The sequence below is a fragment of the Pseudomonas sp. ok266 genome (genome assembly GCF_900110195.1).
Classification (GTDB): domain Bacteria; phylum Pseudomonadota; class Gammaproteobacteria; order Pseudomonadales; family Pseudomonadaceae; genus Aquipseudomonas; species Aquipseudomonas neuropathica.
This window is the reverse complement of sequence record NZ_FOCU01000017.1, coordinates 1-56,029: the sequence shown is the minus strand read 5'-3', so window position 1 is coordinate 56,029 and position 56,029 is coordinate 1. Positions and strand designations below refer to the sequence as shown.

Annotated in this window: 55 protein-coding genes and 1 pseudogene (1 of these 56 cut by a window edge); 25 read left to right on the top strand and 31 right to left on the bottom strand. The window is 60.2% G+C overall.

Features of this window, described 5'->3' with window-relative positions; translation table 11 throughout:
• Together BMY54_RS27065 and hydA are read right to left on the bottom strand one after the other, a co-directional pair.
• Positions 1–127 carry the beginning of an NAD(P)-dependent oxidoreductase gene (locus tag BMY54_RS27065; protein ID WP_093440892.1) on the bottom strand. The gene continues 1,241 nt to the left of window position 1, outside the view, so 127 of the gene's 1,368 nt are visible here — the first part of the coding sequence; its start codon is at positions 125–127; the stop codon falls past the left edge of the window.
• 158 nt (positions 128–285) lie between these two features.
• Positions 286–1,725 carry a dihydropyrimidinase gene (gene hydA, locus BMY54_RS27060; protein ID WP_093440887.1) on the bottom strand — a complete coding sequence of 480 codons (1,440 nt, stop codon included), beginning with the start codon at positions 1,723–1,725 and terminating at the stop codon, positions 286–288.
• A 626-nt stretch (positions 1,726–2,351) separates the two neighbouring features.
• On the opposite strand from hydA, the gene BMY54_RS27055 reads away from it, so the two are divergent.
• The 3 genes from BMY54_RS27055 (at position 2,352) to BMY54_RS27045 (ending at position 6,307) form a co-directional block, all read left to right on the top strand.
• On the top strand, positions 2,352–3,836 hold the full coding sequence (locus BMY54_RS27055; RefSeq protein WP_093440883.1) for an NCS1 family nucleobase:cation symporter-1: 1,485 nt from the start codon (positions 2,352–2,354) through the stop codon (positions 3,834–3,836).
• Between the two features lie 144 nt (positions 3,837–3,980).
• Entirely contained in the window at positions 3,981–5,264 is a 1,284-nt protein-coding gene (locus tag BMY54_RS27050) for a Zn-dependent hydrolase (protein WP_093440879.1), read from the top strand.
• 101 nt (positions 5,265–5,365) lie between these two features.
• Entirely contained in the window at positions 5,366–6,307 is a 942-nt protein-coding gene (locus tag BMY54_RS27045; protein WP_093440874.1) for a DHH family phosphoesterase, read from the top strand.
• Here the strand turns inward: BMY54_RS27045 and BMY54_RS27040 are convergent.
• Positions 6,277–7,143, bottom strand: a complete 867-nt coding sequence (locus BMY54_RS27040) for a CAP domain-containing protein (protein WP_093440870.1) — start codon at positions 7,141–7,143, stop codon at positions 6,277–6,279. The two genes, BMY54_RS27045 and BMY54_RS27040, sit on opposite strands and share 31 nt — an antisense overlap.
• A gap of 88 nt (positions 7,144–7,231) precedes the next feature.
• Positions 7,232–8,002 (bottom strand): alpha/beta hydrolase, encoded by a 771-nt coding sequence (locus BMY54_RS27035; protein ID WP_093440865.1) that lies wholly within the window; start codon positions 8,000–8,002, stop codon positions 7,232–7,234.
• Between the two features lie 112 nt (positions 8,003–8,114).
• On the opposite strand from BMY54_RS27035, the gene BMY54_RS27030 reads away from it, so the two are divergent.
• Complete coding sequence (locus BMY54_RS27030) at positions 8,115–9,059, top strand: aldo/keto reductase (RefSeq protein WP_175559675.1); 945 nt, start codon at positions 8,115–8,117, stop codon at positions 9,057–9,059.
• Between the two features lie 19 nt (positions 9,060–9,078).
• Here the strand turns inward: BMY54_RS27030 and BMY54_RS27025 are convergent, their stop codons facing one another.
• The gene (locus BMY54_RS27025) at positions 9,079–9,972 is read right to left on the bottom strand and encodes a LysR family transcriptional regulator (RefSeq protein ID WP_093440860.1); all 894 of its coding nucleotides are present in this window, start codon (positions 9,970–9,972) and stop codon (positions 9,079–9,081) included.
• Between the two features lie 97 nt (positions 9,973–10,069).
• On the opposite strand from BMY54_RS27025, the gene BMY54_RS27020 reads away from it, so the two are divergent.
• Positions 10,070–10,546, top strand: coding sequence for a (R)-mandelonitrile lyase (locus BMY54_RS27020; RefSeq protein WP_093440856.1), 477 nt, complete (start codon positions 10,070–10,072; stop codon positions 10,544–10,546).
• A 249-nt stretch (positions 10,547–10,795) separates the two neighbouring features.
• Here the strand turns inward: BMY54_RS27020 and paoC are convergent, their stop codons facing one another.
• The 4 genes from paoC to BMY54_RS26995 all read right to left on the bottom strand — a co-directional run bounded on the left by paoC (position 10,796) and on the right by BMY54_RS26995 (position 16,612).
• Positions 10,796–12,994 (bottom strand): aldehyde oxidoreductase molybdenum-binding subunit PaoC, encoded by a 2,199-nt coding sequence (paoC, locus tag BMY54_RS27015; RefSeq protein WP_093440851.1) that lies wholly within the window; start codon positions 12,992–12,994, stop codon positions 10,796–10,798.
• Complete coding sequence (locus BMY54_RS27010) at positions 12,991–13,947, bottom strand: FAD binding domain-containing protein (RefSeq protein WP_093440846.1); 957 nt, start codon at positions 13,945–13,947, stop codon at positions 12,991–12,993. Before BMY54_RS27010 ends, paoC begins: the two co-directional genes overlap by 4 nt.
• A complete protein-coding gene (gene paoA, locus BMY54_RS27005) occupies positions 13,944–14,567 on the bottom strand; it encodes an aldehyde dehydrogenase iron-sulfur subunit PaoA (protein WP_093440843.1) in 624 nt (207 codons plus the stop codon). Before paoA ends, BMY54_RS27010 begins: the two co-directional genes overlap by 4 nt.
• 290 nt (positions 14,568–14,857) lie before the next feature.
• Complete coding sequence (locus BMY54_RS26995; RefSeq protein ID WP_093440838.1) at positions 14,858–16,612, bottom strand: L-lactate permease; 1,755 nt, start codon at positions 16,610–16,612, stop codon at positions 14,858–14,860.
• A 243-nt stretch (positions 16,613–16,855) separates the two neighbouring features.
• On the opposite strand from BMY54_RS26995, the gene BMY54_RS26990 reads away from it, so the two are divergent.
• The gene (locus BMY54_RS26990; protein ID WP_007918829.1) at positions 16,856–17,059 is read left to right on the top strand and encodes a hypothetical protein; all 204 of its coding nucleotides are present in this window, start codon (positions 16,856–16,858) and stop codon (positions 17,057–17,059) included.
• 56 nt (positions 17,060–17,115) lie between these two features.
• Here the strand turns inward: BMY54_RS26990 and BMY54_RS26985 are convergent, their stop codons facing one another.
• On the bottom strand, positions 17,116–17,394 hold the full coding sequence (locus tag BMY54_RS26985) for a hypothetical protein (protein ID WP_007918828.1): 279 nt from the start codon (positions 17,392–17,394) through the stop codon (positions 17,116–17,118).
• A 301-nt stretch (positions 17,395–17,695) separates the two neighbouring features.
• On the opposite strand from BMY54_RS26985, the gene BMY54_RS26980 reads away from it, so the two are divergent.
• Together BMY54_RS26980 and BMY54_RS26975 are read left to right on the top strand one after the other, a co-directional pair.
• Positions 17,696–18,778: a hypothetical protein gene (locus BMY54_RS26980; RefSeq protein WP_093440834.1), complete on the top strand. Its 1,083-nt coding sequence runs from the start codon at positions 17,696–17,698 to the stop codon at positions 18,776–18,778.
• Positions 18,779–18,780: 2 nt separating this feature from the next.
• A complete protein-coding gene (locus tag BMY54_RS26975; RefSeq protein ID WP_093440829.1) occupies positions 18,781–19,134 on the top strand; it encodes a DUF1428 domain-containing protein in 354 nt (117 codons plus the stop codon).
• A gap of 116 nt (positions 19,135–19,250) precedes the next feature.
• On the opposite strand, the gene BMY54_RS26970 is transcribed toward BMY54_RS26975, so the two are convergent.
• Positions 19,251–19,442: a hypothetical protein gene (locus BMY54_RS26970; protein WP_093440824.1), complete on the bottom strand. Its 192-nt coding sequence runs from the start codon at positions 19,440–19,442 to the stop codon at positions 19,251–19,253.
• A 107-nt stretch (positions 19,443–19,549) separates the two neighbouring features.
• Between BMY54_RS26970 and thpR the strand changes: the two genes are divergently transcribed.
• The gene (thpR, locus tag BMY54_RS26965) at positions 19,550–20,071 is read left to right on the top strand and encodes an RNA 2',3'-cyclic phosphodiesterase (protein ID WP_093440819.1); all 522 of its coding nucleotides are present in this window, start codon (positions 19,550–19,552) and stop codon (positions 20,069–20,071) included.
• A 249-nt stretch (positions 20,072–20,320) separates the two neighbouring features.
• Here thpR and BMY54_RS26960 read toward each other — a convergent pair whose 3' ends face one another.
• From BMY54_RS26960 to BMY54_RS26935, 5 genes are all read right to left on the bottom strand, one after another.
• Complete coding sequence (locus BMY54_RS26960) at positions 20,321–21,418, bottom strand: polyamine ABC transporter substrate-binding protein (protein WP_093440814.1); 1,098 nt, start codon at positions 21,416–21,418, stop codon at positions 20,321–20,323.
• A 98-nt stretch (positions 21,419–21,516) separates the two neighbouring features.
• Complete coding sequence (locus BMY54_RS26955) at positions 21,517–22,392, bottom strand: ABC transporter permease subunit (RefSeq protein WP_038365610.1); 876 nt, start codon at positions 22,390–22,392, stop codon at positions 21,517–21,519.
• Positions 22,389–23,303, bottom strand: coding sequence for an ABC transporter permease subunit (locus BMY54_RS26950; RefSeq protein ID WP_034155532.1), 915 nt, complete (start codon positions 23,301–23,303; stop codon positions 22,389–22,391). The genes BMY54_RS26955 and BMY54_RS26950 overlap by 4 nt, the downstream gene beginning before the upstream one ends.
• Entirely contained in the window at positions 23,300–24,442 is a 1,143-nt protein-coding gene (locus BMY54_RS26945) for an ABC transporter ATP-binding protein (protein ID WP_064120849.1), read from the bottom strand. Before BMY54_RS26945 ends, BMY54_RS26950 begins: the two co-directional genes overlap by 4 nt.
• 363 nt (positions 24,443–24,805) lie before the next feature.
• Positions 24,806–25,567 carry a gamma-glutamyl-gamma-aminobutyrate hydrolase family protein gene (locus tag BMY54_RS26935; RefSeq protein ID WP_093440805.1) on the bottom strand — a complete coding sequence of 254 codons (762 nt, stop codon included), beginning with the start codon at positions 25,565–25,567 and terminating at the stop codon, positions 24,806–24,808.
• A gap of 282 nt (positions 25,568–25,849) precedes the next feature.
• Here BMY54_RS26935 and BMY54_RS26930 point away from each other — a divergent pair, with 282 nt between their 5' ends.
• The 4 genes from BMY54_RS26930 (at position 25,850) to BMY54_RS26915 (ending at position 31,281) form a co-directional block, all read left to right on the top strand.
• Complete coding sequence (locus BMY54_RS26930) at positions 25,850–27,226, top strand: glutamine synthetase family protein (protein WP_093440801.1); 1,377 nt, start codon at positions 25,850–25,852, stop codon at positions 27,224–27,226.
• Between the two features lie 268 nt (positions 27,227–27,494).
• Entirely contained in the window at positions 27,495–28,985 is a 1,491-nt protein-coding gene (locus BMY54_RS26925; RefSeq protein ID WP_093440797.1) for an aldehyde dehydrogenase, read from the top strand.
• Positions 28,986–29,034: 49 nt separating this feature from the next.
• A complete protein-coding gene (locus BMY54_RS26920; protein ID WP_093440793.1) occupies positions 29,035–30,318 on the top strand; it encodes an NAD(P)/FAD-dependent oxidoreductase in 1,284 nt (427 codons plus the stop codon).
• A 414-nt stretch (positions 30,319–30,732) separates the two neighbouring features.
• Entirely contained in the window at positions 30,733–31,281 is a 549-nt protein-coding gene (locus BMY54_RS26915; RefSeq protein WP_007950154.1) for a cupin domain-containing protein, read from the top strand.
• 242 nt (positions 31,282–31,523) lie between these two features.
• Here the strand turns inward: BMY54_RS26915 and BMY54_RS31090 are convergent.
• Positions 31,524–31,616: pseudogene (locus tag BMY54_RS31090) on the bottom strand (fructose-bisphosphate aldolase); the annotation flags it as partial.
• Between the two features lie 172 nt (positions 31,617–31,788).
• On the opposite strand from BMY54_RS31090, the gene BMY54_RS31085 reads away from it, so the two are divergent.
• The 3 genes from BMY54_RS31085 (at position 31,789) to BMY54_RS26900 (ending at position 33,128) form a co-directional block, all read left to right on the top strand.
• Positions 31,789–32,214, top strand: a complete 426-nt coding sequence (locus tag BMY54_RS31085; RefSeq protein ID WP_093440790.1) for a hypothetical protein — start codon at positions 31,789–31,791, stop codon at positions 32,212–32,214.
• 79 nt (positions 32,215–32,293) lie between these two features.
• The gene (locus tag BMY54_RS26905) at positions 32,294–32,629 is read left to right on the top strand and encodes a hypothetical protein (RefSeq protein ID WP_093440784.1); all 336 of its coding nucleotides are present in this window, start codon (positions 32,294–32,296) and stop codon (positions 32,627–32,629) included.
• A gap of 199 nt (positions 32,630–32,828) precedes the next feature.
• Complete coding sequence (locus BMY54_RS26900) at positions 32,829–33,128, top strand: hypothetical protein (protein WP_093440779.1); 300 nt, start codon at positions 32,829–32,831, stop codon at positions 33,126–33,128.
• 60 nt (positions 33,129–33,188) lie between these two features.
• Here the strand turns inward: BMY54_RS26900 and BMY54_RS26895 are convergent, their stop codons facing one another.
• Entirely contained in the window at positions 33,189–33,620 is a 432-nt protein-coding gene (locus BMY54_RS26895) for a hypothetical protein (protein WP_093440774.1), read from the bottom strand.
• Positions 33,621–33,785: 165 nt separating this feature from the next.
• Between BMY54_RS26895 and BMY54_RS26890 the strand changes: the two genes are divergently transcribed.
• The 3 genes from BMY54_RS26890 (at position 33,786) to BMY54_RS26880 (ending at position 35,789) form a co-directional block, all read left to right on the top strand.
• Entirely contained in the window at positions 33,786–34,175 is a 390-nt protein-coding gene (locus BMY54_RS26890) for a hypothetical protein (protein WP_093440769.1), read from the top strand.
• Positions 34,176–34,190: 15 nt separating this feature from the next.
• Positions 34,191–34,613: an HD domain-containing protein gene (locus BMY54_RS26885; protein ID WP_093440765.1), complete on the top strand. Its 423-nt coding sequence runs from the start codon at positions 34,191–34,193 to the stop codon at positions 34,611–34,613.
• A gap of 153 nt (positions 34,614–34,766) precedes the next feature.
• Entirely contained in the window at positions 34,767–35,789 is a 1,023-nt protein-coding gene (locus tag BMY54_RS26880) for an AbrB family transcriptional regulator (RefSeq protein WP_093440762.1), read from the top strand.
• A 330-nt stretch (positions 35,790–36,119) separates the two neighbouring features.
• Here the strand turns inward: BMY54_RS26880 and BMY54_RS26875 are convergent, their stop codons facing one another.
• Positions 36,120–36,896: an NAD(P)H-dependent oxidoreductase gene (locus BMY54_RS26875; RefSeq protein ID WP_093440756.1), complete on the bottom strand. Its 777-nt coding sequence runs from the start codon at positions 36,894–36,896 to the stop codon at positions 36,120–36,122.
• 85 nt (positions 36,897–36,981) lie between these two features.
• Between BMY54_RS26875 and BMY54_RS26870 the strand changes: the two genes are divergently transcribed.
• Positions 36,982–37,875 (top strand): LysR family transcriptional regulator, encoded by an 894-nt coding sequence (locus tag BMY54_RS26870; protein ID WP_175559673.1) that lies wholly within the window; start codon positions 36,982–36,984, stop codon positions 37,873–37,875.
• 255 nt (positions 37,876–38,130) lie between these two features.
• Complete coding sequence (locus BMY54_RS26860; RefSeq protein WP_093440747.1) at positions 38,131–38,916, top strand: DeoR/GlpR family DNA-binding transcription regulator; 786 nt, start codon at positions 38,131–38,133, stop codon at positions 38,914–38,916.
• A gap of 133 nt (positions 38,917–39,049) precedes the next feature.
• Here the strand turns inward: BMY54_RS26860 and BMY54_RS26855 are convergent, their stop codons facing one another.
• The 8 genes from BMY54_RS26855 to BMY54_RS26820 form a co-directional block, all read right to left on the bottom strand.
• Entirely contained in the window at positions 39,050–40,333 is a 1,284-nt protein-coding gene (locus BMY54_RS26855) for an NAD(P)/FAD-dependent oxidoreductase (RefSeq protein ID WP_093440744.1), read from the bottom strand.
• Between the two features lie 146 nt (positions 40,334–40,479).
• On the bottom strand, positions 40,480–41,844 hold the full coding sequence (locus tag BMY54_RS26850; protein WP_093440731.1) for a glutamine synthetase family protein: 1,365 nt from the start codon (positions 41,842–41,844) through the stop codon (positions 40,480–40,482).
• Between the two features lie 409 nt (positions 41,845–42,253).
• Positions 42,254–43,597 carry a chromate efflux transporter gene (gene chrA, locus BMY54_RS26845; protein WP_093440726.1) on the bottom strand — a complete coding sequence of 448 codons (1,344 nt, stop codon included), beginning with the start codon at positions 43,595–43,597 and terminating at the stop codon, positions 42,254–42,256.
• A 369-nt stretch (positions 43,598–43,966) separates the two neighbouring features.
• Positions 43,967–44,428 carry a molybdopterin synthase catalytic subunit MoaE gene (gene moaE / locus BMY54_RS26840; RefSeq protein WP_093440721.1) on the bottom strand — a complete coding sequence of 154 codons (462 nt, stop codon included), beginning with the start codon at positions 44,426–44,428 and terminating at the stop codon, positions 43,967–43,969.
• Positions 44,429–44,431: 3 nt separating this feature from the next.
• Positions 44,432–44,683, bottom strand: coding sequence for a MoaD/ThiS family protein (locus tag BMY54_RS26835; RefSeq protein WP_093440717.1), 252 nt, complete (start codon positions 44,681–44,683; stop codon positions 44,432–44,434).
• Positions 44,680–45,165 carry a cyclic pyranopterin monophosphate synthase MoaC gene (moaC, locus tag BMY54_RS26830; RefSeq protein WP_093440712.1) on the bottom strand — a complete coding sequence of 162 codons (486 nt, stop codon included), beginning with the start codon at positions 45,163–45,165 and terminating at the stop codon, positions 44,680–44,682. The genes BMY54_RS26835 and moaC overlap by 4 nt, the downstream gene beginning before the upstream one ends.
• Positions 45,162–46,007 carry a formate dehydrogenase accessory sulfurtransferase FdhD gene (fdhD, locus tag BMY54_RS26825; RefSeq protein WP_093440707.1) on the bottom strand — a complete coding sequence of 282 codons (846 nt, stop codon included), beginning with the start codon at positions 46,005–46,007 and terminating at the stop codon, positions 45,162–45,164. The genes moaC and fdhD overlap by 4 nt, the downstream gene beginning before the upstream one ends.
• A 216-nt stretch (positions 46,008–46,223) precedes the next feature.
• Positions 46,224–47,123: a LysR family transcriptional regulator gene (locus BMY54_RS26820; RefSeq protein ID WP_034155555.1), complete on the bottom strand. Its 900-nt coding sequence runs from the start codon at positions 47,121–47,123 to the stop codon at positions 46,224–46,226.
• Positions 47,124–47,412: 289 nt separating this feature from the next.
• Here BMY54_RS26820 and moaB point away from each other — a divergent pair, with 289 nt between their 5' ends.
• Positions 47,413–47,952 carry a molybdenum cofactor biosynthesis protein B gene (gene moaB / locus BMY54_RS26815; protein WP_093440704.1) on the top strand — a complete coding sequence of 180 codons (540 nt, stop codon included), beginning with the start codon at positions 47,413–47,415 and terminating at the stop codon, positions 47,950–47,952.
• Positions 47,949–49,154, top strand: coding sequence for a molybdopterin molybdotransferase MoeA (gene glp, locus BMY54_RS26810; protein WP_093440699.1), 1,206 nt, complete (start codon positions 47,949–47,951; stop codon positions 49,152–49,154). The genes moaB and glp overlap by 4 nt, the downstream gene beginning before the upstream one ends.
• Positions 49,155–49,694: 540 nt before the next feature.
• On the opposite strand, the gene BMY54_RS26800 is transcribed toward glp, so the two are convergent.
• The 3 genes from BMY54_RS26800 to BMY54_RS26790 form a co-directional block, all read right to left on the bottom strand.
• Positions 49,695–50,591 carry a bestrophin family protein gene (locus BMY54_RS26800; protein ID WP_093440690.1) on the bottom strand — a complete coding sequence of 299 codons (897 nt, stop codon included), beginning with the start codon at positions 50,589–50,591 and terminating at the stop codon, positions 49,695–49,697.
• A 36-nt stretch (positions 50,592–50,627) separates the two neighbouring features.
• The gene (moaA, locus tag BMY54_RS26795; protein WP_093440685.1) at positions 50,628–51,626 is read right to left on the bottom strand and encodes a GTP 3',8-cyclase MoaA; all 999 of its coding nucleotides are present in this window, start codon (positions 51,624–51,626) and stop codon (positions 50,628–50,630) included.
• Between the two features lie 322 nt (positions 51,627–51,948).
• The gene (locus BMY54_RS26790) at positions 51,949–52,800 is read right to left on the bottom strand and encodes a CAP domain-containing protein (protein ID WP_093440680.1); all 852 of its coding nucleotides are present in this window, start codon (positions 52,798–52,800) and stop codon (positions 51,949–51,951) included.
• Between the two features lie 199 nt (positions 52,801–52,999).
• Between BMY54_RS26790 and BMY54_RS26785 the strand changes: the two genes are divergently transcribed.
• Positions 53,000–53,620, top strand: coding sequence for a cell wall hydrolase (locus tag BMY54_RS26785; protein WP_093440676.1), 621 nt, complete (start codon positions 53,000–53,002; stop codon positions 53,618–53,620).
• Here the strand turns inward: BMY54_RS26785 and BMY54_RS26780 are convergent.
• Entirely contained in the window at positions 53,617–54,504 is an 888-nt protein-coding gene (locus BMY54_RS26780; protein ID WP_093440671.1) for a LysR family transcriptional regulator, read from the bottom strand. The two genes, BMY54_RS26785 and BMY54_RS26780, sit on opposite strands and share 4 nt — an antisense overlap.
• A gap of 103 nt (positions 54,505–54,607) precedes the next feature.
• Between BMY54_RS26780 and BMY54_RS26775 the strand changes: the two genes are divergently transcribed.
• Complete coding sequence (locus tag BMY54_RS26775) at positions 54,608–56,020, top strand: MFS transporter (RefSeq protein WP_093440666.1); 1,413 nt, start codon at positions 54,608–54,610, stop codon at positions 56,018–56,020.
• Positions 56,021–56,029: the final 9 nt, after the last annotated feature.

Sequence of the window (56,029 nt, the reverse complement as noted above, 5' to 3'; positions counted from 1 at the left end):
ACAGACAGCGCGAGGCTTCCAGATGCGCCTGCCGGTCATTGAGCGGCGGCGCCAGATCGGTGAAATGCCCGGCGAGGGCGGCCGCGCTTTCGTGCGGGTGGGGGAGATGGTTCAGGGTCTCGATCACGGTTTTGTGCCTCACGGTTATTTGAGGTTCTCTGCCTCTGTCGGGCAGTGGTTTTTGTGGCGTTCGGGATGGCCTCTTCGCGAGCAAGCTCGCTCCCACATTTGGAATGCATTCCCCTGTGGGAGCGAGCTTGCTCGCGAAGGCCGAAGGCCTGGATTTCAGCGTTTCACAGCAGTGGGCCGGTGCAGCTCAGCCCGCTTGCTCAGCAAATCAAACACCGCCGGATACGCCGGCCGTTCGATATACCGCCCGGCGCCACGCTCCGCACGCAGGTCGCCATCGGCCCAGACCACCCGGCCCTGGCTGATGGTGTGGCTCGGCACGCCGCGCACGGTCTTGCCTTCGAAGATGTTGAAGTCCACCTGCTGATGGTGGGTCTTGGCGGAAATGGTCCGGCTGCCTTGCGGATCCCACAGCACCAGATCGGCATCGGCGCCGACGCGAATCGCGCCTTTGCGCGGATAGAGATTGAAGATCTTCGCCGTGTTGGTGGAGGTGAGGGCGACGAAATCCTGCATCGAAAAACGCCCGGAGTTAACCCCCTCATCCCAAAGCACTGCCATGCGATCTTCGATACCCGCCGTACCGTTGGGGATCTTGCTGAAGTCATCACGGCCGGCGGCTTTTTGCTCGGCGCAGAAGCAGCAGTGGTCAGTCGCGGTGGTGTGCAGATTGCCGTTTTGGAGTCCGTGCCACAGCGCCTCCTGATGGCCGCGCGGACGGAACGGCGGGCTCATCACGTAACCGGCAGCGGTCTGCCAGTCAGGGTGTTGATAGACGCTGTCGTCGAGCAACAAATGCCCGGCCAGCACTTCGCCGTACACCGGTTGGCCCTTGCTGCGCGCATAAGTGATTTCGTCGAGGGCTTCCTTGGTCGAAACGTGCACCAGATACAACGGCGTGCCGATGGTTTCAGCAATACGAATCGCCCGGCTCGCCGCTTCACCTTCAACCTGCGACGGCCGCGACAGCGGATGCGCCTCCGGCCCGGTGATGCCCTGCGCCATCAACTTGCGTTGCAAGTGATAAACCAGCTCGCCGTTTTCCGCGTGCACGGTCGGCACCGCGCCGAGTTCCAGGCAGCGCTCAAAACTCGCCACCAGCGTGTCGTCGGCGGCCATGATTGCGTTCTTGTAAGCCATGAAGTGCTTGAAACTGTTGATCCCGTGATGGCTGACCAGCTCGGCCATTTCCTCACGAACCTGCTCGCTCCACCAGGTGATTGCGACGTGGAAGCCATAGTCGGAAGCCGACTTTTCCGCCCAGCCGCGCCACTGATGAAAGGCTTCCATCAGCGACTGCTGCGGATTGGGAATTACAAAGTCGATGATCGACGTGGTGCCGCCGGCCAGACCGGCCGCCGTGCCGCTATAGAAATCTTCGCTGGCCACGGTGCCCATGAACGGTAGTTGCATGTGCGTGTGCGGATCGATGCCGCCAGGCATCAGGTATTGACCACTGCCGTCGAGGACTTCGGCGCCGGCGGGAATATCAAGGTTTTCACCGATGGCTTTGATCACGCCGTCGGCGCAATAGACGTCGGCGCGATAACTTTCATCATGGGTAACAACGGTGGCGCCACGGATCAACAGAGACATTCCGAGTTCCTCGCAGGCATTGACCGACTTGTGCCGGTTCTAGATGTTTTATTGATGTACGGCGATGCAGGGCGTATTCCTGTCAGCGCTGTCAGGAATAGAAACTAGTCGCAGATTTGCAATAGAGCAAGATTATTTTTTATAAGCTTATGACTGTTTTAAGTGTATGAAAAATAACGATAAAAAACGTAAATCACCAAAATGGTGAGGCTGTTCACCATTTTGACGCACTTGACAGGATGGAAATATGAGCAAGATTTCCTATGTGAAATCAGCCGCTTGAAGTTGAGCTGCGGCTGCTCGCTCACGATGAAAATAAATGCAGTGCACCAGTTTGAGTCCTGTCTGTTCGGACAACTTGCCAGGTGTTTAGCCTGAGCACCCAGACAAGTTTCCGTGAACTCACCCGGTGAATAATTAAAACTGATGAATATCAGAAAGTTGCAAAGCGTTTGACCCTCGGCCCGATGCGTAAGCGGGGCACCCGGCACGTTTATTGATGCCGCCGCTGACACCTTGGCCGGTGCACGAAAGTTGTCAGTTCCTCCGGCCATCGTCCGGCTCGCACCCGCGTGTGCCTGCCGCCTGATGAGCAAAAAAATAATCAGAAGAACAGTGGAGCGGCCATGCAACAGATCAGATCGCAAGTGACCGAGCGCGACGGCTTGTTCGAACTCGAAGCCGGCAGCGACGTCCTCGACAGTCCCCGTTACAACCACGATATGGCACCGACCAAGGTGCATGAACGAACCTGGAACAAATGGCACATCACCGCGCTGTGGGTCGGCATGTCGATCTGCGTGCCGACCTACACCCTCGGCGGCGTGCTCACCGCCTACTTTGGCCTGACCGTCGGTGAAGCGCTGCTGGCGATTCTGTTCGCCAACATCATCGTGCTGATTCCGCTGACACTTAACGCTTTCCCCGGCACCAAATACGGCATTCCGTTTCCGGTGTTGCTGCGCTCGTCGTTCGGCATTCTCGGTTCCAACGTGCCGTGTCTGATTCGTGCGTTGGTGGCGTGTGGCTGGTTCGGCATTCAGACGATGTTTGGTGGGTTGGCGATTCACCTGTTTCTCGGCTCGGTGTTCGAGGGCTGGAAATCCCTCGGCGGCACGGGGGAGGTGATTGGCTTCATGGTGTTCTGGGCGCTGAACCTGTGGGTGGTGATTCGCGGCGCCGAGTCGATCAAATGGCTGGAAACGTTGTCGGCGCCGTTGCTGGTGGCGGTCGGCATCGGTCTGCTGGTGTGGGCGATGCCCAATGTGTCGATGACAGAGTTGATGGCGATTCCGGCCAAACGCCCCGAAGGTGCCAGCGTCTACGGCTACTTCGCCGCCGGACTGACGGCGATGGTCGGCTTCTGGGCGACGTTGTCGTTGAACATTCCGGACTTCAGTCGTTACGCCAAGAGCCAGAAAGATCAGATTCTCGGGCAGATCATCGGCCTGCCGCTAACCATGTTTCTGTTCGCTGCGCTGGGTGTGGTGATGACCGCCGCGTCGGTGAAACTGGTCGGTGTGACGGTGTCCGATCCGGTGACGCTGATCGGCCATATCCAAAGTCCGGTATGGGTCGCGGTGGCGATGGCACTGATCATCATCGCCACGCTATCGACCAACACTGCCGCGAACATCGTTTCGCCGACCAACGACTTTCAGAACATCGCGCCCAAGGTGATCAACCGCACCAAAGCAGTTTTGCTGACCGGGTTGGTCGGGCTGTTGTTGATGGGGCACGAGCTGCTGAAAAAACTCGGCTGGATCGTTTCCGAGGTCAGCCTGGAAAGTGTCTACTCCAACTGGCTGCTCGGTTATTCGAGCCTGCTCGGACCGATCGCCGGGATCATGGTGGTGGACTATTTTCTGATCAAGAAACAGCAACTGGATCTCGCCGGACTGTACCGCGACGACGTCTATCCGGCGTGGAACTGGGCCGGTTTTGTTGCCTTCGGCGTACCGGTGGTGTTGACCGTGATGTCGCTGGGCAGCGATGCGTTCAGCTGGTTTTACAGCTATGGCTGGTTCACCGGTTCGGCGTTGGGCGGGATTATTTATTACGGGTTGTGCGTGATGCGTGCTAGTCCGTCAGTAGCGAAATCTGCGGTGTGAATGCAGGCCTCTTCGCGAGCAAGCTCGCTCCCACAGGGGGACGCATCCCAAATGTGGGAGCGAGCCTGCTCGCGAAGACGGCCTTACTTGCAGCACAGATGTATCTGAAGAAACTCATAAGAAAAGTAGCCTGAGGAGATCCCCATGAACGCAGCCGTAGACGTTCTGCAATCGAGCCATCAGCACATCAACCGCGACCGCCTGTGGGCCTCGCTCATGGAACTGGCCAAACTCGGCGCGACGGTCAAGGGCGGGGTCTGTCGCCTGGCCCTGACCGATCTCGACCGCCAGGCCCGCGACCTCTTTGTGCAATGGTGCAAGGACGCCGGATGCAGCGTCACGGTCGATGCCGTCGGCAACATTTTCGCCCGTCGCCCGGGACGCAATCCCGACCTGCCGCCAGTGATGACCGGCAGCCACATCGACACCCAACCGACTGGCGGCAAGTTCGACGGCTGCTTCGGCGTACTCGCCGGCGTCGAAGTCCTGCGCACGCTCAACGACCTCGGCGTCGAAACTGAAGCGCCGCTGGAAGTGGTGGTCTGGACCAACGAAGAAGGCTCGCGCTTCGCCCCGTGCATGATGGGCTCCGGGGTGTTCGCCGAGAAATTCACCCTCGAAGAAACCCTCGCCAAAGTCGATGCCGATGGTGTCACCGTCGGTGAAGCGCTGAACGCCATTGGCTATGCCGGTGCGCGTAAAGTCAGCGGGCATAAGGTCGGCGCCTATTTCGAAGCACACATCGAGCAAGGCCCGATCCTCGAAGACGAACAGAAAACCATCGGCGTGGTGCTCGGCGCGCTGGGGCAGAAGTGGTTCGACCTCAAGCTGCGCGGCGTCGAAGCCCATGCCGGTCCAACGCCGATGCACCTGCGTAAAGACGCGCTGGTCGGCGCCTCGGTGATCGTCGGTGCGGTCAACCGCGCCGCCCTCGGTCATCAACCCCACGCCTGCGGCACCGTCGGTTGTCTGCAGGCCTATCCCGGTTCGCGCAACGTCATTCCCGGCGAAGTGCGCATGACCCTCGACTTCCGTCACCTGGAACCGGCGCGCCTCGACTCGATGATTGCCGAGGTTAAACAAGTCATCGAAGCCACCTGTGAAGAACACGGTCTGACTTATGAACTGACGCCGACAGCGGACTTCCCGCCGCTGTACTTCGAAAAGGGCTGCGTGGAAGCGGTGCGCGGCGCAGCGAAAGGGCTGGGTTTGTCGAATATGGACATCGTCAGTGGCGCCGGACATGACGCGATTTTCCTCGCCGAACTCGGCCCGGCCGGAATGATCTTCGTGCCGTGCGAAGGCGGCATCAGCCACAACGAAATCGAGAACGCCGCGCCGGATGATCTGGCGGCGGGGTGTGCGGTGTTATTGCGGGCGATGCTGGCGGCTTCGGCGATGGTCGCGGGAGGGCAGCGGGCGGCTTGAAGATGAAAAGATCGCAGCCTTGCAGCAGCTGTCGAGTGTAACGAGGCTGCGATCTTTTCCTGTCACCCAAACGTCACAAACCTGTGCGATGTTGCCGGCCCATGAAAATCATCACCTCCGGCGCGTCCTATCTGGACATTGACGCCTACGCCTGCTGCATTGCCTATGCCGAATTGCTCAACCTGCAAGGCATTCCCGCCCGCGCCGTCAGCAGCGCACCTGCCAACGCCAGCGTTTCGCCAAGCGTGCTCGGCTGGGGCGCGGCGTTTCACGACTACCAGCCGACATCGGACGATGAGTTTGTCTTGGTCGATGTCTCGGACTATCACCATTTCGACCCGTTGGTGGTGCTTGAACGGGTGGTGGAGGTCATCGACCATCATCCAGGCTACGAAAACTATTGGCAGCAGAAGCTTGGATCTGCTGCCGATATCCGCCCGATCGGCGCCGCAGCGACTCAGGTTTTTCAGCGCTGGCAGGCGGCCGGTGTGCTGCTGCAGATCAGCGTGCAAAGTGCCGCTTTGCTGGCCACCGCGATTCTCGACAACACGCAGAATTTCACCGGGCAGATGACCACGCCAGCGGACATCGAGGCTTACGTCGACCTCGCTTCACGGGCAAAACTGCCGGCAGACTGGCCTCGGCAATATTTTCTCGAGTGCCAGGCCAGCATCGAGTCGAACCTTGCCGCTGCATTGGCAGCCGACTCGAAACGGATGAAACCCGAGAGCAACCTGCCATGCTTTTTCGCGCAAATGACTGTTTGGGATGCCGATGCCTTGCTGCAAAAACACCTGCCGCTGATCAGGCGCTGGATGGCAGAGCAGGGCGATGACTGGCTGCTGAATGTGATCAGTATCCGCGACCGCGAAAGCTGCTTTCTGGCGCCAGCCGAGGTCAGCCAGCAAAAGCTCAATCGCTTGTTGCCACTCGATTGGCAGGGCGGATTGGCCGTGCGCGCACCGTCAATGCTGCGCAAGGAACTGTTGAAATTGGCACTGGACGCTGGCAGTCACTGCGCACCAAACACCATCGTCCAGTAAACCCCTTCATCACTGCGCGCTTCACTGGCAAACCCGGCACCGACCTGGGTAAACATCGGGTTCATCAGGTTGGCGCAGTGCCCGGGGCTGGCCAGCCATCCGGCCATGGCTTTGCCCGGTGAACTCTGTCCGGCGGCGATGTTTTCACCGATTTGCCGACCGCGATAGCCGGCTGCACGGGCGCGATCGGCAGGCAGGTCGCCGTCCGGATCACGGTGGGCGAAGTAGTTGCCGTAAGCCATGGCTTTGCTGTGCCCCTGCGCGGCGGCGCCCAGTGCTGCGTTCCAACTCAACGGCCGGGCGGCGGCGAAGCGCTGGCGTCCGCACATCCGTGGCCGGGCGCGCGCGGCGTTTACCTCAGCGAGCAAGGCCTTGCCGACGCTGCGGTTATCGCCAACGCGGCTGTCGAGCACCGGTTGCGCCAACACCACTTGCCATTCATTGCGTGAGCGACTGATGCCGATGTCGGCGTAGCTCGCATCCAGCAGCGCGGCGCAGTGTTCGTCTTGCAGCAAGTCGAAGGCCTCTTCGGCGTCCTCGGCCCCGATCACGCGAATACTGCGTACCGCAACGGCGGAGTAGCCGGACGACTTCAGCGCTTCACGCATGCCGCCGGCGTAGCGATAACCGATCGGCAAGGCCAGGTTCGACTTCAGCGCCAACGGCGCCAGGCGTTGTGCCGGGCGTCGATCGCAGCGCTGCGGATGGGCACGATAGTCGTTGATGGCGGCCACCAGTTGTCGCTCCGCGCCGGCATGGGCGGTTGCAGCGAACAGCGGCGAAAGGATCAGCAGGCACAGCGAAACGAAGCGAGACGAACGAACGGCGTGGCGCATGAGACGGGCAGCTCTGAAGAGGGACAGCGCAAAAGTTGAGTGAGCCGCAGAAAGCGGCGCGAGTAGGACTGGAGAATCGGGACTTGGTTCACCGATTCAACACATCCCCCATCCACTGCAAATACTGCGCACGATCGGAAATTGAGTTATGCCCCGAATCCGGCACCACCCGGAGCACCGCCACGCCTTGCGGGAAATTCTCCAGCAAACGCTGGGTGCTGGCGCGCGGAATCACCTCGTCATCACTGGCCGCGAGCAACAACGTCGGCACTCGGATATGCGCGGCGTACTTGCCGGATTCAAATCGGTCCTTGAGCAACCACTGCACCGGCACCCACGGATACTGGCGCGCCGCGATTTCTTCGAGGCTGTTGTAAGGCGTCACCAGAATCAGCTGTTGCACCGGCCGTTGACTGGCCAGACGCACGGCGACGCCGGAACCGAGGCTGCGCCCGACCACGGCCACCTGCGGATGACTGGCGTAGACCTGATCGAACAGCGCCAGCGCATCCTCAGCAATCGCCGCCTCCGACGGTGAACCGCCGCTGCCACCGAAACCGCGGTAGTTCAGCAGATACACCGCGTATTCGGGAAACGCCTCGGCAAACTCCGGCAGATTGCGCGACACGTCCTCGGCATTGCCGCCGAAATAGATCAGCGCCCGTGGCCCGACGCGCTCGCCGGTGATCACTGAAACCCGGGCGTCCGGCATCGACAGGATCAGTTGTGAGTCGCTGCCGCTGACGGCATTGGGCTGCGGAAAATAGATCAGCGAGCGCTGAAAAAAGAACAGCGCCGCGCACAGCACCAGGTACACGGCAACGATCAATGCGACGAGTGGCATCAGGGTTCGGGACATTCGGCTACTTTTAACGGTGTGTGAAGGATCGCTGTCGCAGTGTAGTTCAGCCCTGCCACCGGGCCGCTCGCACACACAACAGGCAACAGATCCACGCAGCAGGGGAACCAGCATGAGCCACACTGAGGGTTACTCCCGTCGCCGATTGCTCACGCTGGCTGCCGGGGTTTCGGCGGTCTTCACCTTTGATCGGGCGCTGGCCACAACCACCACGTCCACGACCACCGGAGGCCAAACCATGCAGACCCGTGCCATCCCGTCCAGTGCCGAGTCGCTGCCAATCGTGGGCCTGGGCACCTATCGCGGCTTTGACGTCGCCCCCGGCGATCCGGCCTATCGGCAATTGCCGGCGGTGCTCGATGAGCTGTTCAAAAAGGGCGGCACGCTGATCGACAGTTCACCGATGTATGGCCGCGCCGAACAGACCACCGGCGAACTGCTATCGATCCACGAACCGCGTTCGCCGGCGTTTCTGGCGACCAAGGTGTGGACGCGCGGGCGCAAGGAAGGCATCGCGCAGATGGAACAGTCGTTCAGCCTGCTACGCACCGAGCGCATCGACCTGATGCAGATCCACAACCTGCTCGACTGGCAAACCCACCTGCCGACCCTGCGTGAATGGAAAGCGCAGGGGCGCATCCGTTACATCGGCATCACCCATTACACGCCCTCGGCCTATGAGGAAGTGGAATCGGTGTTGAAGGCCGAACAACTGGACTTTCTGCAAATCAATTACGCCCTCGATGACCGAGGCGTGGAGAAACGTATTTTGCCTTTGTGCCGCGAGCGCGGCGTCGCGGTGATCTGTAATCGACCGTTCGGTGGCGGGGGACTGCTGGCCCGGCTCAAAGGCAAACCGCTGCCGGGCTGGGTGTCGGATGTGCAGGTCAACAGCTGGGCACAATTGGCGTTGAAGTTTCTGCTCTCGCATTCGGCGGTGACTTGTGTGATCCCGGGCACGGGCAATCCACGCTATATGGCCGACAACGCCAGGGCCGGGTTCGGGCCGATGCTCACCGATGCGCAACGGCATCAATTGATTGCGTTGCTGGGTTAATCGATCTCGTGGACGGCGCTCAACCGCGATAGCGCAACGCCTCCAGCAACAACGCAAACGCCGGCGCAGCCTGACGCCGGCTCGGGTAGTAGAGGTGATAACCGGCAAACGTCGGGCACCAATCTTCCAGCACTTGCAGTAAACGGCCGTCGGCCAGATACGGTGCGACGATGTTTTCCGGGATGTAACTCAGGCCGAAACCGTCCAGCGCAGCGTCGAGTAACGGGTAGACACCGTTCAGGATGACCTGTCCGGAGACCCGCACTTTCAGGCTTTCGCCATCCTTCTCGAACTCCCAACTGTACAACCCGCCGTTGGTGGGCAGGCGCAGGTTGTTGCAGGCGTGGTCGGTCAGGTCGCGGGGTGTTTGCGGCGGGGGGCGTTTGGCGAAATAGGCGGGTGAACCGACCACCGCCATGCGCATGTCGGGGCCGATGCGGGTGGCGATCATGCCTTGCGCGACGTCTTCGCCCAGGCGCACGCCAGCGTCGAAACCCTGGCCGGCGATGTCGACGAAACCATAGTCACAGCTGACTTCGACGCTGATGTCCGGATATTTGGGCAGAAATTCCTTGAGTACTGGGCGCAGCAGCCAGTCCAGCGAATGGTCGGTGGCGTTGAGGCGGATCTTGCCCGCCGGGGTGTCACGTAGATTGTTCAGTGCCGCCAGTTCCACTTCGATCTCTTCGAAGCGCGGGCCGATGGTTTGCAGGAGGTGTTCGCCGGCTTCGGTGGGCGAGACGCTGCGAGTCGTGCGGGTCAGCAAGCGCAGGCCTAAACGCGCTTCAAGCGCGCGAATCGTGTGACTGAGCGCCGATTGCGAAACGCCGAGTTTGGCCGCCGCTTTGGTGAAACTGCGCTCGCGGGCGACGGCGAGGAAGGCGAGCAGGTCGGTGGCATTTTCACGCAGCATTGATGAGTGTCCTGCATAAGTTTTTTCGAATTCTAGTCGATTATCTGAAGAGTTGACGGCGGTAGAGTGCTGGCATTGTTTATCCGGAGGAACCGCCATGAACCCGATTGCCGCTTCTGCATTGACCCTTTCCCTGTTGGCGGGTGAGGTGCAGGCCAATGAAACGCCACGAGTGACCGTCACCCCGAATGGTTCGCAACCTTCGGCCAAGGGCCCGGCAGATTGGTTCACTGGCACTGTGCGGGTGGATGCGCCGTTCAAAGGCTCCGACGCGGCGCGGATCAGTGGCGCGACAGTGACGTTTGAGCCGGGCGCGCGTACCGCGTGGCATACGCATCCGTTGGGGCAGACATTGATCGTCACGGCCGGTTCCGGGTTTGTGCAGGAGTGGGGGCAGTCGGTTCGTGAGATTCGTCCAGGGGATACGGTGTGGATTGCGCCAGGGGCCAAGCATTGGCATGGGGCGGCGCCCACCACTGCAATGACTCATATCGCGATTGCTGAAGTGCTCGATGGCAAAGTCGCGGATTGGATGGAGCAGGTGAGTGATGAGCAATATCCGTCAACCGAGTGAGGCTTTTCCCTCACCCCAGCCCTCTCCCGAAGGGAGAGGGGGCCGACCGAGGTGTCTGGCGTCATACATCGACCTGAGAGACCGAGACGATTATGGATTTACGGGAAAACGCTATCCATCGATCTGAAAGTGCTGTGTCAATTATGGATTCACAACAGGACGTTCAAGTCGGCGCAGCTCCCGAATATCCCCGGATCGGTCCCCTCTCCCTTTGGGAGAGGGCTAGGGTGAGGGGCTCTTTTCAGGCGTTTAGATCATCTCCGGCAGTGAAGAAAGGATTTTATCGAGGGTAATCGGATACTCCCGCACCCGCGCTCCGGCGGCGTTGTAGATCGCATTCGCCACCGCCGCACTGACCCCGCAAATCCCCAACTCACCGACACCCTTGGCCTTCATCGGCGAAGACACTGGATCAGTCTCATCAAGAAAAATCACCTCCTGATGCGGAATGTCGGCATGCACCGGCACCTCGTACCCGGCCAGATCATGGTTGACGAAAAACCCAAGTTTTTTGTCCACCGCCAACTCTTCGATCAACGCCGCACCGACGCCCATGGTCATTGCGCCGATCACCTGACTGCGTGCCGAAGTCGGATTGAGAATCCGTCCCGCCGCGCATACCGCCAACATGCGCCGCACGCGTACTTCACCGGTGGCCGCGTCGACGGCGACTTCGACGAAATGTGCGCCGAAGGTCGACTGCTGATACTTCTCGGCCAGATCACCGAACTCGATGCTGTCCTCGCCGACCAGCGCGCCGCCTTCAGCCGCGTTGCGCAACGGTACGCTCTTGTTGCCGAGCCGCACCTGACCGTCGACAAACTCCGCCTGATCCGCCGCCATGCCCAGCTTGCCCGCCACCGCTTCACGCAGTTTTACGCACGCGGCAAAGACCCCGGAGGTCGAGCAGTTACCGCCGAACTGGCCGCCGGAGCCGGCCGACACGGGGAAGTTCGAGTCACCCAGCCGCACCACCACCGCGTCGAGGCTTACGCCCATCATCTCGGCGGCAGTCTGCGCGATGATCGTATAGCTGCCGGTGCCGATATCGGTCATGTCGGTTTCCACAACAATCTTGCCGTCACGCTCCAAATGCACGCGGGCGCCGGACTTGACCAGCAGGTTGTTGCGAAACGCCGCCGCCACGCCCATGCCGATCAGCCAGCGACCTTCACGACGGCTAGCTGGTTGAGCCTTGCGCTGGTTCCAGCCGAATTTCTCGGCCCCGGTCTGCAGGCATTTGACCAATTGCCGCTGGGAAAACGGCCGTTCGGTCTTCACTGGATCAACCTGCGTATCGTTGAGAATGCGGAATTGCACCGGGTCCATCTTCAGTTGCTCGGCCATCTCGTCCATGGCGATTTCCAGCACCATCAACCCCGGTGCTTCACCCGGCGCACGCATGGCGTTGCCTTCGGGCAAATCGAGCGGCGCGAGGCGCATGCTCACGCGACGGTTTTCGGCGGCGTACAGCAACTGGCTCGGTTGTGCGGCGAGCTCGACCTTGCCGTCGGCGAGGTTGCCCGACCAGCCCTCGTGGGCGATGGCGGTGAGCTTGCCGTCCGCCGTGGCGCCCATGCGGATGCGCTGAATTGTCGCCGGACGGTGCGTGGTGTTGTTGGCCATCTGCGGGCGGGCGAGGGCCACTTTCACTGGTCGGCCAGCCATGCGCGCACCGAGGGCGGCAAGAATCGCGTCGGCGCGGATGAACAGCTTGCCGCCGAAACCGCCACCGATATACGGCGAGACCAAACGAACTTTTTCCTTCGGTAGGCCGAGGGTTTTCGCAATGTCGCCGACACTCCAGGCGACCATCTGATTGGAGGTCCACAAGGTCAGTTGATCGCCTTTCCACGCTGCCAATGTCGCGTGGGGTTCCATCATCGCGTGGGACTGGTCCGGGGTGGTGTAAGTCTGATCGAACTGTACCGGCGCGGCGGCAAAGGCCTTGTCGAAGTCACCATGATTGACGTCGGGCAACTCGTCTTTCGGCTCGACGCCCAAGTCTTTTACGCTGGCCAGATCGAACTTGCCTTCGACGGCTTCGTAATCGACCTTGACCCGTTGCGCGGCGGCGCGGGCTTGTTCGAAAGTCTCAGCGACGACCAGCGCGACGGCCTGCTGATAATGCTGAACTTCGGGACCGGCGAGCAGGTGGGCGGCGTTGTATTGACCCTTGTCGAGCTTGCCGGCATTCGCGGCGGTGACAATCGCCAGCACGCCCGGCGCGGCTTTCGCCGCGTCCAGATGAATGGCTTTGATCCGCCCTTTGGCGATGGCCGCATCGACCATGACACCGTAAGCCTGATTGGCGGCCGCTTCATGTTGCTCGTAGGCATACGTGGCCTGGCCGCTGGTTTTCAACGGGCCTTCGATGCGCTCGGTGGGTTGGCCGATGACCTTCAACTGGTCGATCGGGTTGGTGGTGGCGGGCGTGTCGAATTTCATGCTTGATCCCTCGCTTGCGCCAACACCGAGCCGAGCGTGCGCTCGACCAGGGTCAGTTTGAATTGGTTGTCGTGAGTCGGCGTGGCGCCGTCGAGCAGGCGTTCGCTGACGGCTTTGGCGCCTTTTGGCAGCAGCGCTTCGGCCGCTTCAACCCGCCACGGTTTCGGCGCGATACCGCCGACCGCAACGCGGCCACTGCCGTCCTTTTGCAGGATCAGACCAACCGAGACCAGCGCGAATGCGTAGGACGAACGATCACGCACCTTGTGATAAATGTGAGTGCCGCCGACGGGCGCGGGCAGTGTCACCGAGGTGATGAACTCGCCGGGCGTCAGGCTGGTTTCGATGTTCGGCGTGGTACCGGGTAACTGGTGAAAGTCGGCCATGGCGATGCTGCGCGTCGTGCCGTCAGGTTTCACCGTTTCAATCTGCGCATCGAGAGCACGCATGGCAATCGCCATGTCACTCGGGTGCGTGGCGATGCACGCGTCGCTGACGCCGATGATGCCGAGTTGCCGACTGACCCCGCCAATCGCCGCGCAACCGCTGCCGGGATTGCGTTTGTTGCAGGCTTGATGGGTGTCGTAGAAATACGGGCAGCGCGTGCGTTGCAGCAGGTTGCCGGCGGTGCTCGCCATGTTGCGCAACTGTCCGGAAGCCCCGGCGAGCAAGGCGCGCGAGAGCAGGGCGTAGTCTTGCCGCACGCGCATATCGGCCGCCAGATCGGTGTTGCGCACCAGCGCGCCGATGCGCAAGCCGCCCTCGGGCGTGGCTTCGATCTGATCCAGGCCGAGGTGGTTGACGTCGATCAGGTGCAGCGGGGTTTCGATGTCGAGTTTCATCAAGTCCAGCAGGTTGGTGCCGCCAGCGATGAAGCGTGCGCCCTCGACCTGTGCGGCTTGCGCAGCGGCAGCGGCGGGGGAGTCGGCGCGGCTGTAATTGAACGGTCTCATGCCGGTACCTCCGCGACTTCGGTGATGGCTTCGATGATGTTCGAGTACGCACCGCAGCGGCAGATATTGCCGCTCATGCGTTCCTGAAACTCTCTGGCGATCAACTGCGGCGCCTCGGTGAGGCTCTCACTGACGTGGCTGGGGATGCCGTCGCGGATTTCCTTGATCACTGACACCGCCGAGCAGATCTGCCCCGGTGTGCAATAGCCGCACTGATAGCCGTCGTGCTTGATGAATGCGGCCTGCATCGGGTGCAGATTGTCGGGCATGCCGAGGCCTTCGATGGTGGTGATCTCGCTGCCTTCGTGCATCACCGCCAGGGTCAGGCAAGAGTTGATGCGTCGACCATCGGCGATCACCGTGCAGGCGCCGCACTGGCCGTGGTCGCAGCCTTTTTTGGTGCCGCTCAGGTGCAGGTGCTCGCGCAAGGCATCGAGCAGGGTGGTGCGGGTGTCGACGTCAAGCGCACGCGGCTTGCCGTTGACGTTGATCGTCACTTTGCTCATAGCCGGTTGCTCCAGATTGGCCGCGTAGGCCTTGAGGCTGATAAACGGCGGCATCGCGAACGCGGTGGCGGTCACGGCGCCGAGGATCAGAAATCCGCGTCGGGAAATCGTCATGGTTCGATTCCTTTTCTCTCTTCATCAGGGCAGCAGGGTCGTGGATGGCCCAAGCGGGCAGCCAGCGTCATCGCCGGTCTCGTAAAGGAGTGACTGCCGAAGAGAGGAAAAGGTTTTTGCGGATTTGCGCTATAGAGTTATGCGTGTGGTTCATCAATCGCCTGACTTGGCACAAATCCCTGTGGGAGCGAGCTTGCTCGCGAAGAGGCCGGCACATTCAACCTCTTCATCGACTGAACGGACGCCTTCGCGAGCAAGCTCGCTCCCACAGGGGAATGGGGTCTACCTGGCTAATGCGAGCCAACCACCATATGCGTAAACGGCGCCACATACGCCTGCAACGTCACCAGTCCGCCGACCAGAATCGCCAGCACAATCGAGTGGAAGAACACGTAGCGCAAAATCTCGCCCTCATGCCCGTACCAGCGGGTCGCGGTGGAGGCGACCACGATCGATTGCGCATCGACCATTTTGCCCATCACCCCGCCGGAGCTGTTCGCCGCCGCCATCAGGATCGGACTGATCCCGAGCTGTTCCGACGTCACCCGCTGCAAGCCGCCAAACAGTACGTTCGATGCGGTATCGGAACCTGTCAGCGCGACGCCCAGCCAACCGAGCAACGTGCCGAACATCGGATAGAAAATCCCCGTCGCGGCAAACGCCAGGCCCATGGTCGCGTCGAGTCCCGAGTAGCGCGTGAGAAACCCTAGCGCCAGCATCGCCGCAATGGTGATCAACGAAAACCGCACCACCCACAACGTGCGCAGGTATTGCTTGATCAGTTGCGGGATCGAATAGCCCATCAGCAAACCACCGACAATCGCCGCCAGCAGAATCCCGCTGCCGGTGGCGGTGAACCAAGTGAATTTGTACACCGCTTCTTCCGCTTTCGGTGCCGCGACCACCGGCGGCACTTTTTCGATTTGCAGGTGCAAAGTGCTAAAAGTCACGGCCGGGGCGAAGACCGGGTTGGCTTCGCGCAGCGGCTTGCCCTGCGGGTCGAGCTTGGCCGAGTGGGTTACCGGATCAATGGCGGGGCGGGTGTCGAACATATTCTTGAAGCCCTGAGTGCCCCAGGCAAACACGAACACGGTGAGGATGATCCACGGCATCCACGCGCGCATCACCGCCGGGCGCGCCTGATCGCTGAACGCGGCGCTGGCAGTGACTTTTTCTTCCTCGACTTTGGAGTTGTCGACCCGCCCTGACAGCGCTGCCGAAGTGTGAATGGTCGCCGGTTTCCATACCTTCAAAAACAGCGTCAGACAGGCCATGGAAATCAGCGCGGCGATCACGTCCACCAACATTGGGCCGTGGTAGTTCGACACCAGAAATTGCGGGATCGCGAAGCTGACGCCGGCCACCAGAATCGCTGGCCAGATCTCCAGCATCTTGCGCCACCCGGCGAAGGCCCAGATCAACCAGAACGGCACCAGCACCGAGAAAAACGGCAACTGCCGACCAACCATCATCGACAGCTCCATTTCATCCAGCCCGGTAACTTTGGCCAGCGTGATGATCGGCGTACCGAGTGCGCCGAATGCCACCGGCGCGGTGTTGGCGATCAGCGCCAGACCAGACGCGGCCAACGGCGAAAACCCCAGCCCGATCAGAATCGCCCCGGTCACCGCTACCGGCGTGCCGAAACCCGCCGCACCTTCAAAAAACGCACCGAAACAGAAGGCGATCAGCAGCAACTGCAAACGGCGGTCATCGGTGATCCGCGCAAGGGAATCCTGCAGCACTTTGAACGAGCCGTTCTCGGTGGTCAGGCGATGCAGAAAGATGATGTTGAGGACGATCCAGCCGATTGGCAGCAAGCCATTCGCCGCACCGAACAACGCCGCAGAACCGGCCATGCTCGCCGGCATGCCGAAGGCAAAAATCGAAATCAGCAGGGCGGACGCCAGCGCCAGCAGCGCCGCGAGATGCGCCTTGACGTGGAAGAACGCCAGCGCCGCAAGCATCACCACCACCGGTACGGCGGCCATGAGCGTGGAGATCACCGGGTTGCCGAACGGGTCGTAAATTTGCTGCCAGACCATGGTCCACCTCTGCTTGTTGTTATTGAGGGCGCAGATCCATTGCGTGGGGCTTGGTTGCAAGGAGTATAGGTGGCATTTCGCCGCTGCTCGGGCAGCGCGGGCGGGGCGACAAACGGTCGATAGTGGCCAGTGAATCAACGGCGTTTTGCCCGGTCGTATCTGCGGCTGCGCGCACCGCGTCCTGAAGGCGCGGGCAGCGTCGCCGATTCCGTCGTCAAGACCTTGGTTTTAGGGAAGTGTTGAATGAAGCGCGCAACAACGATGCTGCTGACCGTGACCGCCGCCGTATTGCTCGGCGGCTGTGTCGCGGATTTTGATGATGACCACCGCCATGGCCGGCATTACGACCGCGACCATGGCCGCAATTACGACCATGACCGGCGCTGGGATGACCGCGATGATCGCCGCGACGGGCGTCGCTACTACCGTGATCGGGATGATGACTGATTGAACGCAAGAGGGCGTCCCGCGATGGGACGCCCTCTTTGTTTAACCCTCGATACTCAAGAAAAGTGAGCGCTCGCCCGGACGCTGGATCGCGCAGGCACGGAGGCCTCGATGTCCAGCAAATGGGTGGCGAGAATGTCGCTCAGAAAACGGAACTGATCGTTGATGCCGACCACTTCATTGCTGAAATGATTGGTGGCGGCGGGCATCAGCAGATCTTCGAAATCTTCGTTGAACACCAGTGCCTGCGCCTTGTGCGACACGGCGTGCTGGTCGTAATAGTTGCTGCCGAACACCGGGAAACTCACGGAGAGTGTGACGTGGGTGTGAATCATGTTGTGAACTCCTCGTTGTGTTTCGGATGGCTTAATCGTGCCTTTGACGGGCGGCGGGCGGAAGGCAATCGTGGCGATGGTGAATATCGATGGCAGTGATGGTTGTCGCAGACCACTGTGGGAGCGAGCTTGCTCGCGAAGGCGTCGAGCCAGTCGATTCATATGTGTCTGATACACCGCATTCGCGAGCAAGCTCGCTCCCACAGGGGATCTGCAGTGTTTTCGCGATAGCGGACAAATGGTCCGACGCCCACACCTATACTCAAATCTGACTCCTCCTTATTGAAAGGAAACCTCAACCGTGAACTCGCGTGCGCTGCTCGTCGCCGCACTGTTGTTGCTGGCCGGCTGCGCCACTTCGGCGCGGGCGCCGGTGTCAGCGCCGCAAGCCGTGTTCGTCTCGCCGCAGACCTGGCAGCAGATCGACCGCGAAATCGTCAGCGCTTCGCAGCAAGCCACCGAGCAAGTCAAAGTCTTTGCCCGTGGCTCGATGGAACATTGGCGCACTCGCGTCTATCAGCAAACTGAAGAAAATTTCATTCCGTGGTTCAGCAGCTACTGGACCCAGGAATGGCTGTCGATGAAAGTCAGTTGGTACACGATCAATGCCGGCGGTGAGCAGGACGCCTCGGCCAAGCGGCTGGCGGCGTATCTGCTTGAGCAATATCAGGAAAGGGTGCTGGCGCCGGTGGCGGTGGAGATCGATCCGGATGCAATTCTGGGGCAGGCGACGGCGTTCTATGCGCAGTTGATGGCGCAACAGATGCCGCTCATCGCCCAGCGTCATGGTGTGCCTGTCGCTCAGCTCAACGGGCGTTTGCAGAAAATCCCCGCCATTGCACTGGGCCCGCCGCCAGCGCGGGATGCTTCGTTGTTTCAAGTGATCAGCACGGAACCGTTGAACACCTTGCCGGCCTATGCCGCGTTGATCGACAAGATCCACACTGACGGCGGCGCCAAGGGCATTGCCTCGACCGATGCCGGCATGGCCCCGGTGGCCAAGCGCGCCAGTCAGCGGATGGAAGCGGAAATGGCGCCGCGCGGGGCCGCCAGTGCTGTAGCGGCTGCGGCGGGGAAACTGGCTGGAGGGCTGATCTCGGTCGGTGTCGCCGGCATTCGCGCCATCCTCCAGGCCAATGACCGGCCCGACAGCGAAGCGCTGATTCGCAGCAGTCTGGGCAGCACCTTTGACAAGGCCTGGCTGAAACTGGTGCAGAACCCGACGACCGGGGTTATGGCCGGCACGTTGCACTTGGCCGGGCAGGTCGAGCGCAATCTGGGTGGGGGTGATGAACCGTCGGTCGGCTTGGGCGTGAATTCTGTCGAATGGCAGCCGCCGCACTCGACTAACCAGCAGATCGAACCCAACGTGCAAGGAGAGTGATCATGGCTTACATCGATATTTTTGTAGCGCCGGTGCCAACCGCCAATCGTGAGCAGTACAAAAAACACTGTGAAATCGCCGCGAAGCTGTTCAAGGAATACGGTGCACAGGATGTGATGCAGTGCTGGGGCGATGACGTGCCGGAGGGCAAGGTCACGTCATTTCCGATGGCGGTCAAACTCAAGGAAGGCGAGACGGTTTCATCCGGCTGGCTGATCTGGCCCGACAAGGCCACTCGCGACGCTGGCATGGGCAAAATGATGGAAGATCCGCGCATGCAACCGGACGTCAACCCGATGGGGTTTGATGGTCAGCGGATGATCTTTGGTGGCTTTAAAAATATCCTCGAACCCTGAAACCAGCGTAAATCTTTTGTAGGAGTGAGCCTGCTCGCGATCGCGGTGGGTCTGTCAATGAAGCATTGAATGTGCGAACGCCATCGCGAGCAGGCTCACTCCTACAGGTATTGTGTTCACTCCGAGGGGGTGATGCGACAGCTTTTGCGGTTGCGGATCTGCTCATCGGTGGGGCGCTCGCGGACGAATTCGAAGCGCGGCTCACCTTCGCTGTAATGCACCAGCCAGCCCCATTCCAGTTCACTTTCATCCTGCCCGGGATTGGGCGGGCGGGCCCACCACGGTTCTTTGCTGAGGATCGCGCGCATGGCGGCCTCCGGTTGATGGCAATCCTTGAACTATAGCTTCCTGTCACGAGTCGTCAGATCAGGCTGTGTAGAATCCGGCGGATCACTTTGAACAGGGGAGCAGGGCCATGACCGAAGAAGCGAAGCGACTGTTTTTCGCCCTCGATTGCCCGGCGGTGCAACGCAAGACAATTGCTCAGTGGCGCGGGGAGTTGGGTTTACGCACCGGTAAGCCGGTGCCTGCGGACAATTTTCACCTGACGCTGCTGTTTCTCGGCGCCGTGCCCTTGGCGCAGATCAACGAAGTCTGTGAGGCCGCCGGACAAGTGCGTACGCCGGGAGAGGCCTTGAGAATTCCGCTTGATCGACTGCAGGTCTGGCATCGCCCCGGGGTGTTGTCGCTCGCGCCCGAGCAGGCACCGCCGGCGTTGCTGCGCCTGGTCTACGCGCTGGAACAGGCGATGTTGCCGTTCGGTTTTGAAGAGACGCCCCGCGAGTTTCGTCCGCATCTGACCCTGGCCCGAGACTACCGTGCGCCAGAGCCGGAATCTGCTACGCCGCCAGAGTTTTTCCTGCGCGCTGAACGTTTTGCCTTGTTCGAATCGCACAAAGGGCGCTATCGGATCCTGCAGGACTGGTCGCTGATCTGAGGCACAAAAAAAGGCGCCCGAGGGCGCCTGAAATTCACCTTGACCGAGGAAGCCAGGTGAGGCCGTTCATTGCAGGGTGCAGCGGTGGTAAGGCGCTGCGTGAACGGGAAATCATAAATTTCTTCGAGTCAGCCACTGACCCTGTGGGAGCGAGCTTGCTCGCGAAGGCGTCGGCACATCCAACATCTTTAGCGGTTGTTCACCCGCTTTCGCGAGCAAGCTCGCTCCCACATTTGGATTTTCGCTGGCTTACTTACCGAGTTTCACCCGGGTCCAGCCACGGGTCATGATTCGCTGTGTGGCAATCGGCTGATCCGGCACCGCATACAGCGTCGCCATCACCGCTTGCGACGGGTACGACCCCGGGTCGTTGCGGATCGCTTCATCCACCAATGGCGTCGCCGCCGCATTGGCGTTGCTGTAGCCGTTGCTGTTGGTGATCTCGGCGATGATCTCCGGGCGCATCAGGAAGTCCATGAACAGGTAGGCGTTCTCGACGTTCGCCGCATCGCGCGGGATCGCGACCATGTCGTAGAAGCTGCCGGCGCCTTCCTTGGGAATGCTGTAGTCGATCACCACGTTGTTGCCCGATTCCACCGCGCGGGCCTTGGCCTGCAGCACGTCGCCGGAGTAACCGACCGCCACGCAGATGTTGCCGTTGGCCAGATCGGAGATGTATTTCGAGGAGTGGAAGTACGCCACGTTCGGGCGGATCTTCATGAACAGCGCCTCGGCTTCCTTGATGTGCGCGGTGTCCTTGTCGTTCACCGGGTAGCCCAGGTAGTGCAGGGCGGCCGGGATCATTTCGGTCGGCGAATCGAGGAAACTGATGCCGCAGGCTTTGAGTTTTTCAGCGTTTTCCGGTTTGAACAGCAAGTCCCAGGAGTTGGTCGGGGCGTTGGCGCCGAGCACTTCCTTGACCTTGGCCGGGTTGAAGCCGATGCCGATCGAGCCCCACATGTACGGGAACGCGTGGGCGTTGTCCGGATCACTGGCGGCGGCGTTTTTCAGCAGCACCGGGTTGAGATTCTTCCAGTTCGGCAGCTTGGATTTGTCCAGCGTCTGATAGACGCCGGCCTTGATCTGCTTGGCCAGGAAACTGTTCGACGGCACGACCAGGTCGTAGCCGGATTTGCCCGCCAACAAACGCGCCTCAAGGGTTTCGTTGCTGTCGAAGACGTCGTAGGTCACGCGGATACCGGTCTCGTCTTCGAACTTCTTGACCGTATCCGGCGCGATGTAATCGGACCAGTTGTAAACACGCAGCACCTTGTCGTTGGCCTGGGCGCCCATGACCATCGCGCCCATTAAGGACAGTGTCAGCAGAGTCCTGCCAAACATTTTCATCGGTACAACTCCATTCTTTTTATTCACGTTACGCAAAGCCCCCTCACCCTAACCCTCTCCCAGGGGGAGAGGGGACTGACCGAGGGGCTGACTACAGGTTAAGCGGTTGCTGCGGATTGCTGAGGCTGCCACGACTCGTTTGCGGTCTGATCCATCGCTTCCTGAATCGCTCGTTTGCGATTGGCTTCTGCCTTGCGGCCGAAGTACCAGACCAGGAAGGTCACCAGCGACACCGCCAGCAGAATCAGGCTGGCCACGGCGTTGATCTCAGGCTTGACGCCCAGACGCACCGCCGAGAACACTTCCATCGGCAGGGTCGTCGAACCCGGCCCGGAAACGAAGCTTGCCAACACCAGGTCATCCAGCGACAGAGCGAACGACATCATCCCGCCCGCCGCCAGCGACGGCGCGATCATCGGAATGGTGATCAGGAAAAACACCTTGAACGGTTTCGCGCCGAGATCCATCGCCGCTTCTTCGATCGACAGATCCAGCTCGCGGAGGCGGGCGGAGACTACCACCGCGACATAAGCGGCACAAAACGTGGTGTGGGCGATCCAGATCGTGACGATGCCACGCTCCTGTGGCCAGCCGATCAACTGCGCCATGGCCACGAACAGCAGCAACAGCGACAGACCGGTGATCACTTCAGGCATCACCAACGGCGCGGTGACCAGACCACCGAACAGCGTGCGACCCTTGAAGCGCGTGACGCGGGTCAGCACGAAAGCGGCGAGGGTGCCCAGCGCCACGGCAGCAATCGCCGTGTAGCAGGCGATTTCCAGCGAGCGCACCACTGAGCCCATCAGTTGCGTGTTGTCGAGCAAACCGACGTACCACTTCACCGACCAGCCGCCCCAGACTGTCACCAGTTTGGATGCGTTGAACGAGTAGATCACCAGAATCAGCATCGGCAGATAAATGAACATCAGGCCGAAGATCAACATGAACTTGGAAAAACCGAAGCGTTTCATCCCCGTGCCTCCATCTCTTTGGCCTGGCTGCGGTTGAACAGCAGAATCGGCACAATCAGGATCAACAGCATCACCACCGCCAAGGCAGACGCCACCGGCCAGTCGCGGTTATTGAAGAACTCTTGCCACAGCACGCGACCGATCATCAGGGTCTCCGGGCCACCCAACAGTTCCGGAATCACGAACTCACCGACCACCGGAATGAACACCAGCATGCAGCCGGCAATAATCCCGTTCTTGGCCAGCGGCACGGTGATTTTCCAGAAGTTGTTGAAGTTGCTCGAACCCAGGTCCTGCGCGGCTTCCAGCAGGCTGCCATCGTGCTTGACGAGGTTGGCGTACAGTGGCAACACCATGAACGGCAGGTAGGCGTAAACCACGCCGATATACACAGCCGTGTTGGTGTTGAGGATCTCGATCGGGTGATCGGTCAACCCCGTCCACATCAAAAACGCGTTGAGCAGACCGTTGTTGCTGAGGATGCCCATCCACGCATAAACGCGGATCAGGATCGCGGTCCAGGTCGGCATCATGATCAACAGCAGCAGGACGTTTTGCGTTTCCTTGCCGGTCTTGGTGATCGCGTAGGCCATCGGGAAACCGATCAGCAGGCACATCATCGTGCTCAGTGCCGCCACCTTCAGCGAACCGAGGTAGGCCGACAGGTACAGCTCGTCTTCGCCGAGCATGGTGTAGTTGCCGATGTTGAGCATCAGCTGGAATTTCTGTTCGGCGTAGGTGTAGATCTCCGAATACGGCGGGATCGACAGCGCGGCTTCCGAGAAACTGATCTTCATCACCAGAAAGAACGGCAGCATGAAGAACAGGAACAGCCAGATGAACGGAATGCCGATCACCAGTTTTCGCCCGCTGGGCACCAGGCGCAGGAATTGCTGATTGAAGGTTCTCATGAGCGCAGTACCACGCCGCTGTCGTCTTCCCACCAGACGTAAACCTTGTCGTCCCAGGTCGGACGCGCGCCACGGCGTTCGGCGTTGGCCATGAACGACTGGACGATTTTGCCGCCGGGCAATTCGACGTAGAACACCGAGTGACCGCCGAGGTAGGCGATGTCATGCACCTTGCCTTCGGACCAGTTGTAGCGGAACTCCGGCTTGGTCGTGCTGACAAGCATTTTTTCCGGACGGATCGCGTAGGTGACCGATTTGTCCTGCACGGAGGTGCTGACGCCGTGACCGACGTAGATCTTCTGTTCCAGGTCCGGGCTGTGGATGATCGCGTGACCTTCAAGGTCTTCCACCACGGTGCCGTCGAAGGCGTTCACGTTACCGATGAACTCGCAGACCATGCGGCTGACCGGCGCTTCATAAATGTCGACCGGGCTGCCGATCTGGGCGATCCAACCGAGGTGCATGATCGCGATGCGCTCGGCCATGGTCATGGCCTCTTCCTGGTCGTGAGTCACCATCACGCAGGTTACGCCGACGCGTTCGATGATCTGCACCAGTTCCAGTTGCATCTGCGAACGCAGCTTTTTATCCAGCGCGCCCATCGGCTCGTCGAGCAGCAACAGCTTCGGACGCTTGGCCAGCGAGCGGGCGAGGGCGACGCGCTGACGCTGACCGCCGGACAACTGGTGCGGACGGCGTTTGGCGTATTGGGTCATGTGCACCAGACGCAGCATTTCATCGACACGGGCGTCGATTTCACTGGCCGGCAAACGGTCCTGCTTGAGGCCGAAGGCGATGTTCTGCGCGACGGTCATGTGTGGGAACAGCGCGTAGGACTGGAACATCATGTTGATCGGCCGCTCGTACGGCGGCATGTCGGTGATGTCCACGCCGTCGAGCAGAATCCGCCCTTCGGTCGGCCGCTCGAAACCGGCGAGCATGCGCAGCAGGGTCGATTTGCCCGAACCGGAGCCGCCGAGCAGGGCGAAGATTTCGCCCTGATGGATCTCCAGGGACACATCGTCCACTGCCACGGTTTCGTCGAACTTCTTGGTGACACGATCGACTTTCACCAGCACCTTTTTCGGTTGCTGATGACCTTCAAGTGCCTTCCTGTAAGTGCTGGAGGCGTTTGCCATGTGAAACTCCCAACAGGTTTCGTTCGCCTGGCCAATGTGGCCGGGCTTAAGTGGATTGCAAGCCTGCAGGTGCATTCCCGGTCGGATCACATCCCCCTGTGGGAGCGAGCTTGCTCGCGAAAACGTCGTGTCAGTCGACGTCGTTGTTGCCTGACACACCGCTTTCGCGAGCAAGCTCGCTCCCACAGGGTATTGCATTGATCTGAAGGTCTTGCTCCCGCCGTCCGGCTTGGTCGGCGCCGCCGTCCTGGCTGCCTGGGTCGTACTTGTTGTTATTACGGGTGTTGTTCACGAATGACGGATGCGCAAAGGCACACCCGACGTCCGTGGGGGCAGTAAATCGTTACGGATTCTTGGGTTGAGTCAGCGCTGGTTGCGCCGCGTCGCCCGTAGCCGGCAAGCCGCGCCGAAGGCCTGGAAAATCTTCAGGTAGTTCGGGTTGTCCAGTACTTGCCATTCCGGGTGCCATTGCACGCCGAGGGCGAAGGTCGGGCTGTGCTCGACCGAGATCGCTTCGATCAAGCCGTCCGGCGCCACCGCTTCGGCACGCAGGCCGGGCGCGAGACGATCGATGCCCTGGCTGTGAATCGAATTGACCTGGAACTCACCCGGCAACCCCAGCGCTTCGAACACGCCGCCGCTCAATACCGTCACCGCGTGAGCCGGTGCGTATTGCACGGCCACGTCAGGGCTGTCGGCTTCACGGTGATCGAGCATGCCCGGCAGCTCATGCACCTTCTGATGCAGGCTGCCGCCGAACGCCACGTTCATTTCCTGGAAGCCCCGGCAAATGCCGAGCACCGGAACGCCCGCCGCAATGGCTGCACGCAATAAAGGAAGGGTGGTGGCATCCCGCGCCGGATCGTGATCCGTGCCGGGGGCGCTGGCCGGGCCTTGATAGTGGAAAGGTTCCACGTTCGAGGGCGAGCCGGTCAGCAGCAGACCGTCGAGTTGACCGAGCAGGTCTTCGATTTCAGTCAGGTTGCCAAGGGAAGGAATGACCACTGGCAACCCGTTAGCGCCAACGCTGACAGCACGTACGTACTTGTCGCCGCTGATGTGATAGGGGTGCAGGCCAATCTGTTTGACGCACGCAGTAACGCCGATCAATGGCTTGAATGCCATTTTTATTCACCTCGAAGTTTGACACTTGAACGAGCTTTTCCGGAGCTTAGCCTCGTTGATTTTAATTAACAACTGCCATGTAAAAAATTCTAAACGCCGTTCATCATATCTTCATGATTTCCGGAGCTGTGACCCCTGCATTGGCACGCAAGTGTTAAAAAAAGCCCGAAAAATAAACCCTGAGCGGCCATCTGTTCGCTATTGACTTCACTTTGCCGTTCGGGTTGACTGGCTCGGCGAAACAGCAGTGAACATAATAATTAACAGCTAAATAGGTGCATCATGTCGGTCCCTCTGCGTACCGTTCAACTCAACGAAGCAAACGCATTCCTTAAGAAATATCCTGAGGTTTTGTACGTCGACCTTCTGATTGCGGATATGAACGGTGTGGTGCGCGGCAAGCGCATCGAACGCACCAGTCTTCATAAGGTTTACGAGAAAGGCATCAACCTGCCGGCCTCGCTTTTCGCGCTCGATATCAATGGCTCCACGGTGGAAAGCACCGGCCTGGGTCTGGACATCGGCGACGCTGACCGTATTTGCTACCCGATCCCCGGCACCCTGAGCATCGAGCCGTGGCAGAAGCGCCCAACCGCACAACTCTTGATGACCATGCACGAGATCGAAGGCCAGCCGTTCTTCGCTGACCCGCGTGAAGTGCTGGCCAACGTCGTGCGCAAATTCGACGACCTCGGCCTGACCATCTGCGCGGCATTCGAACTCGAGTTCTATCTGATCGACCAGGACAACGTGAACGGTCGTCCGCAATCGCCACGTTCGCCGGTGTCCGGCAAGCGCCCGGTGTCGACTCAGGTGTACCTGATCGACGACCTCGACGAATACGTCGATTGCCTGCAAGACATCCTCGAAGGCGCGAAAGAGCAGGGCATCCCGGCTGACGCGATCGTCAAGGAAAGCGCCCCGGCGCAGTTCGAAGTCAACCTGCATCACGTCTCCGACCCGATCAAGGCGTGCGACTACGCCGTCCTGCTCAAGCGTCTGGTGAAGAACATCGCCTACGACCATGAGATGGACACCACCTTCATGGCCAAGCCGTATCCGGGCCAGGCGGGCAACGGTCTGCACGTGCACATTTCGATCCTGGACAAAGAGGGCAACAACATCTTTGCCAGCGAGGATCCCGAGCAGAACGCCGCACTGCGTCACGCGATCGGCGGTGTGCTGGAGACCCTGCCTGCGCAAATGGCGTTCCTCTGCCCGAACGTCAACTCGTACCGCCGTTTTGGCGCGCAGTTCTACGTACCGAACTCGCCGAGCTGGGGCATCGACAACCGCACCGTTGCGGTCCGTGTGCCAACCGGTTCGGCCGATGCTGTGCGTATCGAGCATCGCGTCGCCGGTGCTGACGCCAACCCGTACTTGCTGATGGCGTCGGTGCTGGCCGGTGTTCACCACGGTCTGACCAATCAGATCGAGCCGGGCGCCCCGGTGGAAGGCAACAGCTACGAGCAGAACGAGCAGAGCCTGCCGAACAACCTGCGCGACGCACTGCGCGAGCTGGACGACAGCGAAGTCATGGCCCGCTACATCGACCCGATGTACATCGACGTGTTTGTCGCGTGTAAAGAGAGTGAGCTGGCCGAGTTTGAGAACTCGATTTCTGACCTTGAGTACAACTGGTATCTGCATACGGTGTGATTGGCTGAGGCCCTCAAAAGCTGAAGAGCCCCTCACCCTAACCCTCTCCCGGAGGGAGAGGGGACTGATCCGGGGATGCTCGGGCAATCCGCTGACCTGAACGATTTTTGCCGAATCCATATTCGACTCGGTCGTTCAGGTCGGTGCAGATCCCAAGACACTTCGGTCGGTCCCCTCTACCCCCGGGAGAGGGCTAGGGTGAGGGCAGCCATCTCAACCCAGACACAGCAACCCGACACCCCCAATCCCCCCTTGTCGAGCCACAACAATGACAACGACCCGCAACGACTGGGAACAACGCTTCCAGTCCCTGACCATCGAAGCCCGCGCGTTCATCAACGGTGAATACCGCCCGGCCATCAGTGGCGACACCTTCGAATGCCTGAGCCCCGTCGACGGCCGTTTCCTCGCCTCCGTGGCCAGCACCGATGAAGCCGACGCCAACCTCGCCGTTGAAGTTGCGCGCCAGTCTTTTGAGTCCGGCGTGTGGGCGAAAAAGGCCCCGGCCGAGCGCAAGCGCATTCTGATTCGCTTCGCCGATCTGATCCTGCAGAACCAGGAAGAACTGGCGCTGCTGGAAACCCTCGACATGGGTAAACCGATCAGCGATTCGATGAACATCGACATCCCGGCGACCGCCAACGCGATCCGCTGGAGTGCCGAAGCCATCGACAAGATCTACGACGAAGTTGCTGCCACCCCGCACGATCAACTCGGTCTGGTCACCCGTGAACCCTCCGGCGTGGTTGCGGCCATCGTGCCGTGGAACTTCCCGCTGATCATGGCCAGCTGGAAGTTCGCGCCGGCACTGGCAGCAGGCAACTCGTTCATCCTCAAGCCCTCGGAAAAATCGCCGCTGACCGCGATCCGTATCGCTCAGCTTGCGCTGGATGCCGGCATTCCGAAAGGCGTGTTCAACGTGCTGCCAGGTTTCGGCCACACCGTCGGCAAGGCGCTGGCGTTGCACATGGACGTCGACGTGCTGGCCTTCACCGGCTCCACGGCGATTGCCAAGCAACTGATGATTTATGCCGGGCAAAGCAACATGAAACGCGTCTGGCTCGAAGCCGGGGGCAAGAGCCCGAACGTGGTGTTTGCCGACGCCCCGGACTTGCGCGCGGCAGCACAAGCCGCGGCCGGCGCCATTGCCTTCAACCAGGGCGAAGTGTGCACCGCCGGTTCGCGTCTGCTGGTCGAGCGCTCGATTCGCGAGCAATTCATTCCGCTGTTGGTGGAAGCGCTGCAAGCGTGGAAACCCGGTCATTCACTGGATCCGGCGACCACCGTCGGCGCCGTGGTCGATCAGCGTCAACTCGATAACGTGCTGCGCTACATCAGCATCGGTCGCGAGCAGGGCGCCGAACTGATCGCCGGCGGCCAACGCACCCTCGAAGAAACCGGCGGCCTCTATGTGCAACCGGCGCTCTTCGACGGCGTGACCAACGCGATGACCATCGCCCAGGAAGAAATCTTTGGCCCAGTGCTGTCGCTGATCACCTTCGACACCGCCGAAGAAGCGCTGCAGATCGCCAACGACAGCATCTTCGGCCTCGCCGCTGGCGTGTGGACCAGCAACCTCAGCAAGGCGCACACCTTCGCTCGTGGTCTGCGTGCCGGCAGCGTCTGGGTCAACCAGTACGACGGTGGCGACATGACCGCACCGTTCGGTGGTTTCAAGCAGTCGGGCAACGGTCGCGATAAATCGCTGCACGCGTTCGACAAGTACACCGAGCTGAAAGCGACCTGGATCAAGCTCTGACTCTATTACAGCGGTGGTCGCCTTCTATTGGCGGCCCTCGGAGAAACGTATGAAACAGCAACACGTAAACAGCTACTACGCCGCCACTCGCAACGAAGTCATCGACTTTCCGGTTCTGGAAGAGTCGGTCGAGTGCGATGTCTGCATTATCGGCGCCGGCTACACCGGCCTGTCCTCGGCGCTGTTCCTCACCGAAGCCGGCTACAAAGTGACGGTGCTGGAAGCGGCGAAAGTCGGCTACGGCGCCAGTGGTCGCAACGGCGGTCAACTGGTCAACTCGTATAGCCGCGACGTCGACGTGATCGAAGAGCGCTACGGCGACAAGACTGCGGAAATCCTCGGCAGCATGATCTTCGAAGGTGCCGACATCATCCGTTCGCGCATCAAGGAATACGACATCAAATGCGACTACCGCCCGGGCGGTATCTTCGCAGCGATGAACAAGAAACAACTCAACGGTCTGGCTGAGCAGAAGCGCGGCTGGGAGCGTTATGGCAACCGCAATCTGAAGATGCTCGACGCAGCGGATATCCGTCGTGAAGTTGGCTCCGATGCTTACGTTGGTGGTCTGCTCGACATGCAGGGCGGCCACGTTCACCCGCTGAACCTGGCCCTCGGTGAAGCGGCTGCGATCACGCGTTTGGGCGGCAAGATCTACGAGCAATCAGCGGCTGTAGAAATCAAATACGGCGAGCCCAACGTCGTGCGCACCGCCAAAGGTCAGGTCCGCGCCAAGTACCTGCTGATCGCCGGCAACGCCTACCTGCCGCAAGGTCTGGATAATCGCGTAACCGCGAAAAGCATGCCGTGCGGCTCGCAGATCGTCGTCACCGAACCGCTGACCGAGAAGCAGGCGCGCAGCCTGATCACCAACAACTACTGCGTCGAAGACTGTAACTATCTGCTGGATTACTACCGCCTGACTGCCGACAACCGTCTGCTTTACGGCGGCGGTGTGGTCTACGGCGCACGCGAACCCGACGACATCGAACAACTGATCCGCCCGAAGATCCTCAAGACCTTCCCGCAGCTCAAAGACGTGAAAATCGACTACCGCTGGACCGGCAACTTCCTGCTGACCATGTCACGCATGCCGCAATTCGGCCGCATCGAGAAAAACGCCTACTACATGCAAGGCTACAGCGGCCACGGCGTTACCTGCTCGCACCTGGCCGGCAAGCTGATCTCGGAAATGATCCGTGGCGACGCCGAACGTTTCGATGCTTTCGCATCGCTGCCGCACATGCCAATGCTCGGCGGCCGCACGTTCTCCGCGCCGCTCACCGCCCTCGGCGCCGTCTACTACTCGCTGCGCGACCGTTTCGGCATCTAGGTTACCTCCCCGGCGGCGGCCCCAAGACCCCGCCGGTTTTTTACCTGATACACCAAATATCAAAATGTAGGAGTGAGCCTGCTCGCGATGAGGCCAGCCCAGCCACCATCCCTCCCACAGAAACACCACAAACCCTGTGGGAGCGAGCTTGCTCGCGAAGGCGGTTATCCAGTCAAAAATAATGGTGAATGTGCCGCCCAATCGCGAGCAGGCTCACTCCTACAGGTCCGTATTACCAAGGCCAGAGGGACTTTTATCCCTCCGTCCATCGAACCTGCTGAGCAACACCGGCAAACGTGATTTAATAGCCGCCTTTCACGGTTCCGGGACACGGGAGCAACGTGATCCGCGCCCCTCGCGCGGCACCCGCCACCCACCCCCATCGCCCTTAAGTCGTTCTCACATAAGGCAGTCATGGATACGGGTTCTCGACTCAAACTAGTACGCGAAAGCTACAAACTCTCCCAGCGTGAGCTGGCCCGGCGTAGCGGCGTGACCAATGCCACCATCTCCCTGATCGAACAGAATCGCGTCAGCCCCTCCGTCAGCTCACTGAAAAAGCTGCTCGAAGGCATACCGATGTCCCTGGCCGACTTCTTCACCTTCGACCAACCCCCGCGCGAACACCAATACGTCTTCCGCGCCAACGAACAACCCGACCTCGGCCGCCACGGCCTGCGCCTGCTGCTGATCGGCGCCTCGGTGCCAAGTCGTCAGATGCGCTTGCTGCGTGAGCAATACGCACCGGGTGCGAGTTCCGGGGAAGAGCCGATTGTGCATGCTGAGGGCGAGGAGTGTGGGCTTGTCACCCGTGGCACGGTGGAGTTGACCGTGGATGGGTCGGTGAGTGTGTTGAATGCGGGGGATGGGTATTATTTTCCGACCACGCTGCCGCATAAGTTTCGGAATATCGGGGCGGATGAGGCTGAGATTATTAGTGCGAATACGCCAGCGAATTTCTAATTAATGAGGGCAGCCATAAGGCTGCCCTCATCAGGTGTCATTTAGAATAGAAGACGGCTATGCAAGATTTTTTAATCATGCCGTTTCCGAAGAATCAGTTTTTTCCAGGAAAAAACGAAAAGGTGACAGATCTATTTATAAAGTGATCTGTCACCAGTGCGGATTATTTCTTTTTAGGTTTGCCTGCATCACTTCGCTAATGCGTGGAGTAGGAATGCCCGCGCTTTCCTTACCTGTTCTTTTTAAGAGGCGGGCTCAAACCCCCGCTGCTCAATCATCCGAAACACATCACTCACATCCTGCACCAGGATCCTGGCGATGCTCTCGACGGACGAATCCCCTCACCACACGGCGCGTTTTCCTGCGCCTTTTTCAGAACTCAAATCCGCACACACCTCAATTTGAACTTTCCTAAAAAACGATGTCAATTTGATGGCGTGTCGCGACGCTCATTGAACAGGATCAACCAGTGCCAGGCTGTTTCCTGGCAACCCAAGGAAGTGTGTGATGAGACTATTACTCGCCATGTTGTTGATGTTCAGCAGTTACACGTTCGCCAGTTGCGGCAACATCGACGACCACGATCAGCGGACCTATTGCAATGCGAGGGAGAGCGGCAGCAGTTGCGGCAATATCGATAATCACGATTTGCGCGCCTCGTGCAACGCCGAGTTGGGAGGCAGCTCCTGCGGCAACATCGATGACCATGATCAGCGCGCCTACTGCAACGCGAAGAAGAGCGGCAGCAGTTGCGGCAATATTGATAATCACGACTTGCGTGCGCGGTGCAATGCGGAGCAGGGCAACAGTTCCTGCGGCAACATCGATGACCATGATCAACGAGCCTATTGCAACGCCACGACCGGCGGCAGCAGTTGCGGGAATATCGACAACCATGACCTGCGCACCCGCTGCGAAGCCCTGAAACGTTGAACCTTGCAGATCAGTTCGAATTGATGGCATTACGATATCAATGATAGAGTCCCGGGCCATTTTTCCAAGGAAGAACACTGTGCTACGTAATCGTCTTTTTGTATGTGCTGCATTACTTACTTGCAGCTTTTCCGCACAAGCCATCTCAAAAACCGAATATCTGAAAGGCTGCAAGATCCTGGAAAACGCCGCGATGGTCGTGATGCAGGCGCGTCAGGATGGTGCGCCCATGGCGACGCTTTGGGATATATCGGAAAAAAATGAGAATAAGTTGATCACCAAGATGTATCAGAGGCTCATTCAAGATGCATATGAAGAGCCACGGCGCGAAACCGCAGAGCAGCAAACGGCCGCGACCACTGAATTCCAGAACAAATACTTCTCTGCCTGCTTGGTCAGTACGCCCAAAGAATAAGTGCCAATTGAAAGATTCTGCACAGCCAGTGTGAAGCGATGAAGCGCTGATATCCGGTACCTGTCACCAATAGGGGAAACCGATGCCTGAACAGGCGTCGGTTTTTTTTGCCTAAACCATGACCATTCATCCGATACACCGCACCTTCACGCCAGCCGGTCTTCCAATGCTGTAAATCACCTAGCAAAGGAAAAGCATTATGCTGAACCATAAAATTGCGGTGTTTACACTCGCGGCGCTTATCTCCGGCAGTTCGCTATATGCAATTGCGGCTGGCGAAACGTCCACCCCGACGGCAAACGATGGCAGCAGCCAGACGCGGGAGCCAGCTTCGCCCGCTACGAATGCCGATCCGGACGCCAATGCGCTGCCCCCAGGCGCGGATGGCGGTAAAACCGACAATGGGCCAGTGCCCGCTGGTTCCAAGCCGAGTGGCGCGGGTCAGGGCGGAGGCAGTAGCAGCGGTGGTGGCAACGGCGGCAGCGGAGGTGGCAGCTAGTCAATGGTGTGCGTTTGAAAAACCCGGCCTTGAGCCGGGCTTTTAATGCCTGCCAGACTCTTACTTCGTTTTCCAATGCCCACCACCATTCTCACAATCAATCCGCGCCTGAGCCAAATGTTCTACGTCGTAGTAATACGTGGTCACTTGTGCGTTGTCGGGGATGTTCAGGGCTTTGGCGTTTTTGTCCTTGCTGGTGGAGTGCGGGTTGGCCAGAGATTCCTGGGTAATCGTGGCGATACATGTAGCCTGATAGTGATCGGCGCAGTGCTCGACCTTTGTTTTGGTGCTGCTGAGCATGTCTTTGCTTTCGTTACTGCATGACCAGTCGATTGAGTTCACCGGCATGCCTTCGTATTCATAACAACTGTGGCTTTCGACCGACGGCACTGAGGCGCTGGAGGATTGGGTCTGGACGTCGCAGCCTTCGGCCATGACGCATGTGGGGATGATGGCGAAGGTGGCGATCAGAAGCAGGAAGCGAATGTTCATCGGGGTTTCCTCTTCAAAGGCGCCGTGTCTGATCGGTGATTTGGCGCTAATACAGATTCGAGATTCTGTGGAGGAGGGAGGTTCCATCGGGTTTTTGATTTGCTCCCGTCGCGTACACTGCGAAACAATCAGAAACATTAGCGCCCAAGGAATGGAATATTGCCCATGATCGAAATCGGCAGCCGCAACAACGCGCTCCCCTCACAACATCCATTTCACGACATCTACCTGTTTCACATTGACCCTGATAAGCCAGACACGCCTTTCTGTTTCGAGCAGTCGATGGCCGGCGGGCATATGGAACATGGCGGTGCCCGCTGGTTGGCGCTGGATGAGCTGGAAGCTTGGCCCGGCGAGTGGCGTGAGCATCTGAAAAAGGCTGATTGCGCGTGGGTTGCCGAGTTGATCGATGCTCATCCGAAAGCCGATCAGGCTACCTTGGTGTCGTTGATTCTTCAGCGTCATTCCGGGCCTGCGAAGCCCATCGGACGCCTGAGGGCAATCGGCAACTGGCTCAAACGCAACATCCATGTCGGCGGCCGCTACGGCGTCTAACCCTCGGAGATTTTCATGACCCAGACCCTCGAACGCGCTATCGCCATCGCCGCCACGGCCCACGCCGGGCAGGTCGACAAGGGCGGTGCGCCGTACATTCTGCATCCGCTGAAAGTCATGTTACGGATGAGCACGCTGGAAGAACGCATCGTTGCCGTGCTGCATGACGTGGTTGAGGATTGTGGTGTCAGCCTCGATGACTTGCGCAAGGAAGGTTTCAGCGAGGAAGTTTTGAGCGCTATCGAATCCGTGACCAAAGTGCCGGGCGAGTCCTATGAAGACTTCGTCGACCGCGCCGCGCAGAACCCAATTGGCCGGGTGGTGAAATTGGCGGATCTGGAAGAGAACAGCGACCTGTCGCGGATTGCCTCGCCGAGTTGGGAAGATCTGGAGCGAATCGAAAAGTATCGAAGGGCGATTGCACGGTTGCGTATGTGAACGAAATCCCTGTGGGAGCGAGCCTGCTCGCGAAGGCGTCGAGTCAGTGACTTATTTGCGACTGGCAAGACGCTTTCGCGAGCAGGCTCGCTCCCACAGGGACTAATCATTATTGGGTGATGTTGGGTCAGTTTATTAGCCAGGAAGGCGACTATGAAATCCATTCTCTGTTTGTTGATGGCTGCCGGTTTCGGCGCGCTGTTGCAGTTCGAAGGCGTACCCCATGGCCTGCTGTTGGGTTCGATTGTCGTTACCGCATTGTTTGCCAGCAAAACGGGTATCGCCCCGGCAACTCCTTATGGACTGGGCTACATCCAGGTCACGCTGGGCATCGCCACCGGGCTGATGTTCGAAGCGTGGGACAGCGAGACGGCCTCGACGATGTTGCCGAGCCTCGGCGTGTTGCTGATTTGCCTGGCAGTGCAGATCGCATTGGCCGGATGGTGGCTGACGCGCGGTGCAGGCTGGAATCGCACTGATGCGCTGTTGGCGGTTTATCCCGGTGCGCTGGCCGCAGTGTTCGATTTACTCGAGTCGGAGAAAGCGTCGAGCAAGGTCATCATCGTGCATCTGATGCGCTTGCTGCTCATCACGGTGTTGGTGAGTTTCTTGATTCCCGGTCAAGCCGCTGCCGTGGCGGTTGCCGATGGCGACCCTTTGACGACAGGCATGGCGCTGACCGCGTTTTCGGTCATCGCGTTGAGCGTGCTGCTCGGGCGCTTGCTGCTGGTGATCGGCGTACCGGCGCCGTTCATGCTCACGGCGATCATCATTACGGCGGTGTTTGTGAAATCGGGATGGTTGCACGGGTTTCACATGCCGGACTGGAGTCTGAACCTGGCGGCGCTGATTCTCGGCGTGCGGATCGGCTCACGGTTTCAAGGTCTCGGCTTCGCGGAGCTGACGCGTCACGGCCGCACGGCGTTGGTCTCGGTTGGGTTGATGATCGTGGTTGCGGCTGTGTTTGCTGAAGTCGCGGCGCGCTGGTTGGGCTGCGATCCGCTGTCGCTATGGCTGGCGTATATGCCGGGGGCGATTGAGACGATTGCGATTGTCGCGTTTGGTGGCGGGCTGAATGTGGTGTTTATTCTGACGCATCATTTGAGCCGGATGGTGTTGTTGCATTTCGCGCCGGCGTTGTTGGTGCAAGTGCGGCGGGCGCGCGAAGAGGCCTGACCGGAGCCACTGATGCCTGCATGTTGCGGCGTGTCAGTTAGATCCATCCCCCTCACCCCAGCCCTCTCCCCCAGGGGGGCGAGGGGGAAGGGAGCCGATCTCGGTGCCTTTCAAAATCTGAGTTCAACTCGAGATATCAGGTCGGTGTGGCGCGAAAAAGCAACTCGGTCAGTCCCCTTTCTCCCAGGTGGGCGAGGGGGAAAGGGAGCCGATTGTGGGCTGTTCGAAATTTGAGTTCGGCTCGATATACCAGGTCGGCGTAACTCGAACATCCAACACGGTCGGCTCCCTCTCCCTCTGGGAGAGGGCTGGGGTGAGGGCAATGCGGCGCTAGCGGATGTGTGCTTGGAAGCCTTCGCTATCCGGCGCGATATCGCTCTTCAAGGTCATAGCAGGAATCTCATATTCCCCACCATTCTGCTGCCGAAACCCAATCGGCCGTGCACTCCACAACTCATCCAGCCGCCGCCCCAGCTCATCACAAGTCTCGGCATACCGCGCCGCATCCATCCGACTGGTCCGATACACCACAAACGGTGGCACCACTTCAAAACCGGGGTAATACAAAATCCCGTGCTGGATCGGAAACAACAAATCATCCATCGGCCCGTTAATCCCACGCGGTGCGTAGTGCGATTCCCAGCCGCCGGTGGTGACCATCAATATCGCCCGTTTGCCTTGCATTTTCCCTTCGCCATAACGCTCGCCCCAACGACTGTCGGAATGCTCACCGACGCCATAGGCAAAACCGTAGGCGTACACCCGATCGACCCAGCCTTTGAGAATGGCCGGCATGGTGAACCACCAGAGTGGAAACTGCAGGATCAGCGCGTCAGCCCATAGCAGTTTTTCCTGCTCACGGGCGATGTCGGCAGCCTGAGAGCCTTCGGCGTAGGCGACTTTCGAGTCGAGCGAGGCGTGGAACGGTTTCGTCGCATCGCGCTGCGGGGCGTCGTCGGCGTCGAGGGTGGCTTTCCAGTTCATTGCATAAAGGTCGGAGACCTGCACGGTGTGACCGGCGGCTTGCAGGCGCTGGACGCTGAAGTCGCGCAGCGAGCCGTTGAGGGAGGTCGGTTCTGGATGGGCGTAAACGAGTAAGACGTTCATGTTGAAGCTCCGTTAGCTGAGTAACAGCAGGATCGGCGTTCAACCGGTATATTGGAAATGAATGTCTAACATGTCTGGTATAGCCATGAATAATTTGAGACGGCTGGATATCAACCTGCTGCTGACCCTCGATGTGTTGCTGTCGGAGCACAACGTCACCCGCGCGGCGCAACGCCTGAACCTGTCGCAGCCTTCGGTGAGTGTGCATCTGGCCAAGTTGCGCGACGTCTTTGGCGATCCGCTGCTGTTGCCCGGACCGCGCGGCATGCGCCCGACGGCGCGCGCCGATGAGTTGCGTGAGCCGTTGCGCGAAGCGTTGGAGGCGTTGGAGAGAGCGGTGGCGCCGGCCAGTGCGTTCGACCCGGCGCAGGCGACGCACACCTGGAAGATCGCCGCGACCGATTACGGCGAGTCGACGGTGGTGCTGCCGGCGCTGAGCAGCTTGCGTGAGCAGGCACCGGGCACGCGTCTGGCGGTGATCGATCTGACGCCGGCGCATTTGGTTAAACAGGCCGAGCAGGGCGTCTTCGATCTGGCGCTGCACATCAGCGAAGACGCGCCGCCGGATTTGCATCGGCGACCACTGTTCACCGAACGTTATGTGCTCGCCGGTAGAGTCGGGCATCCAGATTTGATGCATGCGCCGAGCCGCGAACAGTTCTGTGCGCTGGAGCACGTGATGGTGTCGCGCGAGGGCGGGGGCTTTTTCGGGGTGACTGACCGGACGTTGGCCGATGTCGGGCTGATGCGCAAAGTGGTGTTGTCGGTGCCGCACTTTCTGATGGCGATGTCGGTGTTGGCGAGCACCGATCTGGTGGCGATGCTGCCGTCACGTCTGGTGCGTGGCAACCCGGCCTTGCAAGTGGTCGATGCGCCGCTGCAAGTGCCAGGCTACGAGATGGCGATGTTCTGGGGTGAACGTTCGCACCGCGATCCGGCGCACAAATGGCTGCGTGAGCATTTGCTGGCGTCGGTCTGAGGCGCTGTCAGGCGTGGCCGAGGGCAATCGCAAACGACACGACGATCATGCACGCAAACGCAAAATTGAGATTCATGAGGTGTTCATCCTGAGCCTTTTAGAGTGGGGCCATTCTGAACAGGTTGAAAGCAAAGAAAAAATTCGCCTTGTTGATTCCAATGATCGAAACGATTGATACCCCGCCGGTTTGTGTTTGCTCAGGGCTTTGGCTAAGCTCGCACAAACCTGCAACTACAAGCATAAACAGGCATAACCATGCACGATCATTCCGCGGCTGAACTGCCATCCCTGCGCCGGCAGAAAATCCTTTTGCTCCTTGAGCGTGACGGCAAGGTCATGGCCTCCGAATTGAGTCAGCACTTTGCGGTGTCCGAAGACACCATCCGCCGCGATCTCGCCGAACTGGACAATGGCGGGCTGGTGCAGCGTGTCCACGGCGGCGCGTTGCCGCGTCCAAAAGACTCCGGCAAGGACTATTTCACCCGGCTGGACGAGACCGATGAGGTGAAAATCCGTTTGGCGCAAAGAGCGGCGCAGGAGATTGAGGACGGGCAGATTGTGCTGTTCGATTCCGGCTCGACCACGCTGCAAGTGGCGCGCTCGTTACGTGCCGATATCAGCATCACGGCGGTGACCGCTTCACCGATGACGGCAATTGCCTTGTCTGAATTCAAGGGTGTGAAAGTGATTCTCGCCGGCGGCCAGTTGAACCCGCGAACGATGGCGGCGGGTGGGCATGAGGCGCTGCGGCTGCTGGCGGGGATCAAGGCGGATCTGGCGATTACCGGGGTGTGCGCGATTCATCCGGAGGTGGGGATTACCTCGCTGCATTTCGATGAAGTGCCGGTGAAGCAGGCGATGCTGGAGGGCGCGACGCGGGTGATAGCGGTGACTTCGGCGGACAAGTTGGGAGCGGTGGAGCCGTTTGTGGTGGCGCCTTGTACGCGCCTGCATACGCTGATTACCGAACGGCATGTGGCGTCGGGGAGTGTCGAGGATTATCGGCGGTTGGGGATTGTCGTCGAGCAGTTGCCGGATTGAGGTTTTGCGGTGGTTTTGATGGCCCCTTCGCGAGCAAGCTCGCTCCCACATTCGAACGCGTTTCTGAGATAGAACTCGATCAACTGTGGGAGCGAGCTTGCTCGCGAAGGGGCCGGTATATTCAACACATGTTTCAGCGCAGGCGCTCGAGCATCTGGTAATACCACATCCCCGCCGCCAGCAACGGGTTACCGAGCAAATCCCCCATCGGCACACGAATGTGCTGACACGCGGCAAACGTATCGAACTGCTCCATCTGCCCGGTGATCGCGCGGCTCATGATTTCGCCCATGATGTGCGTCGTCGCGATGCCGTGCCCCGAATAGCCCTGGCAATACCAGACGTTGTCCGAGAGCTTGCCCAGTTGCGGAATGCGGTTGATGACGATGCCCATCGCGCAGCTCCACTGGTAATCGATCTGCACGCCTTTGAGCGCCGGGAAGGTTTGCTCGATGCACGGGCGCAGTTCGGCGGCGATGTCCCGTGAATCCTTGCCGCTGTAGTTGGCGCCACCGCCGAACAACAAACGGCCGTCGGCGGTGAGGCGGTAGTAGTCGAGGACGAAGCGGCAGTCGTACACCGCGAGGTCTTCGGGGTTGATCTGTTTTGCCAGATCGCCCAGTGGCGCGGTGGTGACAATGCCGCCCATGGCCGGGAAAATCTTGCCCTTGAGCTGTCCCGGTTCGAGCTTGTGATAGACGTCGCCGGCGAGCATCACCTGCTTGGCGTCGATCTGGCCGTGGGCGGTTCTTACGCTAGGCGTAGCACCGTGAATGATCTCCAGCACTTCGCTGTTTTCAAAGATCAGCGCACCGAGACTTTCCGCCGCCCGTGCTTCACCGATGCACAGGTTGAGCGGATGCAGATGCATGTTGCGGGTATTCTTGATTGCGCCGTGATAGAGGTCGCTTTGCAGCAGATCACGCACCTGGCTGCGGTCGAGCAGGCTGACTTCATCGCCTAATCCGCGACGCACGGCTTCTTCATAATCCTTGCGCAAGTCGGTCATGTGGCTGGGTTTGTACGCGGCGTGTAAATGGCCGTGTTTGAGATCGCATTGAATGCCGTACTTGTCGACGCGTTGCTGGATGATTTCATGTCCGCGCCAGCGCAGGTGCCAGATGAAATCATCGACGTCATCGCCGAGTTTCGGACGCATCTGTTTGCGCATCGCACCATCGCCGGAAAGGCTGCCGGTGACTTGTCCGCCGTTGCGCCCGGTGGCGCCCCAGCCGATCTTGTGGCTTTCGACGATGGCGACTTTCAGGCCTTTTTCGGCGAGTTCGACGGCAGTGGCGACGCCAGTGAAGCCGCCGCCGATGATCACCACATCGACAGTGTGTCGGCCTTGCAGGGTCGGGTAGTCGGTGTCCTGATTGAGGGTGGCGGTGTAGTAGGAATTGCAGCGTTCGGTCATGTCAGTGTCCACACAAATTCTTAGGTTGTACGCGGTCCCTGTAGGAGTGAGCCTGCTCGCGATAGCGGTGTGTCATTCACAGATGATTTGACTGACATGGCCTCATCGCGAGCAGGCTCACTCCTACAGGGGGTAGTGGTGAGTCTTCAGGCCTCGGTGAGATACCAGCGCCAATCCTGCTCACCCACCTCCGCCATGAACTGCCGGTACTCTGCACGCTTCACCGCCAGATACACCCCGAGAAATTCCCGCCCCAAGGCATCCCGCGCCCACACCGAATTCTCCAGTGCCTGCAGCGAGGTCAGCCAATCGGTCGGCAGCAATTCCTTCGCCTGCGCATAGCCATTGCCTTCAACCGGAGCGCCCGGATCAAGGTCTTCACGAATGCCACGATGAATACCGGCAAGGATCGCCGCCGCAGCCAGATACGGGTTGGCATCGGCGCCGCAGATGCGGTGTTCAATGTGCCGGGTATTGGCCGGGCCACCGGGTACGCGCAGGCTGACGGTGCGGTTATCGACGCCCCATGTCGGCGCCAGCGGCGCGTAGCTGTTGGCCTGAAACCGTCGATACGAGTTGGCGTTCGGGCAGAACAGCAGCAACGAGTCGAGCAAGGACGCGAGCATGCCGCCAATCGCCGTGCGCAGCAGCGGGGTGCCGGCCGGGTCTTCGGAGGCGAACAGATTGTGCCCCGCGCCATCGGCCAGACTGACATGCATGTGCATGCCGGTGCCGGCCAGATCATCGAACGGCTTGGCCATGAAGGTCGCCTGCATGCCGTGCTTGTGGGCGATGGCTTTGACCAGACGTTTGTAGCGCACGGCCTGATCCATCGCCTCCAGCGCGTCGCCATGTTCGAGGGTGATTTCCACCTGGCCCGGCGCGTATTCGGAGATCGCCGTGCGCGCCGGAATACCGTGCAGTTTGCAGGCGCTGTAGAGGTCGGCGAGGAATGGTTCGATCTGTTCCAGCTCGCGCAAACCATAAACCTGCGTATGTCGCGGTCGACCACCGTCAGCGTCCAGCGCCGGTTGCGGGCGACCGTTGTGATCGCGTTTGGCGTCGAGCAGATAGAACTCCAGTTCACACGCCATCACCGGGTGATAACCCTCGGCCTTGAGCCCGTCGATAACCTTGATCAGCAAGTGTCGCGGGTCGGCGATGCTCGCGGGCATGCCCTCGGTCGGGTGCATGCTGACCTGCACGGCGGCGGTCGGAATCTTGCGCCATGGCAGGCGCACCAGACTGCCTTCCAGCGGATAGGCGCGGCAGTCGATGTCGCCGACATCCCAGACCAGACCGGAGTTCTCGACGTCTTCACCCTGTACGGTCAGACCGAGGATGGTGCTGGGTAGTGGCCGACCGCTTTGGTACACGGCGAGCAGTTCTTCACGGTGCAACAGCTTGCCGCGTGGCACGCCGTTGGCGTCGAGAATGAACAACTCGATCATGTCGATATCGGGGTTCTGGTCAAGGAACAGGCGTGCGTCTTCGATGGCTGCGAATTTCATAATCAATCACTCACGATGGCGCCGCACAGGCGCGCAGATTCGGGCCGGACACGACGCGACAAAAAGGCGTAGGTGTCCTGGCAGGGATATCAAGAAGTAGGGGACTGTCGCGGTTCTTTAACGGACGCGATCAGACAGACCGGGCGATATCCGGCGGGCGTGCGGAGTGACGCAGCTTGGAACGGCGCAGGGCCATGGGGAGATTGACGATACGATTCATACGCCGCCCCTGTGGGAGAGGGCGCGCAGGGTAGAGACGTTCAACGATTTTCGTTGTTGTGGTGACGTACTCATAACGCGTGTTTCCGTTGGCGGAAAACGTCGGTGGCGGGCTGACCCGCCGACCGGTGTGCCCGGATAGTAAGGGGGAATTCGCGGGCCTGTAAACGGGAGATTCACAGGCCCCGCTTCAGCGCGTCAGCTCAAAGCCCAGCCCGGCGAGGGCGCAAACGATCAACACGCTGATCACGCCGCGTTTGAAAACGAACAAGGCCAATGCTGCCGCAACCGCCAGCATCAGCGAAAACAGATCCAGTTTCCCGGCAAAACCGTTCGGCCAGAACACGTGGTAGGCGAAAAAACACGCCAGATTCAGAATCACCCCGACCACGGCAGCGGTGATCGCCGTCAGCGGTGCGGTGAACTTCAGTTCGTTGTGCGTCGATTCCACCAACGGCCCGCCGGCGAGGATGAACAGAAAAGAGGGCAGGAAAGTGAACCAAGTCACCAGCGTTGCCGCCAGCGCCCCGGCGGCAAAGGCATGTTCGGAGCCGAACGCCGGTTGCACGTAGGCACCGACGAAACCGACAAACGCCACCACCATGATCAGCGGGCCCGGGGTGGTTTCACCGAGGGCGAGACCGTCGATCATCTGCGTCGGCGTCAACCAGCCATAATGCCCGACGGCACCCTGATAGACGTAAGGCAGCACCGCGTAGGCGCCACCGAAGGTAAGCAGCGCGGCTTTGGTGAAGAACCAGGCCATTTGCGTGAACGTGCCGTCCCAGCCGAATAGCACCGTCAACAGCGCCATGGGCAAACACCACAGCGCGGCGCCGACCGACAGCAGCCGCAGCAACTTCGCCGGGCTGAAACGGACATGTTCGGGGGCCGGCGTATCGTCATCGATCAACGCCGGGCCGAAGGATTTCTCGCTGTTGCGCGCACCTGCGTTACTGAACCGCTGCGGCGCGAATCGGCCGCCCAGATAGCCGATCAGCGCGGCCCCGAGGACGATCAAGGGAAAGGGCACGTTGAAGGCGAAAATCGCCACGAACGACGCCCCGGCAATCGTCCATAGCCAGGCATTCTTCAGGGCGCGCGAGCCGATGCGATGCGCGGCGTGCAGCACTATCGCGGTGATTGCCGGTTTGATCCCGTAAAACACTCCAGCCACCGCTGGCACGTCACCGAAAGCAACGTACAGCCACGACAAGCCAATCAGAATGAACAACGATGGCAGCACAAACAACGCACCGGCGATGACACCGCCCCAGGTGCGATGCAGCAGCCAGCCGATGTACGTCGCCAATTGCTGAGCCTCGGGGCCGGGCAGCAACATGCAGTAGTTGAGCGCGTGCAGAAAACGCTTTTCAGAGATCCAGCGCCGGCGCTCGACCAGTTCTTGATGCATGATCGCGATCTGCCCGGCCGGGCCGCCGAAACCGATGCAGCCGAGTTTCAGCCAGAAGCGCCAGGCCTGGCGCAGGGTGACGGGATCGGGGCGGGGCAGGTTGTTCGGCGCTGTGCTCAAGCGAGACTCCGGGTTGAATCCTGGCGGAGCGGCTATCTAACCAGACTTTGCACCCTCACCCCAGCCCTCTCCCAGAGGGAGAGGGGGCCGACCGAGGTGTCTGGCGTTGTTCGTCGACCTGAAAGATCGAGTCGATTATGGATTGGTCATCAGCCAAATGCTCGAGGAGGAGGGGCCGGCCAGCTACGCAGGGAGAGATAGCGGACCGGGGTTATGTGCGTTTCACATCGAGCTGAAAGGGTTTGATCAATTATGGATTCACCACAACTCCTTCACGTCGGCGTACTTCTGCAATATCCCCCAATCAGTCCCCTCTCCCTCGGGGCGGTCCGACGTTTCGGGAGGGCTAGGGTGAGGGGCTTTTGCTTTTCAGGCGTGCGCCAGACTCCAGCGCAACGCCGCATCCCGATCGCTCTCACGGCCCTCGACCCAGCGTGAACCCTCAGGCGTAGTCTCGCGCTTCCAGAACGGCGCGCGAGTCTTGAGCACGTCCATGATGAACGCGCAGGCCTCGAACGCCATATGCCGATGCTTGCTGCTGACCCCGACAAACACGATCGGCTCACTCACCGCCAACGCACCGACCCGATGCACAATCTCCACCCCCAAAAGCGGCCAGCGCTCACGGGCTTCTGCGGCGATCTGCTCGAGGGCTTTTTCGGTCATGCCCGGATAGTGTTCAAGAAACAGCTCATTCACGCTCTGACCGATATTCAGATCACGCACATAACCAATGAAATTCACCACCGCACCCACCCGTGGATTGCGCGCATGCAGATCGGCGGTCAACTGGCCGACGTCGAAGCTTTTGTGCTGGACTCGAATAGCCATCGATCAACCCCCGGTCACTGGCGGGAAAAACGCGATCTCATCGAAATCCTCGATCACCTGACTCGGCTGACACAGCTCCTGATTCACCGCGCACATCAGGTTGCTGGCACCGAGCACTTCGCGCCACAACTCACCGCGCTGCATAAGCATTTGCCGCACATCTTCAACGCTGCCCAAAGCCTCAGTCAGCGGGATCTTTTCACCACCCAGATTCAACCGATCACGGTAGCTGGCGAAGTAGTTGATCAGGATCATTGCGCGTCCTCCCATTGAAAGTGACCCGAGCGACCGCCCTGTTTGCTGAGCAGACGGATGTCGCCAATCACCATCGCCCGATCCACCGCTTTGCACATGTCGTAAATGGTCAGCGCGGCAACGCTGGCGGCGGTCAACGCTTCGAGTTCGACGCCGGTCTGGCCGGTGAGCCGGCAAGTGCTGGTGATCTGCACGCGATCCGGTTCGCAGGCCTTGAGTTCGACGTGAATCGAGCTGAGCAGCAATGCGTGGCACAGCGGAATCAGTTCGTGAGTGCGCTTGGCCGCTTGTATCCCGGCGATCCGCGCCACCGCGAAGACATCGCCTTTCGGGTGGCCGTTGGCCTGAATCATCTGCAAGGTTTGCGGACGCATCTGCACCCAGGCTTGCGCCGTGGCTTCGCGGCGGGTCGCAGCTTTGTCGCTGACGTCGACCATGTTGGCGCGGCCCTGATCGTCGAGGTGGGTGAGGGTGTGGCTCATGCGGAAAACTCCTGGAGCGGGCTGTAAATTCGTGGGGCGTTGCGGTGCGGCACATGGATCAGATTGAGTCGGTGCTTGAGCGCCCAGCGCACGGTCAACGCGGTGGGCGCGGACAGGCTGACGAGGGTGCCGAGGCGTGCGCGCACGGCTTTGTGGATCAGTTCGAGGCTGCAACGGCTGGTGACCACGACGAAGCCTTCAGCGGCATTGACGGCGTCGATCTGCATCGCGCCGATCAGCTTGTCGAGGGCGTTGTGGCGGCCGATGTCTTCGCGGCACAGCAAGGCTTCACCGTCAGCGTCGAAGTACAGCGCGGCATGCAAGGCCCCGCTGCTGCGTGCCAGTTGTTGAGCGGCTTCGATGCGTTGGCGAATGCCGTTGAAATGCTCCGCCGGCGGCAATGCCGACGGTTGCAGGATCTGCAGTTGCGGCAGTGCCTGCTCCAGCGCTTCGACGCCGCAGATGCCGCAGCCACTGGTGCCGGTCATTTGCCGACGATGATCCTTCAAGGCCCAGAACGCACGGCTGGAAATCTGCACATCGGCCTGACAGGCCTGATCGAAATGCGTCAGGCGGATATCGTAGATCTCGTCGACGCTGTCGATGATCGCGTTGCTCAGGCTGAAGCCACGGATGAAGTCTTCGAGGTTGCCGGGCGAGACCATCATCACTGCCTGGCTCAGGCCGTTGTACGTGATGGCGAGGGCGATTTCCGAGGCCAGCGCTGCGTGGGAGAGGGCGGCTTCGGGCAGGTATTCGCGAAACATCACCTGCGCCGGTTGCGGTGCGGGGGCGTTAGGTTCGCTGGTGGATTCTGTGAGGGTTTCGATGTGGCAGAGCATCTTGAAAGTCCCGAAGCGCTGAAGAGTGTTCAGGCTACGGGGGCGTTAAAAATGCGTCCAATCGCTTGTTCCGATGTGGTGATTGCTTTGGTCGATCAATCAGGATTTGTATCGACTGTTCGGGCCTCTTCGCGAGCAGGCTCGCTCCCACAGGGGAATGCATTTCAACTGTGGGAGCGAGCCTGCTCGCGAAGGCGGCCTGACATTCAACATCATTTACTCGGCAGAAACCTCAACCCCAAACAACTTCCGCGCCTCGGCAAAACACTTCTCGGCAATCGCCGAACGCGGTTCGGTCTTGCGCATCACCAGGCCCAGCGGTGCGAGCACGCTGGCATCCGGCAACTGCATGAACGAGAGGTGTTCGATCGGCTCTTCCAGGCCGCTGTCCAGCGGCATGATCGCGCAGCAGAAGCCTTGGTGAATCGCCTGCAACAGCTGATAGGTGGAGTCGCTTTCCATGATCGGCTGCGGGCTGAGGCCACGGCTGCGGAAGCTCAAGTCGATGGATTTGCGGTAATGCATGCCGGCGGTGATCATCCCCAGCGGTAGTTCGGCGGCGTCTTCCCAGCTCATTTGCGAGCCTTCGAACTGGAAGTGGCGGTTGTCGTAGAGCAGGCCGACACGGGTTTCGCCGATCTCGAAAAACTCGAAATAGTTCGGGTTGACGTGGTCCAGGTAACACACGCCCAGATCAAGCTGGTTGTTGCCCAGCCCGGCAATGATCTCGTCGGAACTGAGCGACGACAGGCTGAATTTCAGTTCCGGGTAAGTGCCGGACAAACCCTGAATGTAATTGACCGGGTTGAAGCTGCTCAGCGGCACCAGACCCAGACGCAAGCTACCGACCAATTGCCCGCGACACGCCGCCGCTTCGGCAAACAAGCCATCGTGTGCTGCGAGCAAGGTGCGCGCCCAGGCCAGCACGCGCTCGCCGGCCTGGGTGAAACCTTCAAAGCGCTGGCCACGGTTGACCAGCACCAGATCCAGCTCATCTTCGAGATTGCGCAGGCGCATCGACAGCGTCGGTTGGGTGATGTGGCAGCGTGCGGCGGCCTGGCCGAAGTGGCGGGTTTCGTCCAGCGCGATCAGGAACTTGAGTTGTTTGATGTCCACGATGGCACCTGCTCGATGGGGATTTTTTGATTGAGTATTGACGCGGATGCGTGGGGCGCACGAAAAGCGCAGGGTGCGACGATCTCACTTGAACAGTTGTTCGTCCAATCGGAAGTGTTTAAGGGACTATCGATCGGCTCTATCAGGCCTGGTTTTACTGACCCTTAACAACGTGAAAGGTACCGATAGAGCCGGTCGATAATGTGGTTGGCCAGAGTGATTAGACAGTACTCATAAGTGGCACTTAGGCTGCTCGGCAATGTTTATTGACTGCTGCCGGAGAACTGCCATGAGCGCCAAAGCCGATGCCCTGTTTGTCCCCCTGAATATTGCCGTGCTGACGGTCAGCGATACCCGCGATTACGCCAGCGATACGTCGGGCCAATTGCTGGTCAGTCGGTTGCTGGAAGCAGGGCACACGTTGAGCGAGCGCAACTTGCTCAAGGACGATCTTTACAAGATCCGCGCTCAGGTCGCCCAGTGGATTGCTGACGAAGGCATTCAGGTGGTGCTGATCACCGGTGGTACCGGGTTTACCGGTCGCGACAGCACGCCGGAAGCGGTGGCCTGCTTGTTTGATAAGCAGATTGACGGCTTCGGCGAACTGTTCCGGGCGATTTCGATTCTGGATATCGGCACGTCCACCGTGCAAAGCCGCGCGCTGGCCGGGCTGTCGAACGGCACGCTGGTGTGCTGCCTGCCAGGTTCGACCGGTGCGTGCCGCACGGCGTGGGAAGGCATTCTTGCCGAACAACTGGATAACCGTCATCGCCCGTGCAACTTCGTCCCGCACCTGAAAGCCGTGCAAGCCTGCGGGCCACGCGGATGAGCAAGACACCGCTGATGCCGGTCGAGGACGCCCTCGACCAATTGCTCGGTATGGCCAATGAGCAACGTCTGGCCGACAGCGAACTGCTGGCGCTCGACGAAGCGCGTGGGCGGGTGCTGGCCAGTGATCTGCTGGCGACACTCGACTTGCCGCCGTGGCCGAACAGCGCCATGGACGGTTACGCGCTCAATCTCGCTGATCTGCACCGACAGCCGCTGAAGGTCTCACAGAAGGTTTACGCCGGGCTGGCGCCGGACACGTTGCTGCCCGGCACCTGCGCACGGATTTTTACCGGCGCGCCGCTGCCGCCCGGCGCCACCTGCGTCGAAATGCAGGAGAACGTCGAAGTGCTGGAGGACGGCCGTGTGCGCTTCTTGCAGCCGCTGAAGGCGGGGCAGAACATCCGCGCGCAAGGTCAGGAAAATCGCGTCGGCGACATCCTGCTGCGCGCCGGCAAACGCCTTGGACCGTTCGAGCTGGCGGTCGCCGCCGGGCAAGGGCTGGCGCAACTGCACGTGGTGCGTCGCCCGCGTGTGGCGCTGCTGTCGACCGGTGATGAACTGGTCGAACCGGGCCAGCCACTTCGCCCCAGCAGCATCTACAACAGCAACCGCGTATTGCTCGGCCACTGGTTGCTTGAGCTGGGCTGCGAAGTGATCGACGCCGGGATCCTCCCGGATCGCCCGGCGCAGACGCGGCTCAAACTTGAGCAACTGCAAGTGCGCGCTGATCTGATTCTGACTACGGGTGGCGTGTCTGCCGGTGATGCCGATTGCCTGGGTCAAGTGCTGCGTGACAACGGCAAACCGCTGTTGTGGAAACTGGCGATCAAGCCTGGCAAACCGCTGACGGTCGGGCATTTCGGCACGGTGCCGGTGATTGGCCTGCCGGGCAACCCGACTTCGGCGCTGGTGACGTTCGGGTTGTTGGCGCGGCCGTATCTGCTGCGCATTCAAGGCGTGGAAAATGTCACGCCGCTGAGCTTCACAGTCAACGCAGGTTTCGATTGGCACAAGGCGGGCAGCCGTCGTGAATACCTGCGGGTGCGGCTGGAGGCGGGGCGTGCGGTGCTCTATCCGAATCAAAGCTCCGGCGTCCTGCTCGGCGCGACCTGGGCCGATGGCCTGGTGGAAATTCCCGAAAACAGCACGCACAACCTCGGCGACCCGCTGCGCTTCATCCCGTTCAACGAACTCTTCTGACCCAACACAAATTCAACCTGTGGGAGCGAGCTTGCTCGCGAAGGCGGAGTGTCAGTCGACATTGATGTTGGCTCATACGGCCTCTTCGCGAGCAAGCTCGCTCCCACAATGGCTTTATGGCGCTCATCAATATCCGGGTGTGAATGCAAAACTTGTAGGAGTGAGCCTGCTCGCGATGACGGAGGGTCAGTCGACGAAGATGTTGACTGGGCCGGCGCCATCGCGAGCAAGCTCGCTCCCACATTGGTTTTGTGGTGGTCATCAATATTCGCGGTGTACGCAAAACCTGTGGGAGCGAGCTTGCTCGCGAAGGCGGAGTGTCAGTCGACATTGATGTTGGCTGACAGGGCCTCTTCGCGAGCAAGCTCGCTCCCACAATGGCTTTATGGCGCTCATCAATATCCGTGGTGTACGCAAAACCTGTGGGAGCGAGCTTGCTCGCGAAGGCGGAGTGTCAGTCGACATTGATGTTGGCTGATACGGCCTCTTCGCGAGCAAGCTCGCTCCCACAGGGTTTTGAGGTGTCTGCAGAGCTAAGGGTCAGCTCAGCACATAGTCCACCGGCTTCAGCGCCGGCGGCACTTCTGCGCCAAGTTCGGCGAGGATATCGCGTTCGATGGTGCGCACCAGCGCGTCGGTTGCCAGGTCGTTTTCGTCGCGGCCAAACGGGTCTTCCAGTTCATCGGCAATCGCATCCAGGCCAAAGAACGTGTAGCTGACAATCGCCGTGAACAGCGGTGTCAGCCAGCCCAGCGGTTCGGCCATGGCGAACGGCAGCAGGATGCAGAACAAGTAAATCGTCCGGTGCAGCAACAGCGTGTAAGGAAACGGCAGCGGCGTGGTCTTGATCCTTTCGCACACCGCTTGCGCCTGGGTCAGGCTGGTCAGGTGATTGGCCAGCAACATGTAGCGCCACTCAGTCAGCTCACCGTTCTGATGCAGATCGGAACACTGCTGGCCCACCGTCTGCAAAATGCGGCCGCTGTAATCCGGTGTCTGCGGATCGGGTTTCGGCATGATCCATTGGCTGCTCGCATCGGCCTCGCTTTCCTTGCGCAACCGCGCGTTCAGCGCATGGGCAAAGCCGCACAAATTGAGCAACAACTGCTTGCGCTCAGCCGATTCACGAATCACATGGGTTTCGCGAATCACCGAGCGAATGTGCACGATCACCTCGCCCCAAGCTTTACGGGCTTCATACCAGCGGTCATAGCAGGCGTTGTTGCGAAAACTCATGAAGATCGACAGCGACAAACCGAGCAAGGTAAACGGCGTGGCATTGACCTTGGTGAAGTTGCTCGGATGGAGGATTTCCACCAGCACGATAGCCGAAGCGAGCAGGGTGACCATCAGCGTGCGCAGGGCGATGCGTTTGGCAATCGAACCCTTGAGGGTGAAGAGAATGGCGAACTGGTTGACCTTGGGTCTGATGATCATGCTTTGCGGTTCCGATAACCGATGAAACTGGCGGGATCAGCCGCCGGTCATGTTCATGAAGCGCACGACCTGAACATCATCGTTCACTTCGAAATTGTGCCGATACGGCTTGAGTTTCATCGCCTCGATAATGGCTTTCTCCAGCCGTTGCGGTTGCCCCGGGTGGGCGCGCAGCAGCGCTTTCAGATCCACCGAGTGCTCGTTACCCAGACACAGTAGCAGGCGCCCTTCGACGGTGAGGCGTACGCGGTTGCAGGTGCCGCAAAAGTTGTGGCTGTGCGGTGAGATAAAACCCAGACGAATGTCCGGCGCCTCGGCCAGCCGCCAGTAGCGCGACGGGCCTTGCGTCGACTCGGCCGAGTCGATCAGGGTGTAGCGTTCGGCGATTTTTTCGCGCACCTGGGCGCTGGAGAAAAACGACTCGGCGCGACTGTGTTCACTGATGATCCCCAGCGGCATCTCTTCGATGAAAGAGACGTCGAGTTGACGGTCGATCGCGAAGCTGACCAGATCGTTGATCTCCTCATCGTTACGGCCCTGCATCACCACGACGTTGAGTTTAGTGCGGGTAAAACCGGCCTTGCGCGCGGCATCGATGCCGTTGATCACCTGCGCCAGATCGCCCGTGCGGGTCATCTGTTTAAAGCGCTGCGGATCGAGGCTGTCGAGGCTGATGTTCAGGCGTTTGACCCCGGCGTCGAACAGCGGCGCGGCGAGTCTGCCCAGTTGTGAACCGTTGGTGGTCATGCACAACTCGCGCAGGCCGGGCAGGGCGGCGATCTGCTCGCACAGCTTGACCACGCCCGGACGGATCAGCGGCTCACCACCCGTGAGACGAATCTTGCGTGTGCCGAGGGCAACGAAGCTCTGCGCCAGTTGATAGATCTCTTCCAGCGTCAGCACTTGTTGGCGTGGCAGAAACTGCATGTCTTCGGCCATGCAATAGACGCAGCGGAAGTCGCAGCGGTCGGTCACTGACATGCGCAGGTAGTCGACGCGGCGGTTGTAACCATCGATCAAGACACGCTCTGACAAGGAAGCCTCGCAGGAATGAAAACCGCTGTGGAAAGAGTGGGGGCAACGTAGGTTATGGGCAGCGGTCCATGGCGTCCAATCACTGTTAGTGACTGATCGATTGACGCCATCGATGACCCGATTTTTGAGTATCACAGATCATGGATACACCGCTTGGCACTGAGGGAGCTGTGTTGGCAGAGAATGACGGGGATTGCACCGATCACTGTGGGAGCGAGCCTGCTCGCGAAGGCGTCAGGTCAGACACATTGATGTTGACTGAAAAGGCCTCTTCGCGAGCAGGCTCGCTCCCACAGGGGAAGGTGGTGAACTTGAGAGCGGCTTATTGAGCGCCAAACATCGCGGTCCAGTAGATCCCGGCGCTGCTTTTCGGGTCGGTCGCGTAGGCGGCGCCGAGTTCCTGGTATTGCGGGTTCATCAGGTTGGCGCAGTGGCCGGGACTGGCGAGCCAGCCTTCGACGACTTTGTGCACGGTGTCTTGGCCGGCGGCGATGTTTTCGCCGACCAGTTGGCCGCTGTAACCGGCGAGTTCCGCGCGATCGCCGGGGGTGCGGCCGTCGCGGTCCTTGTGGTCAAAATAATTGTTATTGGCCATGTCGCGGCTGTGATCCTGGGCGATCGTACCCAGCGTCGCGTTCCAGGCCAGCGGTGCGGCAGCGGCGAATGCCTGACCGCCACACTGACGTGCCTGGCTGCGCGCGGCGTTGAGTTCACTAAGCAACTTCTGCCCCTCACTTTGCGCATCCCCCAGTTTGGCCGACAGCAGCGGCCGCGCCAATACGATGCGCCAGTCACGATCATCGCGGCTGACACCGACATCGACGAACTGCGGATCAAGCACCACCTGACAGAAACTTTCCTGAATCGCCTTCATCGCCGACGCCGCATCGCGCGGGCCGTTAAGCGTGATTGCCTGCACATTGACCATCGGGTAACTGGCGCTGGCCATGGCTTGTTGCAGATCGACAGCACCGGTGGCGCGTAATCTCAGCCGGGGATCAGCCGACAGCGGTGGCAGTTCATTCGATGCCTGCGACCCGCAACGCTGCGGCTGGCTGCGGTAGCTGTTGATCGACTCGATCAATTGCGACTCATCGCCAGCCAGCGCGGGAATGGCAGACATAACGCCCACGGACAAAGCGGCAAGACGCAAAACGAACGGCATGAAGCGCATGGAAATCTCCCTTGAGCTGAATGCGCCCATGATGCGCGAAAGGCACCCTGTGAGTGCAATGTCTTTTTTCTTCATTCAGCGGTTTTTCTGCGCAACTTTGTCTCTGGGTTTGCCGTCTACACTCACCGAAGACCCCGGGATACGGGTGTCTCCCCGACGTAACACCTTGCCCGACTCGGGCGCTGCCGGAAGAACAGACATGGGATTGAAAGGCTGGGCGGGTTGTCTCGTATTCACCCTGTTGGCAGGCTCTGCATGGGCCACCGATCAGGCCCCGATCAAAGCGAAGGCTGAAGAAAAAGCCCAAGTGCTGGAAGAGAAAGCGGCGGACAAGGTCAGCGCCGCACCGGCACCGAAAGCCGAAGCCATCACCCCGACCGAAGTGCAAGCGGTCGACCCGGCCGGCGCGGCGCCGCTGGACGATCCGATCACTTGCCTGGCGCGCAGTATCTATTGGGAAGCCAAAGGCAAAGACACGCCGGAAATGGAAGCGGTGGCCAATGTGGTGATGAATCGCCTCGGCCACGAAGGTTTCCCCGACACGGTGTGCGCTGTCGTCAAACAAGGTTCGGAAACCAAGAGCTGCCAGTTTTCCTGGTGGTGCGACGGGCGTCCGGATCAGGTCAAGGAAGATGCCGAATACACGCTGGCCAAGGATATCGCCCGCAAAGCGCTGAACCGCCAGCTCAAGGATCGCACCAACGGCGCGCTGTATTTCCACGACCGCAATGTGCATCCGAGCTGGGCCAAGGAATATCGCAAGACCGCGGAAACGAAAAAATTTCTCTTCTACAAACCTGCCGGTGGTGACGCGCGTTAGGCGCAGACCTGCCGCACACAATCACGCAACCAGCGATGCGCCGGGTCAGCGTCCATGCGCGGGTGCCAGAGCATCGACACACTGATGTCCGGCATCGCGAAGGGCAGGGCGAAACTGTGCAGGCCTGTGCGCAGTTTGCTGGTATGACGCTGCGGGACTGTGGCGATCAGGTCTGACTCACACACCAGCGTCAGCGCCGCCGAGAATCCACCGAATGAGGTGACGATGTCCCGCGTCAGACCGAGCGCGAGTAACGCTTCGTCTACTGGTCCGCTGCTGCGCCCGCGTCGTGAAATGAGAATGTGCTCGCCGCCGGCAAAGCGCCTGCTGGTGATTTTTCCCGTGCTCAAAGGATGCCCCTCACGCACTACGCCAATCCATTGATCCTGAAACAGTATGCGGCTGTGCAGTGTCGGGTCGGTGCTGTCATCGACCACGCCGGTTTCCAGATCGACGCGGCCTTCGCGCAGCGGCGTGCTGTCCTTGTCGGCTTTCTGCACAAAGCGCAGGCGTACATCCGGCGCTTCTTCAGCGATGCGTGCGAGCAGGGCGGCGGCGAAGGTTTCAACAAAGCCGTCGGTGTTGCGCAGGGTGAAGGTGCGTTGCAAGCGGCTCGGGTCGAGCACCTCAGCAGGGCGTAAAACCGCCTCGGCTTCCTGCACCAGATGACTGACCCGCTCGCGCAATTCGAGTGCACGCGGCGTTGGCACCAGGCCACGACCTGCTCGCACCAGCAAGGGATCCCCGGTGGTTTCGCGCAAACGGGCGAGGGCGCGACTCATGGCCGACGGGCTCAACCGCAGGCATTTGGCGGCGCGGGCGACGCTGCCTTCGCGCAGCAAGACGTCGAGGGTGATCAGCAGGTTCAGATCCGGTGCAGTCATGACATGGCGTTCCATGCAGGTATTGAGTGCAAAGCATGCGTCTTGCGCCGTGTGTTGTCGAGGCTCAGGCTATGACGCATCATCTTTGCACTGCGAGCCTGCCATGCCCCAAGAACCCCTGAGCACTCCCGCCCGCTGGGCGCTGACCAGTCTGGCCTTGTCGATGTTGATGCCTTCCCTGGACACCAGCATCGCCAACGCCGGCTTGCCGATCCTCGCGGCGGCGTTCGAGGCGACGTTTCAACAGGTGCAATGGATCGTGCTCGCTTACCTGTTGGCGATCACCACGTTGATCGTCAGCGTCGGGCGTCTGGGCGACGGTTTTGGTCGACGTCGACTGCTGTTGATCGGGATCGGCATTTTCACCAGCGCTTCGTTGGCCTGTGCGCTGGCTCCCGGACTGGGTTGGCTGATCGGCGCACGGGCGGTGCAAGGCGTCGGCGCGGCGATCATGTTCGCTTTGACAGTGGCGTTGGTGGCCGATGCGGTGCCGAAGACGCGGGCTGGCAGTGCGATGGGCTTGCTGGCGACGATGTCGGCGACGGGCACCAGTCTTGGGCCGTCGCTCGGTGGGTTGTTGATGACGCATGTCGGCTGGCAGGCGATTTTCCTGCTCAACGTGCCGCTGGGCTTGCTCAATGTCTGGCTGGTGTATCGCTTTCTGCCGGCGGATCGCGCAGCTGGGCCGCGAATGACGTTCGATTATTCTGGCAGCGCGGTGCTGGTCTTCACGCTGGCGGCCTATGCGCTGGCAATGACGCTCGACGGTTTCATGTTGCCGTTGCTGCTGGCCAGCCTGGGTGGCGCTGGCTTGTTCTTCATGACCGAGAAGAAGGCCAAGGCGCCGCTGATTCGCTTGTCACTGTTCGCTGACCGGCGATTGAGCAGCAGCCTGGCGCTGACCTTGCTGGTGACGACCGTGATGATGACCACGCTGGTGGTGGGACCGTTTTACCTGAGTCGCGGATTGGGCCTCAGCAGTGCCGTGGTCGGCTTGGCGTTATCGGTCGGGCCGTTGTTGTCTGCGTTTGGCGGTGTGCCGGCCGGGCGTCTGGTGGACCGCTTCGGCGCGCGGCGCATCGTGCCGGGCGCGTTGCTCGCCATGGCCTGCGGTTGTGGCTTATTGGCGCTGTTGCCGATGAGTCTGGGGTTGCCCGCCTATTTGCTGCCGATTGCAGTGGTCGCCGTCGGCTATGCGCTGTTTCAGGCGGCGAACAACACCGGGTTGATGGCTGGAGTTCGTCAGGAGCAACGCGGTGTGGTTTCGGCGATGCTCGGACTGGCACGTAATCTGGGGTTGATCACTGGGGCGGCGGTGATGGGCGCAGTGTTTGCGCTGGCGGCGGGCGATCCGACGCAGGCGCCGGCAACATCGATTGCCAGCGGTTTGCACATCACTTTTGGCGTCGCGGTGGCATTGATGCTTATGGCGTTGATCATCAGCCGAGCGCAGTTCAACTGTAGGAGCAAGCCTGCTCGCGAAGAGGTCGGCACAGCCAATATCTTCAGAGACTGACACTCCGCT

Bases quoted from the DNA above. Each gene is read 5' to 3' on its own strand.
- hydA (WP_093440887.1), bottom strand. From the start codon at position 1,725: ATGTCTCTGTTGATCCGTGGCGCCACCGTTGTTACCCATGATGAAAGT.
- BMY54_RS27055 (WP_093440883.1), top strand. From the start codon at position 2,352: ATGCAACAGATCAGATCGCAAGTGACCGAGCGCGACGGCTTGTTCGAA.
- BMY54_RS27050 (WP_093440879.1), top strand. From the start codon at position 3,981: ATGAACGCAGCCGTAGACGTTCTGCAATCGAGCCATCAGCACATCAAC.
- BMY54_RS27045 (WP_093440874.1), top strand. From the start codon at position 5,366: ATGAAAATCATCACCTCCGGCGCGTCCTATCTGGACATTGACGCCTAC.
- BMY54_RS27040 (WP_093440870.1), bottom strand. From the start codon at position 7,143: ATGCGCCACGCCGTTCGTTCGTCTCGCTTCGTTTCGCTGTGCCTGCTG.
- BMY54_RS27035 (WP_093440865.1), bottom strand. From the start codon at position 8,002: ATGTCCCGAACCCTGATGCCACTCGTCGCATTGATCGTTGCCGTGTAC.
- BMY54_RS27030 (WP_175559675.1), top strand. From the start codon at position 8,115: ATGAGCCACACTGAGGGTTACTCCCGTCGCCGATTGCTCACGCTGGCT.
- BMY54_RS27025 (WP_093440860.1), bottom strand. From the start codon at position 9,972: ATGCTGCGTGAAAATGCCACCGACCTGCTCGCCTTCCTCGCCGTCGCC.
- BMY54_RS27020 (WP_093440856.1), top strand. From the start codon at position 10,070: ATGAACCCGATTGCCGCTTCTGCATTGACCCTTTCCCTGTTGGCGGGT.
- paoC (WP_093440851.1), bottom strand. From the start codon at position 12,994: ATGAAATTCGACACGCCCGCCACCACCAACCCGATCGACCAGTTGAAG.
- BMY54_RS27010 (WP_093440846.1), bottom strand. From the start codon at position 13,947: ATGAGACCGTTCAATTACAGCCGCGCCGACTCCCCCGCCGCTGCCGCT.
- paoA (WP_093440843.1), bottom strand. From the start codon at position 14,567: ATGACGATTTCCCGACGCGGATTTCTGATCCTCGGCGCCGTGACCGCC.
- BMY54_RS26995 (WP_093440838.1), bottom strand. From the start codon at position 16,612: ATGGTCTGGCAGCAAATTTACGACCCGTTCGGCAACCCGGTGATCTCC.
- BMY54_RS26990 (WP_007918829.1), top strand. From the start codon at position 16,856: ATGAAGCGCGCAACAACGATGCTGCTGACCGTGACCGCCGCCGTATTG.
- BMY54_RS26985 (WP_007918828.1), bottom strand. From the start codon at position 17,394: ATGATTCACACCCACGTCACACTCTCCGTGAGTTTCCCGGTGTTCGGC.
- BMY54_RS26975 (WP_093440829.1), top strand. From the start codon at position 18,781: ATGGCTTACATCGATATTTTTGTAGCGCCGGTGCCAACCGCCAATCGT.
- BMY54_RS26970 (WP_093440824.1), bottom strand. From the start codon at position 19,442: ATGCGCGCGATCCTCAGCAAAGAACCGTGGTGGGCCCGCCCGCCCAAT.
- thpR (WP_093440819.1), top strand. From the start codon at position 19,550: ATGACCGAAGAAGCGAAGCGACTGTTTTTCGCCCTCGATTGCCCGGCG.
- BMY54_RS26960 (WP_093440814.1), bottom strand. From the start codon at position 21,418: ATGAAAATGTTTGGCAGGACTCTGCTGACACTGTCCTTAATGGGCGCG.
- BMY54_RS26955 (WP_038365610.1), bottom strand. From the start codon at position 22,392: ATGAAACGCTTCGGTTTTTCCAAGTTCATGTTGATCTTCGGCCTGATG.
- BMY54_RS26950 (WP_034155532.1), bottom strand. From the start codon at position 23,303: ATGAGAACCTTCAATCAGCAATTCCTGCGCCTGGTGCCCAGCGGGCGA.
- BMY54_RS26945 (WP_064120849.1), bottom strand. From the start codon at position 24,442: ATGGCAAACGCCTCCAGCACTTACAGGAAGGCACTTGAAGGTCATCAG.
- BMY54_RS26935 (WP_093440805.1), bottom strand. From the start codon at position 25,567: ATGGCATTCAAGCCATTGATCGGCGTTACTGCGTGCGTCAAACAGATT.
- BMY54_RS26930 (WP_093440801.1), top strand. From the start codon at position 25,850: ATGTCGGTCCCTCTGCGTACCGTTCAACTCAACGAAGCAAACGCATTC.
- BMY54_RS26925 (WP_093440797.1), top strand. From the start codon at position 27,495: ATGACAACGACCCGCAACGACTGGGAACAACGCTTCCAGTCCCTGACC.
- BMY54_RS26920 (WP_093440793.1), top strand. From the start codon at position 29,035: ATGAAACAGCAACACGTAAACAGCTACTACGCCGCCACTCGCAACGAA.
- BMY54_RS26915 (WP_007950154.1), top strand. From the start codon at position 30,733: ATGGATACGGGTTCTCGACTCAAACTAGTACGCGAAAGCTACAAACTC.
- BMY54_RS31085 (WP_093440790.1), top strand. From the start codon at position 31,789: ATGAGACTATTACTCGCCATGTTGTTGATGTTCAGCAGTTACACGTTC.
- BMY54_RS26900 (WP_093440779.1), top strand. From the start codon at position 32,829: ATGCTGAACCATAAAATTGCGGTGTTTACACTCGCGGCGCTTATCTCC.
- BMY54_RS26895 (WP_093440774.1), bottom strand. From the start codon at position 33,620: ATGAACATTCGCTTCCTGCTTCTGATCGCCACCTTCGCCATCATCCCC.
- BMY54_RS26890 (WP_093440769.1), top strand. From the start codon at position 33,786: ATGATCGAAATCGGCAGCCGCAACAACGCGCTCCCCTCACAACATCCA.
- BMY54_RS26885 (WP_093440765.1), top strand. From the start codon at position 34,191: ATGACCCAGACCCTCGAACGCGCTATCGCCATCGCCGCCACGGCCCAC.
- BMY54_RS26880 (WP_093440762.1), top strand. From the start codon at position 34,767: ATGAAATCCATTCTCTGTTTGTTGATGGCTGCCGGTTTCGGCGCGCTG.
- BMY54_RS26875 (WP_093440756.1), bottom strand. From the start codon at position 36,896: ATGAACGTCTTACTCGTTTACGCCCATCCAGAACCGACCTCCCTCAAC.
- BMY54_RS26870 (WP_175559673.1), top strand. From the start codon at position 36,982: ATGAATAATTTGAGACGGCTGGATATCAACCTGCTGCTGACCCTCGAT.
- BMY54_RS26860 (WP_093440747.1), top strand. From the start codon at position 38,131: ATGCACGATCATTCCGCGGCTGAACTGCCATCCCTGCGCCGGCAGAAA.
- BMY54_RS26855 (WP_093440744.1), bottom strand. From the start codon at position 40,333: ATGACCGAACGCTGCAATTCCTACTACACCGCCACCCTCAATCAGGAC.
- BMY54_RS26850 (WP_093440731.1), bottom strand. From the start codon at position 41,844: ATGAAATTCGCAGCCATCGAAGACGCACGCCTGTTCCTTGACCAGAAC.
- moaE (WP_093440721.1), bottom strand. From the start codon at position 44,428: ATGGCTATTCGAGTCCAGCACAAAAGCTTCGACGTCGGCCAGTTGACC.
- BMY54_RS26835 (WP_093440717.1), bottom strand. From the start codon at position 44,683: ATGATCCTGATCAACTACTTCGCCAGCTACCGTGATCGGTTGAATCTG.
- moaC (WP_093440712.1), bottom strand. From the start codon at position 45,165: ATGAGCCACACCCTCACCCACCTCGACGATCAGGGCCGCGCCAACATG.
- fdhD (WP_093440707.1), bottom strand. From the start codon at position 46,007: ATGCTCTGCCACATCGAAACCCTCACAGAATCCACCAGCGAACCTAAC.
- moaB (WP_093440704.1), top strand. From the start codon at position 47,413: ATGAGCGCCAAAGCCGATGCCCTGTTTGTCCCCCTGAATATTGCCGTG.
- glp (WP_093440699.1), top strand. From the start codon at position 47,949: ATGAGCAAGACACCGCTGATGCCGGTCGAGGACGCCCTCGACCAATTG.
- BMY54_RS26800 (WP_093440690.1), bottom strand. From the start codon at position 50,591: ATGATCATCAGACCCAAGGTCAACCAGTTCGCCATTCTCTTCACCCTC.
- BMY54_RS26790 (WP_093440680.1), bottom strand. From the start codon at position 52,800: ATGCGCTTCATGCCGTTCGTTTTGCGTCTTGCCGCTTTGTCCGTGGGC.
- BMY54_RS26785 (WP_093440676.1), top strand. From the start codon at position 53,000: ATGGGATTGAAAGGCTGGGCGGGTTGTCTCGTATTCACCCTGTTGGCA.
- BMY54_RS26780 (WP_093440671.1), bottom strand. From the start codon at position 54,504: ATGACTGCACCGGATCTGAACCTGCTGATCACCCTCGACGTCTTGCTG.
- BMY54_RS26775 (WP_093440666.1), top strand. From the start codon at position 54,608: ATGCCCCAAGAACCCCTGAGCACTCCCGCCCGCTGGGCGCTGACCAGT.